The 56,225-nt window shown below is 61.6% G+C and carries 51 protein-coding genes (1 of these 51 running past the window's edge); 23 read left to right on the top strand and 28 right to left on the bottom strand.

What is annotated here, in order from left to right:
* From ACF8K2_RS04595 to rpsU, 4 genes are all read right to left on the bottom strand, one after another.
* On the bottom strand, positions 1–2,311 hold the 5' portion of the coding sequence (locus tag ACF8K2_RS04595; protein ID WP_392463678.1) for a bifunctional diguanylate cyclase/phosphodiesterase. The gene continues 1,433 nt to the left of window position 1, outside the view; only the first 2,311 of its 3,744 coding nucleotides appear in the window; the start codon lies at positions 2,309–2,311; its stop codon lies beyond the left edge, outside the window.
* A 138-nt stretch (positions 2,312–2,449) separates the two neighbouring features.
* On the bottom strand, positions 2,450–4,300 hold the full coding sequence (gene rpoD / locus ACF8K2_RS04590) for an RNA polymerase sigma factor RpoD (RefSeq protein ID WP_392463677.1): 1,851 nt from the start codon (positions 4,298–4,300) through the stop codon (positions 2,450–2,452).
* A gap of 67 nt (positions 4,301–4,367) precedes the next feature.
* Complete coding sequence (dnaG, locus tag ACF8K2_RS04585; protein WP_186552693.1) at positions 4,368–6,359, bottom strand: DNA primase; 1,992 nt, start codon at positions 6,357–6,359, stop codon at positions 4,368–4,370.
* A gap of 289 nt (positions 6,360–6,648) precedes the next feature.
* Positions 6,649–6,864: a 30S ribosomal protein S21 gene (rpsU, locus tag ACF8K2_RS04580; protein WP_002551877.1), complete on the bottom strand. Its 216-nt coding sequence runs from the start codon at positions 6,862–6,864 to the stop codon at positions 6,649–6,651.
* A 204-nt stretch (positions 6,865–7,068) separates the two neighbouring features.
* Between rpsU and tsaD the strand changes: the two genes are divergently transcribed.
* Entirely contained in the window at positions 7,069–8,094 is a 1,026-nt protein-coding gene (gene tsaD, locus ACF8K2_RS04575) for a tRNA (adenosine(37)-N6)-threonylcarbamoyltransferase complex transferase subunit TsaD (protein WP_186552692.1), read from the top strand.
* Between the two features lie 26 nt (positions 8,095–8,120).
* Here tsaD and plsY read toward each other — a convergent pair whose 3' ends face one another.
* On the bottom strand, positions 8,121–8,690 hold the full coding sequence (gene plsY, locus ACF8K2_RS04570; protein ID WP_186552691.1) for a glycerol-3-phosphate 1-O-acyltransferase PlsY: 570 nt from the start codon (positions 8,688–8,690) through the stop codon (positions 8,121–8,123).
* 74 nt (positions 8,691–8,764) lie between these two features.
* On the opposite strand from plsY, the gene folB reads away from it, so the two are divergent.
* Together folB and folK are read left to right on the top strand one after the other, a co-directional pair.
* Positions 8,765–9,121: a dihydroneopterin aldolase gene (gene folB / locus ACF8K2_RS04565; RefSeq protein ID WP_186552690.1), complete on the top strand. Its 357-nt coding sequence runs from the start codon at positions 8,765–8,767 to the stop codon at positions 9,119–9,121.
* Positions 9,112–9,621: a 2-amino-4-hydroxy-6-hydroxymethyldihydropteridine diphosphokinase gene (gene folK / locus ACF8K2_RS04560; protein WP_392463670.1), complete on the top strand. Its 510-nt coding sequence runs from the start codon at positions 9,112–9,114 to the stop codon at positions 9,619–9,621. The genes folB and folK overlap by 10 nt, the downstream gene beginning before the upstream one ends.
* Positions 9,622–9,817: 196 nt before the next feature.
* On the opposite strand, the gene ACF8K2_RS04555 is transcribed toward folK, so the two are convergent.
* The 11 genes from ACF8K2_RS04555 to ACF8K2_RS04505 all read right to left on the bottom strand — a co-directional run bounded on the left by ACF8K2_RS04555 (position 9,818) and on the right by ACF8K2_RS04505 (position 23,814).
* Positions 9,818–10,942: a multifunctional CCA addition/repair protein gene (locus ACF8K2_RS04555; RefSeq protein WP_392463668.1), complete on the bottom strand. Its 1,125-nt coding sequence runs from the start codon at positions 10,940–10,942 to the stop codon at positions 9,818–9,820.
* 57 nt (positions 10,943–10,999) lie between these two features.
* Entirely contained in the window at positions 11,000–12,568 is a 1,569-nt protein-coding gene (locus tag ACF8K2_RS04550) for a SpoVR family protein (protein WP_186552687.1), read from the bottom strand.
* Complete coding sequence (locus ACF8K2_RS04545) at positions 12,565–13,839, bottom strand: YeaH/YhbH family protein (protein ID WP_186552686.1); 1,275 nt, start codon at positions 13,837–13,839, stop codon at positions 12,565–12,567. The genes ACF8K2_RS04550 and ACF8K2_RS04545 overlap by 4 nt, the downstream gene beginning before the upstream one ends.
* A 137-nt stretch (positions 13,840–13,976) precedes the next feature.
* Entirely contained in the window at positions 13,977–15,899 is a 1,923-nt protein-coding gene (locus tag ACF8K2_RS04540; RefSeq protein WP_186552685.1) for a PrkA family serine protein kinase, read from the bottom strand.
* A 282-nt stretch (positions 15,900–16,181) separates the two neighbouring features.
* Positions 16,182–16,511, bottom strand: a complete 330-nt coding sequence (gene glpE / locus ACF8K2_RS04535) for a thiosulfate sulfurtransferase GlpE (RefSeq protein ID WP_186552684.1) — start codon at positions 16,509–16,511, stop codon at positions 16,182–16,184.
* A gap of 14 nt (positions 16,512–16,525) precedes the next feature.
* Complete coding sequence (locus ACF8K2_RS04530) at positions 16,526–17,392, bottom strand: symmetrical bis(5'-nucleosyl)-tetraphosphatase (protein WP_392463662.1); 867 nt, start codon at positions 17,390–17,392, stop codon at positions 16,526–16,528.
* Positions 17,392–17,772 carry a Co2+/Mg2+ efflux protein ApaG gene (apaG, locus tag ACF8K2_RS04525; RefSeq protein ID WP_186552682.1) on the bottom strand — a complete coding sequence of 127 codons (381 nt, stop codon included), beginning with the start codon at positions 17,770–17,772 and terminating at the stop codon, positions 17,392–17,394. The genes ACF8K2_RS04530 and apaG overlap by 1 nt, the downstream gene beginning before the upstream one ends.
* Positions 17,773–17,908: 136 nt before the next feature.
* Positions 17,909–18,715 (bottom strand): 16S rRNA (adenine(1518)-N(6)/adenine(1519)-N(6))-dimethyltransferase RsmA, encoded by an 807-nt coding sequence (gene rsmA, locus ACF8K2_RS04520; protein WP_186552681.1) that lies wholly within the window; start codon positions 18,713–18,715, stop codon positions 17,909–17,911.
* Positions 18,712–19,701 carry a 4-hydroxythreonine-4-phosphate dehydrogenase PdxA gene (gene pdxA, locus ACF8K2_RS04515; RefSeq protein WP_312153875.1) on the bottom strand — a complete coding sequence of 330 codons (990 nt, stop codon included), beginning with the start codon at positions 19,699–19,701 and terminating at the stop codon, positions 18,712–18,714. The genes rsmA and pdxA overlap by 4 nt, the downstream gene beginning before the upstream one ends.
* A complete protein-coding gene (locus ACF8K2_RS04510; protein WP_186552679.1) occupies positions 19,698–21,017 on the bottom strand; it encodes a peptidylprolyl isomerase in 1,320 nt (439 codons plus the stop codon). The genes pdxA and ACF8K2_RS04510 overlap by 4 nt, the downstream gene beginning before the upstream one ends.
* Positions 20,998–23,814: an LPS-assembly protein LptD gene (locus ACF8K2_RS04505; RefSeq protein ID WP_392463657.1), complete on the bottom strand. Its 2,817-nt coding sequence runs from the start codon at positions 23,812–23,814 to the stop codon at positions 20,998–21,000. The genes ACF8K2_RS04510 and ACF8K2_RS04505 overlap by 20 nt, the downstream gene beginning before the upstream one ends.
* Positions 23,815–23,944: 130 nt before the next feature.
* Here ACF8K2_RS04505 and ACF8K2_RS04500 point away from each other — a divergent pair, with 130 nt between their 5' ends.
* The 3 genes from ACF8K2_RS04500 to ACF8K2_RS04490 are packed head-to-tail and all read left to right on the top strand — an operon-like array spanning position 23,945 to position 26,395.
* Positions 23,945–24,961, top strand: a complete 1,017-nt coding sequence (locus ACF8K2_RS04500) for an aminoglycoside phosphotransferase family protein (protein WP_186552677.1) — start codon at positions 23,945–23,947, stop codon at positions 24,959–24,961.
* The gene (gene murU, locus ACF8K2_RS04495; RefSeq protein ID WP_392463655.1) at positions 24,958–25,629 is read left to right on the top strand and encodes an N-acetylmuramate alpha-1-phosphate uridylyltransferase MurU; all 672 of its coding nucleotides are present in this window, start codon (positions 24,958–24,960) and stop codon (positions 25,627–25,629) included. Before ACF8K2_RS04500 ends, murU begins: the two co-directional genes overlap by 4 nt.
* 1 nt (position 25,630) lies before the next feature.
* Complete coding sequence (locus ACF8K2_RS04490) at positions 25,631–26,395, top strand: TerB family tellurite resistance protein (RefSeq protein ID WP_392463654.1); 765 nt, start codon at positions 25,631–25,633, stop codon at positions 26,393–26,395.
* Positions 26,396–26,520: 125 nt separating this feature from the next.
* Here ACF8K2_RS04490 and ACF8K2_RS04485 read toward each other — a convergent pair whose 3' ends face one another.
* The gene (locus tag ACF8K2_RS04485; RefSeq protein ID WP_392463652.1) at positions 26,521–27,516 is read right to left on the bottom strand and encodes an alpha/beta hydrolase family protein; all 996 of its coding nucleotides are present in this window, start codon (positions 27,514–27,516) and stop codon (positions 26,521–26,523) included.
* Between the two features lie 95 nt (positions 27,517–27,611).
* On the opposite strand from ACF8K2_RS04485, the gene ACF8K2_RS04480 reads away from it, so the two are divergent.
* The 9 genes from ACF8K2_RS04480 (at position 27,612) to trpE (ending at position 38,533) form a co-directional block, all read left to right on the top strand.
* A complete protein-coding gene (locus tag ACF8K2_RS04480) occupies positions 27,612–29,999 on the top strand; it encodes a PAS domain S-box protein (protein ID WP_392463651.1) in 2,388 nt (795 codons plus the stop codon).
* Between the two features lie 10 nt (positions 30,000–30,009).
* Positions 30,010–30,639: a response regulator transcription factor gene (locus tag ACF8K2_RS04475; protein ID WP_264235361.1), complete on the top strand. Its 630-nt coding sequence runs from the start codon at positions 30,010–30,012 to the stop codon at positions 30,637–30,639.
* A 291-nt stretch (positions 30,640–30,930) separates the two neighbouring features.
* Positions 30,931–32,055, top strand: a complete 1,125-nt coding sequence (locus ACF8K2_RS04470) for an ABC transporter ATP-binding protein (RefSeq protein ID WP_186552671.1) — start codon at positions 30,931–30,933, stop codon at positions 32,053–32,055.
* 40 nt (positions 32,056–32,095) lie between these two features.
* Entirely contained in the window at positions 32,096–33,130 is a 1,035-nt protein-coding gene (locus tag ACF8K2_RS04465; RefSeq protein ID WP_264235362.1) for an ABC transporter substrate-binding protein, read from the top strand.
* A gap of 63 nt (positions 33,131–33,193) precedes the next feature.
* A complete protein-coding gene (locus ACF8K2_RS04460; RefSeq protein WP_186552669.1) occupies positions 33,194–34,441 on the top strand; it encodes an ABC transporter permease in 1,248 nt (415 codons plus the stop codon).
* 11 nt (positions 34,442–34,452) lie between these two features.
* On the top strand, positions 34,453–35,280 hold the full coding sequence (locus ACF8K2_RS04455; protein WP_186552668.1) for an ABC transporter permease: 828 nt from the start codon (positions 34,453–34,455) through the stop codon (positions 35,278–35,280).
* Between the two features lie 211 nt (positions 35,281–35,491).
* Positions 35,492–36,166: a ribulose-phosphate 3-epimerase gene (gene rpe, locus ACF8K2_RS04450; RefSeq protein WP_186552667.1), complete on the top strand. Its 675-nt coding sequence runs from the start codon at positions 35,492–35,494 to the stop codon at positions 36,164–36,166.
* Complete coding sequence (locus ACF8K2_RS04445) at positions 36,163–36,981, top strand: phosphoglycolate phosphatase (RefSeq protein WP_392463650.1); 819 nt, start codon at positions 36,163–36,165, stop codon at positions 36,979–36,981. Before rpe ends, ACF8K2_RS04445 begins: the two co-directional genes overlap by 4 nt.
* A gap of 70 nt (positions 36,982–37,051) precedes the next feature.
* Positions 37,052–38,533, top strand: coding sequence for an anthranilate synthase component I (gene trpE / locus ACF8K2_RS04440; RefSeq protein ID WP_392463648.1), 1,482 nt, complete (start codon positions 37,052–37,054; stop codon positions 38,531–38,533).
* A gap of 115 nt (positions 38,534–38,648) precedes the next feature.
* On the opposite strand, the gene estP is transcribed toward trpE, so the two are convergent.
* Positions 38,649–40,535, bottom strand: coding sequence for an esterase EstP (gene estP / locus ACF8K2_RS04435; protein ID WP_392463647.1), 1,887 nt, complete (start codon positions 40,533–40,535; stop codon positions 38,649–38,651).
* Positions 40,536–40,907: 372 nt separating this feature from the next.
* Between estP and ACF8K2_RS04430 the strand changes: the two genes are divergently transcribed.
* The 4 genes from ACF8K2_RS04430 (at position 40,908) to ACF8K2_RS04415 (ending at position 44,169) form a co-directional block, all read left to right on the top strand.
* On the top strand, positions 40,908–41,501 hold the full coding sequence (locus ACF8K2_RS04430; RefSeq protein WP_186552663.1) for an aminodeoxychorismate/anthranilate synthase component II: 594 nt from the start codon (positions 40,908–40,910) through the stop codon (positions 41,499–41,501).
* 9 nt (positions 41,502–41,510) lie between these two features.
* On the top strand, positions 41,511–42,560 hold the full coding sequence (gene trpD, locus ACF8K2_RS04425) for an anthranilate phosphoribosyltransferase (protein WP_186552662.1): 1,050 nt from the start codon (positions 41,511–41,513) through the stop codon (positions 42,558–42,560).
* A complete protein-coding gene (gene trpC, locus ACF8K2_RS04420) occupies positions 42,557–43,393 on the top strand; it encodes an indole-3-glycerol phosphate synthase TrpC (RefSeq protein ID WP_186552661.1) in 837 nt (278 codons plus the stop codon). Before trpD ends, trpC begins: the two co-directional genes overlap by 4 nt.
* 71 nt (positions 43,394–43,464) lie before the next feature.
* Positions 43,465–44,169 (top strand): biotin/lipoate A/B protein ligase family protein, encoded by a 705-nt coding sequence (locus ACF8K2_RS04415; RefSeq protein ID WP_392463645.1) that lies wholly within the window; start codon positions 43,465–43,467, stop codon positions 44,167–44,169.
* On the opposite strand, the gene crp is transcribed toward ACF8K2_RS04415, so the two are convergent.
* Positions 44,166–44,810, bottom strand: coding sequence for a cAMP-activated global transcriptional regulator CRP (crp, locus tag ACF8K2_RS04410; protein ID WP_186552659.1), 645 nt, complete (start codon positions 44,808–44,810; stop codon positions 44,166–44,168). The genes ACF8K2_RS04415 and crp overlap by 4 nt on opposite strands.
* Before the next feature lie 191 nt (positions 44,811–45,001).
* Here crp and ACF8K2_RS04405 point away from each other — a divergent pair, with 191 nt between their 5' ends.
* Complete coding sequence (locus tag ACF8K2_RS04405) at positions 45,002–45,424, top strand: OsmC family protein (protein WP_186552658.1); 423 nt, start codon at positions 45,002–45,004, stop codon at positions 45,422–45,424.
* Here the strand turns inward: ACF8K2_RS04405 and ACF8K2_RS04400 are convergent.
* From ACF8K2_RS04400 to hemJ, 7 genes are all read right to left on the bottom strand, one after another.
* A complete protein-coding gene (locus ACF8K2_RS04400) occupies positions 45,390–45,815 on the bottom strand; it encodes a hypothetical protein (RefSeq protein WP_312151590.1) in 426 nt (141 codons plus the stop codon). The two genes, ACF8K2_RS04405 and ACF8K2_RS04400, sit on opposite strands and share 35 nt — an antisense overlap.
* A 17-nt stretch (positions 45,816–45,832) precedes the next feature.
* The gene (locus ACF8K2_RS04395; protein WP_392463642.1) at positions 45,833–46,873 is read right to left on the bottom strand and encodes a DUF2157 domain-containing protein; all 1,041 of its coding nucleotides are present in this window, start codon (positions 46,871–46,873) and stop codon (positions 45,833–45,835) included.
* A gap of 10 nt (positions 46,874–46,883) precedes the next feature.
* On the bottom strand, positions 46,884–47,531 hold the full coding sequence (coq7, locus tag ACF8K2_RS04390; RefSeq protein WP_186552656.1) for a 2-polyprenyl-3-methyl-6-methoxy-1,4-benzoquinone monooxygenase: 648 nt from the start codon (positions 47,529–47,531) through the stop codon (positions 46,884–46,886).
* Positions 47,532–47,597: 66 nt separating this feature from the next.
* A complete protein-coding gene (locus tag ACF8K2_RS04385; RefSeq protein WP_186552655.1) occupies positions 47,598–47,936 on the bottom strand; it encodes a histidine triad nucleotide-binding protein in 339 nt (112 codons plus the stop codon).
* Between the two features lie 63 nt (positions 47,937–47,999).
* The gene (locus ACF8K2_RS04380) at positions 48,000–48,782 is read right to left on the bottom strand and encodes an SDR family oxidoreductase (RefSeq protein WP_264235370.1); all 783 of its coding nucleotides are present in this window, start codon (positions 48,780–48,782) and stop codon (positions 48,000–48,002) included.
* 78 nt (positions 48,783–48,860) lie between these two features.
* The gene (locus ACF8K2_RS04375; RefSeq protein ID WP_392463639.1) at positions 48,861–49,808 is read right to left on the bottom strand and encodes an NAD(P)H-dependent flavin oxidoreductase; all 948 of its coding nucleotides are present in this window, start codon (positions 49,806–49,808) and stop codon (positions 48,861–48,863) included.
* Between the two features lie 31 nt (positions 49,809–49,839).
* Complete coding sequence (gene hemJ, locus ACF8K2_RS04370) at positions 49,840–50,265, bottom strand: protoporphyrinogen oxidase HemJ (RefSeq protein ID WP_186552652.1); 426 nt, start codon at positions 50,263–50,265, stop codon at positions 49,840–49,842.
* Between the two features lie 142 nt (positions 50,266–50,407).
* Between hemJ and argC the strand changes: the two genes are divergently transcribed.
* Both argC and erpA read left to right on the top strand, forming a co-directional pair.
* Entirely contained in the window at positions 50,408–51,442 is a 1,035-nt protein-coding gene (gene argC / locus ACF8K2_RS04365) for an N-acetyl-gamma-glutamyl-phosphate reductase (RefSeq protein WP_264235372.1), read from the top strand.
* A gap of 146 nt (positions 51,443–51,588) precedes the next feature.
* Complete coding sequence (gene erpA / locus ACF8K2_RS04360; RefSeq protein WP_186552650.1) at positions 51,589–51,939, top strand: iron-sulfur cluster insertion protein ErpA; 351 nt, start codon at positions 51,589–51,591, stop codon at positions 51,937–51,939.
* A 56-nt stretch (positions 51,940–51,995) separates the two neighbouring features.
* On the opposite strand, the gene ACF8K2_RS04355 is transcribed toward erpA, so the two are convergent.
* Entirely contained in the window at positions 51,996–53,087 is a 1,092-nt protein-coding gene (locus ACF8K2_RS04355; RefSeq protein WP_392463635.1) for an anhydro-N-acetylmuramic acid kinase, read from the bottom strand.
* A 4-nt stretch (positions 53,088–53,091) separates the two neighbouring features.
* Entirely contained in the window at positions 53,092–54,513 is a 1,422-nt protein-coding gene (locus ACF8K2_RS04350) for a peptidoglycan DD-metalloendopeptidase family protein (RefSeq protein WP_186552648.1), read from the bottom strand.
* Positions 54,514–54,726: 213 nt separating this feature from the next.
* On the opposite strand from ACF8K2_RS04350, the gene tyrS reads away from it, so the two are divergent.
* The gene (tyrS, locus tag ACF8K2_RS04345; protein ID WP_186552647.1) at positions 54,727–55,926 is read left to right on the top strand and encodes a tyrosine--tRNA ligase; all 1,200 of its coding nucleotides are present in this window, start codon (positions 54,727–54,729) and stop codon (positions 55,924–55,926) included.
* Positions 55,927–56,225: the final 299 nt, after the last annotated feature.

Genomic DNA, 56,225 nt, shown 5'->3' with positions numbered 1-56,225 from the left:
GCCAGCTGGGGTAGAGCTCGCTGTTCTTGCGCTTGTTCTGGATCTCGCCTTGCCAGTGGCCTTCAGCTGTCAGCTGGTGCCACATCGCTGCGTAGAAGGCGCTGTCGTGCTGGCCTGAGGCAAGCAGGCGGGGTGTCTGGCCCAGGGCTTCGATCTCGCTGTAGCCGGTAATCTCGCTGAAGGCGCGGTTGACCGCGCTGATGCGCTGGTCGGTATCGGTGATCAACACGCCTTCGGCGGTGTTCTCGAACACCGTGGCTGCCAGCTGCAGTTTCTCCTGCATCAGGTGCCGTTCGGTGATGTCGCGGGCGATGGTCAGCATGCAGTCGATGCCGCCAATTGGCAGGGGCCGTGCAGACAGCTCGCACAGGCGGATCTGTCCGTCGCTGCGGCGGATATGGCAGCTGAAGTCGCGCACGAAGCCATCGCGCTGCAGCTGGTCGACCATGCGCTTGCGCTCGTTGAGGTCGACCCAGATGCCCAGGTCCAGCGAGGTTTGGTCGATGGTTGGGTTGAGGTCGTAGCCGGTCAGGCGGCAGAAGCCTTCGTTGACCTCGATCAGCAGGCCATCGCTCTGGCGCGACAGCAAAAGACCGTCCGGCGAGGCGTGGAAGGCTTTGGCAAATTTTTCTTCGGAGGTTTGCAGCTGTTGCTGGGTCTCTTTCAACTGGCTGATGTCGCGCACTGCCACCACCAGGGCGGGAATGCCGTCCAAATCAAAGGTCTCGGCCGAGGTCAGGCCGGTGAACAATTGGCCGTTGCTTCGGCGGAAACTCATTTCCAGATTGCGAATGCCGCCGCGATGCAGGCGTTCAAGCAAGGCCGGACCGCTGCCACTAACGCCCCACAAGCCAAGCTCGGTCGCCGTGCGGCCGACGACTTCGCTGGGGCTCAAGCCGATTTGCTCCTCGAAGGCCTCATTGACCTCAAGCAGGCAGCCGTCGCTGTGCCTGGCGATCAGCAGGATGTCAGGGCATTGCTGGAATACCGAAGCGAACTTCTGCTCCGACAGGCGCAGGGCATCTTCGGTGTGTTTGGCCTCGCTGATGTCGATCATCAAGCCGCGCATCAGCGGTCGGTGGCCGTGTTCGATCATGCTGACGATGTTGCGCACCCACAGGGTATGGCCATCGGCGCGGATTACCCGGTAATCGAGGCTGTGATCGCGTCCCGCTGCGGTCTCGCTTTCGCAGTAGGCCTGCGCCCATAGCGCGTCTTCAGGGTGCAGGATGCTGCGCCAGAAGCCAGGCTTGAGCCACTCGTTGGTGGCAAAACCGAGTAGGTCTTCGGCATGCGGAGACACATAGCTGTAGGTGAAGTCGTTGGCATCTGCCTCCCAGGCGATCGCTGACAGGCTCTCTACCAGGCTGCGGTAGTGATATTCGCTGCTGCGCAGTTCTTGCTCCAGGGCGATGCGCCGCGAGATTTCCGAACTCAGGCGGCGGTTGACGCGGATCATCGCAGCGAGGATCGCTACCAGCAGCAGTACGCCCGGCAGGCCATACAGGAGCATGTCGTGCCAGAAGCTTCTCTGGTCGACCACGTTACCTACCCAGCGCTGCTGGATGTGGCTGATTTCCGCACTGCTCATGTCGGCCAGGACCTTGTCCAGAATGCCGACCAATTGCTTGTTCTCGCGAGGCACAGCCATGGCCAGTTGATAGCGATAGGGCGTTTCACCGCTGACGTACAAGCCATCGAGCTTGAGCTGGCGCAAGCTCCAGATGCTTGAAGCGAGATCCCCGACCACCGCGTCGACTTCATCGGTGGCTAGCGCTTGCAGGGCCGAGCTGACATTGGGCAGGGCCACCAGGTTGAGGTCGGGGTGATGAGTGCGCAGTAGTTCGTGGGGGGCGTAGTCTTGCACCACGGCGATTTTCAGGCCGTACAGGTCCTTGAGGGTACGCGGTTGCGGGCCGCCTTCATGGGCGAGGATGACAATCGGGAAGTCCAGGTACGGGCGGGTGAACGACAGGTAATTCTGCCGTTCCGGAGTCGACATGATGCCGGGCAGCAGGTCGAGCTGGTTATGCCGCGCCTGTTCCAGGACCTGGCTCCAATTGGTGGGCTCGATCGGCTTGAGCGTCACACCCAGGCGCTCCTGGATCAGGGCGATGTAATCGGCGGCCAATCCCTGGTAGTGGCCCTCCTGATCGCGGAATTCGAACGGGGGCCAGGAAGCGTCGACACCCAGCCGCAGCTGTGGGTGTTCGCTGAGCCAGGCTTTCTCTTCGTCGGTCAGGGTAAGGGCGCCGGCCGTTGCGCTCCAAATGGACAGGATCAGCAACAGAATGGCCGGCATTTTCGGCATGGCTGCCTCTCGGTCAGATGGTCTGAATTCGAGTGTAGACGGGCATCGTGCGGGCAGTGGCGGGGGAGGTGATTTAAGTTTGATCGCGCTTGCAGTGTTGCGCCCAAGAAAAACCCCGGCCTGGGCCGGGGTTCGTCATCACTCGTCGAGGAAGGAGCGCAGGTGCTCGCTTCGGGTCGGATGGCGCAGCTTGCGCAGCGCCTTGGCTTCAATCTGACGGATCCGCTCACGGGTCACGTCGAACTGTTTGCCGACCTCTTCGAGGGTGTGGTCGGTGTTCATGTCGATACCGAAACGCATGCGCAGCACTTTGGCTTCGCGTGCGGTCAGGCCGCCGAGCACGTCACGGGTGGCTTCCTTGAGGCTTTCGACCGTGGCTACATCGATCGGGGACTGCATGGTCGAGTCCTCGATGAAGTCGCCCAGGTGCGAATCTTCATCATCACCAATCGGCGTCTCCATGGAGATTGGCTCTTTGGCGATTTTGAGCACCTTGCGGATCTTGTCCTCAGGCATCTCCATGCGCTCACCGAGCTCTTCCGGGGTCGGTTCGCGACCCATTTCCTGCAACATCTGGCGGGAAATACGGTTGAGCTTGTTGATCGTCTCGATCATGTGCACCGGGATACGGATGGTGCGCGCCTGGTCGGCGATCGAGCGGGTGATCGCCTGGCGAATCCACCAGGTGGCGTAGGTCGAGAACTTGTAGCCGCGACGGTATTCGAACTTGTCCACCGCCTTCATCAAGCCGATGTTGCCTTCCTGGATCAGATCGAGGAACTGCAGACCACGGTTGGTGTACTTCTTGGCGATCGAGATCACCAGACGCAGGTTGGCCTCGACCATTTCCTTTTTCGCGCGACGGGCCTTGGCCTCGCCGATCGACATGCGACGGTTGATTTCCTTGATCTCGGCGACGGTCAGGCCAGTCTCGGTTTCAAGGTCGACCAGCTTCTGCTGGCAGGCAACGATCGCGTCGTTCTTCTCGCCCAGCGCGGCGGCCCACTTGGTGCTGCGCTTGGACAGGTCACCGCTCCAGGTCTGGTCGACTTCGTTGCCTGGGAACAGGCGCAGGAAGTCGGCACGCGGCATGCGAGCGTCACGAACACACAGTTGCATGATCGCGCGCTCTTGCTGACGCAGGCGATCCAGGGCACCACGAACGCGCTCGACGAGCACTTCGAACTGCTTGGGCACCAGCTTGATCGGCATGAACAGATCAGCCAGGGCCTGCATGGCACCGATGCTTTCGGCATGGGTACGGCCGTGCTTTTTCAGCGCCTTGAGAGTGATGGCGAGCTGGTCGGAAACCGCGCCGAAACGCTGGGCAGCAATGATCGGATCGGGACCGCTTTCGGCCTCTTCCTCTTCGTCATCGCCGTCCTTTTCCTCTTCCTCGTCGTCGGCCTCTTCCTTCGCAGCAGCGGCCTTGGCGCCAGGAATCGGCACTTCTTCGGTCGGTGCGGCGATGTTGTCATCAGGGTCGATGTAACCACTGAGAACGTCGGACAGGCGGCCACCTTCGGTGGTGACGCGGTCGTATTCGCTAAGGATGTAGTCGACAGTACCCGGGAAGTGAGCGATAGCGCCCATGACTTCACGGATGCCTTCCTCGATACGCTTGGCGATTTCGATCTCGCCTTCGCGGGTCAGCAGCTCGACAGTACCCATTTCACGCATGTACATGCGCACCGGGTCGGTCGTGCGGCCGATATCGGTCTCAACGGCGGCCAACGCTGCGGCGGCCTCTTCGGCTGCGGCTTCGTCAGTGTCGGCTTCCGCCAACAACAGGGCATCCGCATCCGGAGCAGTCTCGAATACGTTGATCCCCATGTCGTTGATCATGCGGATGATGTCTTCCACCTGTTCAGGATCTGAAATATCCTCAGGCAGGTGGTCGTTGACCTCCGCGTAAGTCAGGTAACCCTGCTCACGACCGCGGGTGATCAACTCTTTGATACGAGATTGCTGTTGCGCTTTTCCGGACATAACACCCTATCCACTGAAGGTCTTGGCGGGCAAAAAACAAGCCGAGGATTATACCCGAGCTAGGACCTCACGCGCCAGATGAGGTCGGGTTTTGTGCGGGAACATTGCGGCTCAGCAGGGCTAAAAGCTGAGATTTTTCCTCTGTGCTCAACTCACTTTGACGTGCTTTGCGCATCAGATGTTCCAGGCTGCGCTCGCGTTGGCGGGCGGATAAACTAGTAATGGTGTCGAAAAACTGTTGTTCAAGGTTGTCGGCATCGATCAACCATTCCTTTTCTGCCAAGGCGCGCAGCAGGCGGCCTTGGTCAGTGCCGTGCCAGCGTGCAATCAGCTGCATTGAGCTTAGCTTAGGATTCTTCTGCGCGGCTTCGATCAGGGCCACCAGCAACTGGTTGTAAACATGTTCCTCGTCGGCGAAATGGCTGGCGTCTTCCACTTTGCCGGCCAGCAGCGGGTAGTGCAGTAGCGTGCGCAGGGCCGATAACATCGGCGGTTCGACCGGTGCCGGCACCCGTGGCGGCGCGTCGCGTTGGCCGTCGCGTTGCCAGGGTTTGCCACCCTTCTTGTCCCAGGGTTTGTTGTCCCACTGTTTCTTGCCGGTGCCCTGTTTGGGCGTCCATGGCCGCTGTTCCTGATGGCTTTGATGAGCTACGCCATAGTCGGGCTGATGCTGATCGCCGTAGTCGGGGGTGTAGCTGGCCATGGCGTCGTAGTCGTAGCCAGGGTCGTAGTCCGGCACGCTGGGCGCTGGTGCGCTTTGTGCCAATTGCTCCATCTGCTGCGGATCGAGCCCGGTGATTTCCCGCAGGCGATTGCGCATCAGCTGGCGCAGGTTGGCGCCGGGGATTTTTTCGATCAACGGCGCGGCCAGAGTGGCCATGTGCGCCTTGCCTTCGAGCGAACGCGGGTCGGCTTCGTTGCTCAATTGCTCGAAGAAGTAGTCGGCCAGCGGTTGCGCGTGCTGGTTGATGCGGGCCTGGAAGGCGTCAGTGCCTTCGGCGCGTACCAGGGTGTCTGGGTCTTCCCCCTCGGGCAGGAACAGGAAGCGTGCACGGCGCCCGTCCTGGAGGCTCGACAGGGTCGACTCCAGGGCGCGCCAGGCCGCCTTGCGCCCAGCCTGGTCGCCGTCAAAACAGAACAGCACGCTCGGCACCACCCGGAACAGTCGCTTGAGGTGTTCTTCGCTGGTCGCCGTGCCTAGTGTCGCCACCGCGTTGCGCAAGCCTTGCTGGGCCAGGGCGATGACGTCCATGTAGCCTTCGACGACGATGATCTCATCGAGGCTGCGGTTGTGCTTGCGTGCCTCGAACAGGCCGTACAGCTCCTGGCCCTTGTGGAACACCGGGGTTTCCGGCGAGTTCAGGTACTTGGGCTTGTCGTCGCCCAGCACCCGACCGCCGAAGGCGATCACGCGGCCGCGGCTGTCGCGGATCGGGAACATCACCCGGTCGCGGAAGCGGTCGTAGCGCTTGCCGCTCTCGGCGTTCTCGATCAGCAAGCCGGCGTCGATCATCACCTTTTGCTGCAAGCTGTCGGCGCCCAGGTGCTTCATCAGGTTGTCCCAACCTGGCGGGGCGAAACCCAAGCCGAAGTCGCGGGCAATCTCACCTGAAAGGCCGCGGCCTTTGAGGTAATCCACCGCTGCCTTGCGGGTCTGATGGCTGCGCAGTGCCTGACGGTAGAACTCGGCAGCGGCTTCCAGCAGCGGATAAAGGGGCGAATCGGTCGGCTGGCGTGGCTTGTGCCCACGCCGGCCTTCTTCGCGCGGCACTTCCATGCCCGCGCCGCGGGCCAGCTCCTCGACTGCCTGGGGGAAATCCAGGTTGTCGTGGTCCATGACGAAGCCCAAGGCGTTGCCGCCGGCGCCGCAGCCAAAGCAGTAGTAGAACTGCTTGTCGGGGCTGACGGTGAAGGAGGGCGTCTTTTCCTTATGGAACGGGCAGCAGGCGGAGTAGTTCTTGCCGGTCTTTTTCAGTTGGACGCGCGAACTCACCACGTCGACGATGTCGGTGCGGTTGAGAAGGTCGTCAATGAAAGTCTGGGGAATCAGCCCGGCCATAACAGTCTCGTCATCTGGCAACTGGCAAGTCTAATCGCTAACGCAAGTATGCGGGAGAGAGTGCAGCGGTACGGGAAAAGCGAGGGAGGTGTGCTCGTCGCCAGCCACAAGGGCTCGCCAGACAGGGACGGCACGACTGGTCTAGGACCAGCTCTGACGTGTTCAAGCAGCTTGCTCTACTGCAAGTCGCAGAGAGCGCCTCAAGCTGACGCCTAAGGTTTGAAACAACCGCTGCCATCGGCCCGGCGGTTAGCCGGGCAGGGCAGAAGCTTTGCGTTGAACGTCTGTATTAGTACAGACGAACGGCGCGGCGCTGTTCGCGCTGGACTTTCTTAGCGTGACGCTTAACTGCGGCTGCAGCCTTGCGCTTACGCTCGGAAGTCGGCTTCTCGTAAAACTCGCGGCTACGCACTTCAGCCAGTACACCGGCTTTTTCGCAGGAGCGCTTGAAACGACGCAGAGCTACGTCGAAGGGTTCGTTCTCTTTTACTTTGACGGCTGGCATCCAGGGCTACCTTCATTCGTTACCGGGGTAGACGTACTCCTGACAAAACAAAGATGCGCTGGAGAACGTCGGTTTTCAAGGGTTGCGGATGTTAACGCTTAGCTAGCCGGAATGCAAAGCCTCTGATCGAAAACCGCTGGTCGGCACTGGGCACGGGGACTATCATGCGCGCCTTCGAATTCAGCCTCCACAAGGCACGGACCCATGCTAGTACTGGGATTGGAAACATCCTGCGACGAAACTGGCGTCGCATTATACGACAGTGAACGCGGCCTGCTGGCCGATGCGCTGTTCAGCCAGATCGACCTGCACCGCGCCTATGGCGGCGTTGTGCCCGAGCTCGCCTCGCGTGATCACGTCAAGCGTATGTTGCCGTTGATCCGCCAGGTGCTGGACGAAGCCGGGGCAGTCGCCACCGAGATCGATGCCATCGCCTACACCGCAGGCCCTGGGCTGGTCGGCGCCTTGCTGGTGGGCGCTTCCTGCGCCCAGGCCATGGCGTTTGCCTGGGATATCCCGGCGATCGGCGTGCACCATATGGAAGGCCATCTGCTGGCGCCGATGCTCGAAGAGCAGCCACCGGAGTTTCCGTTCGTCGCTTTGTTGGTGTCCGGTGGTCACACCCAGCTGGTGCGGGTCGATGGCATCGGCCAGTACCAACTGCTGGGGGAGAGCCTGGACGACGCGGCAGGCGAGGCGTTCGACAAGACCGCCAAGCTGATTGGCCTGAATTATCCAGGCGGCCCGGAAATCGCTCGGCTGGCCGAGCAGGGCGTGCCTGGACGCTTTGTCTTCCCACGGCCGATGACTGATCGCCCTGGCCTTGAATTCAGCTTCAGTGGCCTGAAGACCTTCGCCCTCAATACCTGGCAGAAGTGCCGCGATGCTGGAGACGACAACGAGCAAACCCGTTGCGACGTATCCCTGGCGTTCCAGCAGGCGGTGGTTGAGACTCTGACCATCAAGTGCAAGCGTGCGCTCAAGCAGACTGGCCTCAAGCGCCTGGTCATCGCCGGTGGCGTGAGTGCCAACAAGGCGCTGCGCGAATCGCTGGAAAGCATGCTTGCCGGCATCAAAGGCAACGTCTACTACGCGCGCCCCAGGTTCTGCACCGATAACGGTGCGATGATCGCCTACGCGGGTTGCCAGCGGCTGCTGGCCGGACAGAAACAGGATCTGGCCATCAGTGTTCAGGCACGCTGGCCGATGGAGCAGTTGCCGCCGGTTTGAAGCTCGATGCCGCTCATGCGCATGGCTCAGAAATGTCGTTCGCGTCCGGCGAACAGGTCGCGTAGATTGCTGCGATGACGCCAGACGATCAGTATCGTGAGTACGGTCATGGGCAGCAGTGCTTCCGGCTCGCGCCAGGCCAGCAGTGGCAGGGTCAGCGGGGTGGCGATCAGCGCGGCGAGCGAGCTGGTGCGGGTCAGGTAGAAGGTCAGGCCCCAGGCGACGATGGCCAGCAGGGCGGCAGGAAAGTACAGCGCCATGAGCATGCCGGCCGCCGTTGCTACACCTTTACCGCCCTTGAAGCGGAAGTACACCGGAAACAGGTGGCCGATCACCGCGCATAGGCCAATCCAGGCTTGCTGTTGCAAGCCCAAACCGGCCAGGTCGGCTAGCAGTACTGGCAACATGCCCTTGCATAGGTCGCCCAGCAGGGTCAGGATCGCCATTTTGCGACCTGCCAAACGCAGCATGTTGGTCGCCCCGGCATTGCCCGAACCGCTTGAGCGAGGGTCGGGGCTGCCGCTGAGGCGGCTCAGGACAATGGCGAAGGACAGAGAGCCGAGCAGGTAGGCGAGCAGCGCCAATAACCAAAACATGCTAACTATTCCGGGCGAGGACGCCCTGATTCTAACGGCGCCAGTCGCCCTTGTCGTGCTGTGGAGAGAAGTGCTTGGACAGAGTGTTCATCGAAGGCCTGGAAGTCGATACCGTGATCGGTGCTTATGATTGGGAACGGGATATTCGCCAGTGCCTGCGCCTGGACTTGAGCTTCGCCTGGGATAACCGCCCAGCCGCGGCCGGTGACGACCTGAGCCTGGCGCTGGACTATGCCAGTGTGTCGGCGCGGGTTCAGGCGTTTGCCGAGCAGGCGCGCTTCGAGTTGGTCGAGACTTTCGCCGAGCGGCTGGTCGCGGTGCTGATGGACGAGTTCCACATTCCCTGGGTGCGACTGAAGCTGACCAAGCCGGGCGCCGTCCCGGCAGCCCGTGGCGGTGTTGGCGTGGAGATCGAGCGCGGATGTCTGTGAGCACGGTTTACCTAGGGCTGGGCAGTAACATCGAGCGTGAGAAGCACCTGTGCGCTGGGCTCGATGCCTTGGCGGGCTTTCTGCGTGACATGCGCTGCTCGCCGGTATTCGAAAGCCAGGCAGTCGGGATCAAGAGCGGCCCGTTCTTCAACCTGGTGGTGACTGGCCAAACTGACCTGCCGCTGCTGGAGCTGGATCGCCGACTCAAGTTCATCGAGGCGGAAAATGGCCGCTATGCGCCGGATCGCAGGGGCTTGCCGTTGGATATCGATGTGCTGATGTATGACGATCTCTATGGCACATTCGATGGCCTGGTATTGCCGCGGGCGGAGATTCTGAAGAATGCGTTCGTGCTGTGGCCGTTGTCGCTGATCGCGCCGACATTGCTGCATCCGGGGGCGGGCAAGCGCATGGCGCAGCTGTGGCAGGAGGCGAGCATCGACCAGGTATTGGCGCCAGTGCCGTTTGAATGGCGTGGGTTGCAGCTGACCCGTCCGTGAGCTGAGCTGCAGTTGTTCTGGGCTGTACTGACGCTATCGCGGGGCAAGCCCGCTCCCACGTAGTTGCTCCTGCGCAGCCGCTTGCTGCTTATGCTTCAGCGATGACACTAGCGCGGGCGCTTCCTGCGTATGCTTCAGCGATAAGTTGGCGTTGGAGGGGGCGGCGTGGGAGCGGGCTTGCCCCGCGATTGCATTCTCAAGCCTGGGTAAAGCGCTCTAGCGCCGCCAGCCGCTCAGACCTGAGCGCCTCGCCTAACGCCTGCCCGGTCAGGCCTCGTTCCACCAAACTTTTCACATCCACCGCCTTGGCTTCTTGCGCTGCTGCACGTAGGTAGGCGCCCTGTGGATAACCTTGTTCCTGCAGCTGTTGCCGCCCACGAGCAATCATCTCGCACGCCGCGATATAGTCTTCGAAGCGCTGCGGCCTTCGATACACATCAAACTTCTGCAGCAACTCCAGTAGCTTCGATGCGCTGAGCGTGTAGTCCTGTTGGCAATAGCCGTGGCATTCACCCACGAGCAAGGCCAGCTCCTGGCACTCTCGCGGCGCTTTGAAGCGTTGGTTGATGGCTTTGATCGCTCCACCCAGGTCATGCGTCAAACACGCCCAGCGCACATGCAGGGGCTGCTGATGCAGGGCGGCCTGTTCGAGCACAGCCAAGGTTCGCTGGTCGCTATCCAACAGGGTATCTAGCTCGGGCATCAGCTGTTTTAGCGCAGCACAATCACGCAGCACCTGAATGAATACCTGCGGCTGATCTTCCATCAAGGCGCGCTCGATCTCTTTCCAGCTGCGCTCGGCAGTCAAAGCCTGCAATTCACCCGAATCGCTGATCTGTCGCATCAACTCAAGGGTTTCTTCAGCCACCCTGAAACCCAGCGGGGCATAGCGAGCGGCGAAGCGGGCGACGCGCAGAACCCTGAGAGGATCTTCGGCAAACGCGGGGGAAACGTGGCGCAGTATGCGCTTATCCAGATCGGTCTTGCCGTGGTAGGGATCGCACAGGCTGCCGTGCTCATCCTCGGCCATGGCATTGATGGTCAGGTCGCGGCGGATCAGGTCTTGTTCCAGGGTGACCTCAGGGCTGGCATGGAAGGTAAAACCGCCATAGCCACGCCCGCTCTTGCGCTCGGTGCGCGCCAGCGCATATTCCTCGCCAGTCTTGGGATGAATGAAGACCGGGAAGTCGGCCCCGACCGGGCGATAGCCCAAGGCTTGCATCTGTTCAACAGTGGCACCCACCACCAGCCAGTCGACATCGCTGACAGGACGCCCGAGCAGGCGGTCACGCACCGCGCCGCCAACTTTATAAATCTGCATGTTAAATCTCCCTTGCTGCCCACAGGATAACCTGTCGACAGCAAGGGAGGGGCTTGGCTAGAGGTGATGAACCACGGCCAGGTCCATGCGTCCGTAGTCGCCGGCCTCGCCATGCTCGCCGCGTGGCGGCATGTGATGGGTCTTCATGATCTGGTCGCCCTGTACGGTTTCCAGGTGGATGTCGAAGCCCCACAAACGGTGCAGGTGCTTGAGCACCTCGTCGGTGGAGTCGCCCAGCGGTTTGCGGTTGTGCTGCTGGTGGCGCAGGGTCAGCGAGCGGTCGCCTCGGCGGTCGATGCTCCAGATCTGCACGTTAGGTTCGCGGTTGCCCAAATTGTATTGCGCAGCCAGCTGTTCGCGGATGACCCGATAACCGGATTCGTCGTGAATCGCAGGCACCAGCAAGTCGTCGCGCTGATCGTCATCGAGGATGCTGAACAGCTTCAGATCGCGGATCACCTTGGGTGACAGGTACTGCAGGATGAAGCTCTCGTCCTTGAAGCTGCTCATGGCGAACTTGATGGTAGAAAGCCAATCACTGCCGGCAATGTCGGGGAACCAGCGGCGATCTTCCTCGGTTGGATGTTCGCAGATGCGGCGAATGTCAGTGTACATGGCAAAGCCCAGGGCATAGGGGTTGATGCCGCTGTAGTACGGGCTGTCGAAGCCGGGTTGGAACACCACGCTGGTATGCGACTGGAGGAACTCCATCATGAAGCCTTCGGTTACCAGGCCCTCGTCGTAGAGGTCGTTCATCAGCGTGTAGTGCCAGAAGGTGGCCCAGCCTTCGTTCATCACCTGGGTCTGGCGCTGTGGATAGAAGTATTGGGCGATCTTGCGCACGATGCGCACTACCTCGCGCTGCCAGGGTTCGAGCAGCGGAGCGTGTTTTTCAATGAAGTAGAGGATGTTCTCCTGCGGTTCGGCGGGGAAGCGTGCATCGTCGCGGTCGCTGCCCTTCTCCGCCCCTTTGGGGATGGTTCGCCACAGGTCGTTGATCTGCTTCTGCAGGTGTTCTTCACGCTCTTTCTGCCGGCGCCGTTCCTCTTCGGCGGAAATCGGGTAAGGCCGCTTGTAGCGGTCTACGCCGTAATTCATCAGGGCATGGCAAGAGTCGATCAGGTCTTCCACGGCATCGATACCGTGGCGCTCTTCGCACTGGGCGATGTACTGCTTGGCGAACACCAGGTAGTCGATGATCGAACTGGCGTCGGTCCAGGTGCGGAACAGGTAGTTGCCCTTGAAGAAACTGTTGTGCCCATAGCAGGCATGGGCAATCACCAGTGCCTGCATGCACATGGTGTTCTCTTCCATCAGGTAGGCGATGCACGGATCGGAGTTGATCACGATCTCGTAAGCCAGGCCCATCTGGCCGCGGCTGTAGGATTTTTCGGTACTGAGGAACTGCTTGCCGTAGGACCAGTGGTGATAACCCAATGGCATGCCGACGGAGGCGTAGGCATCCATCATCTGCTCGGCGGTAATCACTTCGATCTGGTTGGGGTAGGTGTCCAGCGCGTAACGCTCGGCCAGCCGGCTGATTTCCCGATCGTAGGTCTGGATCAGGTCGAACGTCCACTCGGACCCGGTGGATATGGGTTGGCGTCTCTGTGCTCTGGCGGTCATGTGGCTAACCTGCGCTGGAAGAGTTCACGGAAGACCGGATAGATATCGCCGGCCGAAACCAACTGCTGCTGGGCGAAGGTGTCAGGGAAAGACTCGCCGATGCGCTCGTACTCGTACCACAGCGCTTGGTGTTCGCGTGGGGTGATCTCCACGTAAGTGTAGTACTGCACATGCGGCATGATCTGTTTGGAGAGGATCTCGCGGCAGATCGGTGAGTCGTCGTTCCAGTTATCACCGTCCGATGCTTGCGCCGCGTAGATGTTCCAATCGTTGGTCGGGTAGCGCTCGGCCATGATCTCTTGCATCAGTTTCAGCGCGCTGGAGACGATGGTGCCGCCGGTCTCGCGGGAATAGAAGAATTCCTCCTCGTCGACCTCGCGGGCGCTGGTGTGGTGGCGAATGAACACCACTTCGATGCGGTCGTAATTGCGCTTGAGGAACAGGTACAAGAGGATGAAGAAGCGCTTGGCAATGTCCTTGGTGGCTTGGGTCATCGAGCCGGAAACGTCCATCAGGCAGAACATCACCGCCTTGGAGCTGGGATTGGGTTGTTTGACCAACAGGTTGTACTTGAGGTCGAAGGTGTCGAGGAAGGGCAGGCGGTTGATGCGGGCGCTGAGGCGCTCGATCTCGGCCTCTACGGCTTGAATGTCGGTGAAATTATCAGGCTCTTCGACCTTCAGCCGTGCCAGTTCAGCCTTGGCCTCGCGCAGCAGTGCGCGGCTACTGCCGGTCAGCGCGATGCGCCGGGCATGGGCCGAGCGCAGGGTGCGGATGATATTGATGCGCGAAGGGTTGCCTTCGTTGGCAATCCCGGCGCGCACGGTCTTGAAGGTATCGGTGCCGGCCAGGTGACGCTTGACCAGGTTGGGCAGCTCCAGGTCTTCGAACATGAATTCGAGGAATTCTTCCTGGGTGATCTGGAAAACGAAGTCGTCCATGCCCTCGCCGGAATTACCGGCCTTGCCGCGGCCACCTCCGCCACCTGCGCCACCTTGCGGGCGGGCGATGTGTTCGCCGGCGGTGAATTCCTTGTTGCCTGGGTGAACGATGGTCTGCTTACCACCGCGACCATGGTGCAACACCGGCTCGTCGATATCTCGGCCGGGAATGCTGATCTGTTCGCCGTGTTCCATGTCCATGATGGAGCGGCGACTTACGGCCTCTTCGACGGCCTTTTTGATGTGGTCACGGTACCGGCGCAAAAAGCGCTGGCGGTTGACCGTGCTCTTGTTCTTGCCGTTCAGGCGTCGGTCGATAACGTAGCTCATGGTCTCTCCGCTAAAAACAGCTGCAAGCGTCAAGCATCAAGCTGCAAGAAACAGCAGCCCCCACGGCCGCAAGCTGTGGCGCATCGTCGTAACGTTGCGCTGAACAGCCCGCGGCTTGCGGCGTGCAGCTTGCCGCTTTATTGCGATTTCCTGACTCGCAGGTACCATTCCGACAGCAAGCGCACCTGCTTGTCGGTATAGCCACGTTCCACCATCCGGGTAACGAAGTCGTTGTGCTTCTGTTGATCCTCCTTGCTGGCCTTGGCGTTGAAGCTGATGACCGGCAGCAGGTCTTCGGTGTTGGAGAACATTTTCTTCTCGATCACCACCCGCAGCTTCTCGTAGCTCAGCCAGGTCGGGTTCTTGCCATTGTTGTTGGCTCGGGCACGCAGGACGAAGTTGACGATCTCGTTGCGGAAATCCTTCGGATTGCTGATGCCGGCAGGCTTCTCGATCTTCTCCAGCTCCTCGTTGAGGGCGATGCGGTTGAGGATCTCGCCGGTTTCCGGGTCGCGGTATTCCTGGTCCTGAATCCAGAAGTCGGCGTACAGCACGTAGCGGTCGAAGATGTTCTGGCCGTATTCGCTGTAGGACTCCAGGTAAGCGGTCTGGATCTCCTTGCCGATGAACTCGATGTAGCGCGGTGCCAGGTATTCCTTGAGGAAGCGCAGGTAGCGTTCGCGCACCTCGGCCGGGAATTGCTCCTGCTCGATCTGCTGTTCCAGCACATACAGCAGGTGCACCGGGTTGGCGGCTACTTCATGGGGGTCGAAGTTGAACACCTTGGAGAGGATCTTGAAGGCGAAGCGAGTCGACAGGCCGGTCATGCCCTCATCGACGCCGGCTGAGTCGCGGTATTCCTGGATCGACTTGGCCTTTGGATCGGTGTCCTTGAGGTTTTCCCCGTCATACACGCGCATCTTCGAATAGATATTCGAGTTTTCCGGCTCCTTGAGGCGCGACAGCACAGTGAACTGGGCAAGCATCTTCAAGGTGTCAGGCGCGCAATGGGCCTTGGCCAGGGAGCTATTGAACAGCAGCTTGTCGTAGATCTTGATCTCGTCACTGACGCGCAGGCAGTACGGCACCTTGACGATGTAGATCCGGTCGATGAACGCCTCGTTGTTCTTGTTGTTGCGGAAGGTGTGCCACTCCGATTCGTTGGAGTGGGCCAGCAGGATCCCGGAGTAGGGGATCGCGCCGAGGCCTTCGGTACTGTTGTAGTTGCCTTCCTGGGTGGCGGTCAGCAGTGGGTGGAGCACCTTGATCGGCGCCTTGAACATCTCGACGAATTCCATCAGGCCCTGGTTGGCTCGGCACAGCGCACCCGAATAGCTGTAGGCGTCGGCGTCGTTCTGCGGGAATTCCTCGAGCTTGCGAATATCCACCTTGCCCACCAGCGCGGAGATATCCTGGTTGTTCTCATCGCCCGGCTCGGTCTTGGCCACGGCAATCTGGTTGAGGATCGAAGGGTACAGCTTGACCACTTTGAACTGGCTGATATCGCCCCCGAATTCGGCCAGTCGTTTGGTCGCCCAAGGCGACATGATGGTATTGAGGTAGCGCCGCGGGATGCCGAAATCTTCTTCGAGAATGGCCCCATCTTCGGTGGCGTTGAACAGCCCCAGTGGCGACTCGAAGACCGGCGAGCCCTTGATCGCGTAGAAAGGCACTTTCTCCATCAGTTGCTTGAGTTTTTCCGCCAGCGACGATTTACCGCCGCCCACCGGGCCCAGCAAATAGAGGATCTGTTTCTTCTCTTCCAGGCCCTGCGCGGCATGCCGGAAGTACGAGACGATCTGGTCGATGCATTCTTCCATGCCATGGAAGTCTTCAAACGCGGGATAGCGGCGGATCACTTTGTTGGAGAAGATTCGCGACAGTCGGGAGTTGCTCGAGGTGTCGATCAGTTCCGGCTCACCGATGGCCATCAACAGCCGTTCGGCCGCCGAAGCGTAGGCGCTGCGATCCTGTTTGCACAGCTCGAGGTACTCCTGCAGCGAGAGTTCTTCCTGGCGGGTTGACTCGAAACGTTGTTGGAAGTGGCTAAAGATACTCATGACGTCACCTCGCTCGATACGTGGAGCCGACGCCGGATCAGTCAGCTGATGCTGGCATGCAACCGGGTTCGCCGATTGCTGTATACCCCCCAGAACACCCTTGAAACGCTACCGATGACCCGCACGCCGGTGTACCGGCTCTCCCCTTTTTGGATGGCCTGGGCTTAAGGATAGTTGGTTCTACGAGAGGTCAAGGGCGCAAGGCCCAGAAGTTTGCCACGACCGTTCGTCAGGTCTGGCGCGAGCCCGCACGGGACGCGGGCTGCGAGGGAAATGAAAAAATTATTCGGTGCTGCCTTGGGCGATCTCGGCCGGATAAGTACCACGCCACAGCTCAAAGCCGCCATCGAGGCTATAGACCTCGGAGAAGCCCTGGCCGACCAGGTAGGCGGCTGCGCTCTGGCTGGAATTGCCGTGATAGCAGACCACCACGGTGGGTTTGTCGAGGTCGGCATTGCGGATGAAATCGGCGACCGAGTGGTTGTCCAGATGCGTGGCACCACTGATATGGCCAGCGGCAAAGGCTTGCGGGTCGCGAATGTCGACGACCACCGCACCTTGCTCACGCAGGGTCTGGGCCTGCTCGGGAGGGATGCGCTTGAATTCGCTCATGGGGGCGGTTTCCTTCAGGACTGATCGTTCATTCTAGTGGGTTGTGCTGGCTGACGTGGAGTGCCGTCGTCGGCGCAGTCACAGCGGTGCAGTTCGCCGCTGTCGACGTTGTACAAGGTCAAGGCACCGCCCCATACGCAGCCGGTGTCCAGGGCTACCACGCCGGGCGCATGAACGCGCCCTTCGAGGGCCGCCCAGTGACCGAAGATGATCTTCACGTGGCGCGAACGGCGGTCTTTGTGGGCGAACCAGGGCTTGTAACCTTTGGGCGCGGTGTCCAGGCCTTCCTTGCTCTTGAGGTCGAGCTTGCCTTCGGCGGTACAGAAGCGCATGCGGGTGAAGTAATTGGTGATTACCCGCAGGCGCTCGACGCCGGTCAGCTTGTTGCTCCACTTGTTCGGCTCGTTGCCGTACATGCCATCCAGGTAGAGCTTCAGGCGGGCATCGTCACGCAGCACCTCTTCAACTTCTGCGGCCAGCTCCAAGGCTTTACCCAGGGTCCATTGCGGCGGAATGCCAGCATGCACCAGGGCAACGCCGCGCGGCTCGTCGTAATGCAACAGCTTCTGCTGGCGCAACCAGTCGAGCAGTTGGTCGGCGTCGGGCGCTTCGATGATTTCGCGCAGGGTATCGCTTTTCTTCAGGCGTTCGATGTTGTGCCAGGCGGCCAGCAGATGCAGGTCGTGATTACCCAGCACGCATACCAGCGATTGGCGGATCGAATACAAAAAGCGCAGGGTTTCCAGCGACTCAGGGCCGCGATTGACCAGGTCACCGACCAACCACAGGCGGTCGACGGTGGGGTTGAAGTGCACACGTTCGAGCAGGCATTTAAGCGGTTGCAGGCAGCCTTGCAGGTCACCGACAGCGTACACAGCCATCAGTGCAGGGCCCCGGGTACGGCCAGGCGGAACGGCGCGATGGCGGCGTCGAAGCGTTTGCCGTCTTCGGCGAACATCTGGTAGCTGCCCTGCATGGCACCGACGCGGGTGCTGATCACAGCGCCACTGCTGTAGGTATGGCTCTGGCCCGGCTCGATCAGCGGCTGCTGGCCAACTACGCCTGCGCCGCGAACCTCTTCGACTTCACCATCACCATTGGTAATCAGCCAGTGCCGGGACATCAGCTTGGCGGATACCGTGCCGTTGTTCTGTACGGTAATGGTGTAGGCGAAGGCGAAACGCTCGTTGTCGGGATCGGATTGTTCTTTGAGATAGCGGGTGACGACGCTGACGTCGATCTGATAGCGGGGGTCGGACATGCAAGGGCCTTGAGCAAACACGCAATTGCGGCAATGGATGCAGTCTAGGCCATTGGAGGGGCTGGAAGCCAGTTGTGGAACTATTGCCCTTGGGCAGTCGATCGCGGGGCAGGGGCTGCCCCGCGATCAGTCGCGGTCAGTTGCTCGGCTGTTGCTCAGCCAGCTTGTCGGCCAGGCGCACGAACGCGGCCAGGTCGAGCTGCTCGGGACGCAGGCTGCCGTCTACGCCAGCGGCTTCGATGGCCTGGCTGTCGAGCAGGCCCTTGAGGGTGTTGCGCAGGGTCTTGCGGCGCTGGTTGAAGGCTTCGCGCACCACCCGCTCAAGCAGCAGCGGATCCTTGGCGGGGAACGGCAGCACTTCATGTGGGACCAGGCGAACGATGGCCGAGTCGACTTTCGGCGGCGGGTTGAACGCCCCTGGGCCGACGTTGAACAGGTGTTCGACCCGGCAGTGGTACTGCACCATGATCGACAGGCGGCCCCAATCACCGCCGCCTGGGCCTGCGGCCATGCGCTCGACCACTTCCTTTTGCAGCATGAAGTGCATGTCGCGAATCAGCCCAGCGTGGCTGAGCAGGTGGAAGATCAATGGCGTGGAGATGTTGTAGGGCAGGTTGCCGACGACTTTCAGGCTGCGCTGCGGCACGCCCAGTTGATTGAAGTCGAACTTCAGCGCATCACCCTGGTGCAGGCGGAAGTTGTCGCGACCGGCGAACTTGTGCTGAAGAATCGGCACCAGGTCTTTGTCCAGCTCGACTACGTCCAGCTGCGCACCGCTGCCCAGCAGGCCTTCGGTGAGGGCACCTTGGCCTGGGCCGATTTCCAGCAGGTGCTCACCGGGCTTGGCGTGGATGGCGCGCAGGATGCGGTCGATGATGCCGGCGTCGTGCAGGAAGTTCTGGCCGAAGCGCTTGCGCGCCCGGTGTTGGTAGTGCTCGTTCATGGTCGGTTCTCGGCCATCTGGTAGGCGGTGTGCAACGCGACGCGCAGGCTGCCGGTGTCGACCTTGCCAGTGCCGGCAAGGTCCAGAGCCGTGCCGTGGTCAACCGAGGTACGGATGATCGGCAGGCCCAGGGTGACGTTGACGGCCGCGCCGAAACCTTTGTACTTGAGTACCGGCAGGCCTTGGTCGTGGTACATCGCCAGCACCGCGTCGCAGTGCTCCAGATATTTGGGGGTAAACAGGGTATCGGCTGGCAGTGGGCCGCGCAGGTCCATTCCTTCATTGCGCAGGCGTTGCAGTGCAGGCTCGATGATGTCGATTTCTTCGCGGCCCAGATGCCCGCCTTCACCGGCGTGCGGATTAAGCCCGCAAACCAGGATGCGTGGCATGGCAATGCCGAATTTGTCGCGCAGATCAGCATGCAGAATGCGCGTGACCCGCTCCAGGCGCTCGCCAGTGATGGCATCGGCGATATCGCGCAGGGGCAGGTGAGTGGTCACCAGCGCCACGCGCAGGCCGTGGGTGGCGAGCATCATCACCACTTGGCTGGTGTGGGTCAGTTCGGCGAGAAACTCAGTATGCCCGGAGAAGGCAATCCCGCTTTCATTGATCACGCCCTTGTGTACTGGGGCGGTGATCATGCCCGCGAAGTGTCCGTCCAGGCAGCCTTGGCCAGCCCGGGTCAGGGTCTGCAGTACGAACGCCGCGTTGGCTTTGTCCAGCTGCCCTGGCACCACGCTTGCGGCCAGTGGCGTATCCCAGACGTACAGGCTCCCGGCAGGCGCTGCCTGGTCGGGCCATGTGTCGGGGGTAACCGGCAGCAGACTGACCGCCAGCCCCAGCTGCGCGGCCCGCTCGGCGAGCAGGTCACGGCTGGTGATGGCAATCAGGGGATGAGGCTGGGCCTCGGTGGCGAGCAGCAGGCACAGGTCAGGACCTATGCCAGCAGGCTCGCCGGGCGTGACGGCGAAGCGCAGGGGCTTCACTGGGCGGCCTGGTCAGCGCCAGGCAGCTTGATCTCAACGTAGGCTTCGTCGCGGATCTGGCGCAGCCAGGTCTGCAGCTCTTCGTCGTATTTGCGGTTACGCAGGACGGTCAGGGCTTGTTGTTCGCGAGCCTGTTCAGTGCTGTCGGTGGCGCGACGGCCCAGCACTTCCAGCACATGCCAGCCGTACTGGGTACGGAATGGCTTGGTCACTTGGCCTTGCTGGGCATTGGCCATTTGCTCGCGGAACTCTGGCACCAGGCTGTTCGGATCGACCCAGTTGAGGTCGCCGCCGTTGAGCGCCGAACCTGGATCTTCCGAGAAGCTTTTCGCCAGGGTGGCGAAGTCTTCACCGTTCTGGATGCGGTCGTAGAGTTTCTCGGCCAGTTGTTCGGTGGCCGCTTCGCTACGGATTTCGCTCGGCTTGATCAGGATGTGGCGCACGTGCACTTCGTCACGCAGCACGCTCTCGCTGCCGCCACGCTTCTCCTCAAGCTTGATGATGAGGAAGCCGCTAGGTATGCGCAGTGGCTGGGAGATGTCGCCAACGGCCATGCTGCTGAGCAGCTTGGCGAACTCTGGCGGCAGCTGGGCGGCTTTACGCCAGCCCATTTCGCCGCCTTCCAGGGCGTTCTCGCTGGCCGAATGCTCAATGGCCATCTGGCCAAAGTCCTTGCCTTGCTTGAGCTGCTGGTAAATATCGCCAACCCGGCCTGCGGCCGCCTGTATGGCTTGCGAGTTGGCGCCGTCCGGGGTTGGGATAAGGATGTTGGCCAGGCGGTACTCTTCCGACATCTGCATCTTGCCCAGGTCCGAGGCGAGGAAGTTCTTTACTTCCTGCTCGGAAACCTGAATGCGCTCAGCTACCCGACGCTGGCGCACACGGCTGATGATCATCTCGCGCTTGACCTGCTCGCGAGCGTCTTCGAACGACAAGCCGTCACGGGCCAGGGCGGCGCGGAACTGATCCAGCGACATGCCGTTGCGCTGGGCAATGGTGGCGATGGCCTGGTTCAGTTCTTCATCGGTGATGCGGATGCCCGAGCGTTCGCCAATCTGCAATTGCAGGTTTTCGACGATCAGGCGTTCCAGGACCTGTTGATCCAGTGCGCCCGGAGGTGGAGTGCCGCCGCCGCGCTTGGCGATGGTTTGCTCGACCTCACGGACGCGCTGGTCCAGCTGGCTCTTCATGACCACGTCGTTATCGACGATGGCCACGACACTGTCCAAAGGTTGTACCGCGGCATGCACCGCGCCACTCAGCATTACAGCGCCCAGCATCAGCGGGCGCAGGCGATCAATAAGCTTGGTCTTCACGTGTACGGTAACCTTGAATGCCTTTGTCGAGGAAGGTCTCGACCTTGTTGCCCACCACGCCACCGAGGCCTTTCAGCACGATCTGCAGGAAGACACCGTGGTCGCCTTTTTCGTTCTGTGGAACGGCCTGGCTGAAGTCGTCGTAGTCGATCCAGTAACGGTTGATCAGACGCAGTTTCCAGCAGCAGTTGTCGTACTCGAAACCGCCCATGGCTTCCAGGGTGCGGTTGCGGTTGTAGTCATGCTGCCAACGTGCGATGACGCTCCACTGCGGCACGATCGGCCAGATGACCGAGAAGTCGTGCTGCTGGATCTTGTAGTAGTCCTTGATGTAGTTCGGGCTGCCAGGTGTACCGTAGTCGCCGCCGCCCACTTGCCACTGACCGGTCGCCGAGTCGTAGCGCACCAAGTCGTTGCGGTAGCGGTAGCCGAGGTTGACGATCTTGTTCGGCTCGTCTTCTGGCTGGTAGTGGAACATCGCGCTACCCGAACGTGGGCTGCGGCTGTCCGGATCCCAGTTGTAGTCGGAGTTGAAGCGCCAGTCGCGGTTGAAGGCGAACTGGTACTCGAGCGCGATAGGCGATACGTCGGATTGAGCATCCTCGCGGCCGCGCCAGTCGATACCTGGCAGCTGGACCTTGCGGTCTTTGAAGTACAGTGCCTGGCCGATGCTGAAGCGTTGACGCTCGAAGCCGTTTTCCTCGATCCAGCGGTTGGTTACACCCAGCGACAGCTTGTTCTCGTCACCGATCCGGTCAGAGCCGCTGAAGCGGTTGTCGCGGAACAGCGAGGTATAGTTGAAGTAGGTTTCACCGGTATCGAAGACTGGAATGTCCTTCTGATCTTCGTATGGGACGTAGAGGTAGTACAGGCGCGGCTCAAGTGTCTGGCGATAGTTCTTGCCGAACCATTGGGTGCTGCGGTCGAAGTACAGGCCGCTGTCGACGCTGAGGACCGGCACGCTACGGCTTTGCGAACTCGAGAAGTTACCCTGCAGATCACGTACGGCATCGGAAGCGTTGGCGAGGTCATTTTTGCCTTTGCCATCGAGGTCGAGGTCGTAATGGGTGTAGACGTACTTCAGCGTTGGCTTGATGTAGCCGTAACTGGCCTCAAGTGGCAGGCTGATCGCTGGCGCAGCATTCAGACGGGTACCGTTGGCGCGGGCCAGGCCAAAGACGTTCTGGTCGATACGACCACCGTCGGCGCGAATACTGGTATCCAGTTCGCCATCTTCGTTGAAGACGCTACCGCTCTTGAGATCACGTTCGAAGCGCACGGCTTCGGTCTTGTAGCTGAAGTCCAGACCGCCCGGGTGGTACGGCAGCATGCCGTTGAGGGTGATCTGAGGCAACTTGTCGTATGGCGTGATACGAGAAATGGTGGCCATTTCGTAGGCGTGTGCATTCAGGCGTGCGGTGTAACCTTCGCCACGATAGGTCAGGGCGCCTTGCTGGTTGACCACCTCACGGCTTTCCACGCCGATCTGATCTGTCTCCAGATCCTGGAAGTAGAACGGATCACTGATGTCGGTGTAGTCGACTTCAGTCATCAGGCGCTCATCGAGGCCACCTTTGTGCTGCCAGTTGATCATCCAGCGCCGATCTTTGTAGTCGGTCTGGTCTTTACGATCGTCGTTCTTGTCGTTCAGGTAGCCGCCACCGAACTGACCTTCGCTCGATTTGGTCAGGTAGCGGAACTCGCCTTCCATCAGCAAGCCGCGCTTGGTCATGTAGCGCGGGTACAACGTGGCGTCGTAGTTCGGCGCCAGGTTGAAGTAGTACGGCGTGACCAGCATGAAGCCGGTGTCGCTGCTGGTGCTGAACGAAGGTGGCAGGAAGCCGGACTGGCGACGGTCGTCGATCGGGAAGTAGATGTACGGTGTGTAGAACACCGGGAAATCCTTGACCCGCAGGGTGACGTTGGTCGCGGTACCGAAGCCGGTAGCCGGGTTCAGGGTGATGTTGTTGCCCTTGAGCTGCCAGGCGTTGCTGCCAGGCTCACAGGTGGTGTAGGTACCATCCTTGAGGCGGATGATGGCGTTCTCGCCACGCTTGGCGTACAGCGCGTTACCGCGGATGCGCGACTTGTGCATCACGTATTCGGCGTTGTCGACCTGGGCTTCACCGGTATCGAGCTGGATCTGCGCCTCGTCGCCAACTACCAGCGAGCCGTTGTCACGGATCTTGACGTTGCCCTTGAGCTCGCCACGGTTCTCGGTCTGGTAGAGGTTGGCCTCGTCGGCTTCGACCTGCATGCTGCCTTGGCGCATGACCACGTCACCGGCCAGAGTAGCGATCTGCTGCTCTTGCTGGTACTTGGAGACCTTGGCATTGATGTAGGTCGGCGACTCGTCCTTGGGCGTGGTGTCATCCATGCCTGGGCGGATCGGCTCGACATAGGCGCCAGCGCAGTACGGGCCAGTCTCGGCCAACTGGGCAGCGGTGAGCTTCTCGCGCGGGACCCAGTCCAGATGGCTGTAGTCTTCGCTGCGGGTTTTCAGGCCACGGCCTTTGGCCTCGGTGACCAGCATCGGCTTGGGCTCGCCATCGGCGCCGACTTCAGTGGCCTGGGCTTCGGTGCCGGAACTGAGCGCAGCGCCATCGTGCACAGGGCGCGGCGGCAAGTTGCTGACAGAGGTTTTGGGCTTGCAGTCCCAACCACCGGAGGCGGACACTTGGCAGTCAAACTGCTCGGCAGCCACCACGTACGAGGTGGCCAGTGGTTGCAGTACCAGCAAACCGCCAGTGACCAACAACGGAAACTTTCTACGAAACGCGGGGGATTTCAATGCCATCTTATTAGTCCGGGCTTCCTGCGTGCCATCTGCCCGCGTGTGGGGCCGCACGCCTCTCGATGGTCTGAAAAAGATGCTGGATAATAAAGCATGACCCGCTTGACGGCTAGGGCCGTCGGAGACCCTTGTAATGCCCGATCATGATCTACGCCTTGAACTACTCAAAGACTGGCTCAAACAGCAACTGCTCGCCCTGTTCCAGATAAACGGCTGGGGCGAGCTGCCCGAAGGTACTCTAACCGCCGCCAGCAGTGACGCCAGCTTCCGTCGTTATTTCCGCTGGCAGGGCGCCAATCGCAGCTTTGTGGTCATGGATGCACCGCCACCGCAGGAAAACTGCCGTCCCTTCGTCGAGATCGACCACTTGTTGGCCAGCGCCGATGTGCATGTGCCGCTGATTCATGCCCAGGACCTGGAGCGCGGCTTCCTGTTGCTCGGCGATCTCGGCCACCAGACATACCTGGACATTATTAACTCTGAGAATGCCGATGGCCTGTTCGCCGATGCCATCGACGCCCTGTTGGCCTTGCAGCGCCTGCCCATGACCGCGCCGCTGCCCAGCTATGACGATGCCTTGCTGCGCCGGGAGCTGGAGCTGTTCCCAGAGTGGTACGTCGGCCGCGAGCTCGGTGTCGCCCTGACTGCAACGCAGCTAGCAACCTGGCAGCGCGTCAGCCAGTTGTTGATCGACAGCGCGTTGGCCCAGCCCAAGGTGCTGGTGCACCGCGACTACATGCCGCGCAACCTGATGCACAGCGAGCCCAATCCTGGCGTGCTGGACTTCCAGGATGCGGTCTACGGCCCAGTCACCTACGACATTACCTGCCTGTTCAAGGATGCTTTCCTCAGCTGGCCGCAGGCGCGGGTAGAGGGTTGGTTGGGTGATTACTGGGAGAAGGCGCGGGTCGCTGGCATTCCAGTGCAATCCGATTTCGAGGCATTTCACCGCGCCAGCGACCTGATGGGCGTGCAGCGTCACCTCAAGGTGATCGGTATCTTCGCGCGCATCTGCCACCGCGACGGCAAGCCGCGTTACCTCGGCGACGTTCCGCGTTTCTTCGCCTATATAGATGAAGTGATCGGCCGCCGGCCGGAATTGGCTGAGCTGGGTGCACTGATCGCTGAACTGAAGGCAGCTCGTCCATGAAGGCAATGATCCTGGCGGCGGGCAAGGGTGAGCGCATGCGCCCGCTGACCCTGCACACTCCAAAACCACTGGTGCCGGTGGCGGGACAGCCGCTGATCGAGTATCACCTGCGCGCCCTGGCTGCAGCCGGTGTCAGCGAAGTGGTGATCAACCACGCCTGGCTGGGGCAGCAGATCGAAGATCACCTGGGCGATGGCAGCCGCTTTGGCTTGGGCATTCGCTATTCGGCCGAAGGCGAGCCGCTGGAGACCGGTGGCGGAATCTTTAAGGCGCTGCCAATGCTGGGCGAGGCGCCGTTTCTGTTGGTCAACGGCGATGTCTGGAGCGACTACGATTTTCGCCAGTTGAATAAACCGCTCGAGGGTTTGGCTCATCTGGTGCTGGTCGACAACCCAGGGCACCACGGCCGGGGCGACTTCCGTTTGCAGGGCGCGCAGGTGGTCGATGGCGACGATGCCCCGGGGACGCTGACCTTCAGTGGCATCTCGGTGCTGGATCCGGCGTTGTTCGCAGGTTGCCAGCCTGGTGCTTTCAAACTGGCGCCGTTGCTTCGTCAAGCGATGGCCCAGGGCAAGGTAACCGGTGAACGTCATGGCGGCCTCTGGGTCGACGTTGGCACCCTGGAGCGCTTGGCCGAGGTTGAGCGCTTGATTGGCGAGCGCGCCTGACATGTGGTGGCCGAGCACAGTGATTGGTGCTGGAGCGGGCTTTGCAGTGGCCAGTATCCCTGGCGCATTGCTGGGCGCCTTGCTAGGTCAGGCCATGGACCGACGCCTGCGGCTGCGCGGTTGGGAGGATGTGCGCGAGCGCCTGGGCGGGCGCCCGGCGCTGCGCGATGAAGAGCTGTTGTTCGTGCTGCTCGGGCGGCTGGCCAAGAGCGATGGCCGGGTAGCGGACGGGCATATCCAGCAGGCGCGTCAGGAGATGGCGCGGCTGGACATGGCCGAGCCAGCCCGCTTGCGGGCGATTGCCGCATTCAATCGCGGCAAGTCCGGCAAGGACCGTCTCGGCCGCTATCTGCACCGCATCAAGCAGCAGCCACATGCCGCAGAAGGTACGCTGCGTGCGTGCTGGCGGATGGTGTGGGCCGATGGCAAGGCCGGGCGCCAGGAGCGTGATCTGGTGTTGGCTTGGGGGCAACAGCTGGGGCTGAGTCGGCGCCAGGCGCAAGCGCTGTCGCTGGAGTACGAACCGCGCAAGACCACCGCCGAGGGCGCGACCTTGACCTATGCGGCGGCGTTGCGCCTGCTCGGGGTTGAGGCTGATACCGCGGGGGACAAGGTCAAGCAGGCTTATCGGAGACTGCTGAGCCGGCACCATCCTGACAAGTTGGTGGGCAATGGCGCCAGTGAGGCGCAGGTGCGTGAGGCGACCGAGAAAACCCGGGAGCTGCATCAGGCCTATGCGTTGATTCGCAAGCGTCGTGGGTTGTAGGGCCTTGGTGTGAGGTGGTCGCTGCTGGCCTCATCGCAGGGTAAGCCCGCTCCCACGCCCCCCTGTATAGAAAATTCGGCGTGGGAGCGGGCTTGCCCCGCGATGAGGCCATTGAATCCGCCAGATTACTCCTGCGGCGACAGCCATCCTCGAACCCGCCGGAACAGCTGCTCTTGCTCTGCGGCCTTGTTGCCTGGCATGGCGATCAGCGACAACTGCCGATATTGACTGTCCTTCTGCCGCTTGCTGGCTTGCAAGCGCAATTGGGCTGCGTGCCGATCGCCAGTACGGGTGGCGTAATAGAGATCGGCGGCTGGCACCTTGAGCGTCAGCGTCAGGCTCTCCAGGTCATGCTCCACCCGGGCCGGGGTCTGCGCCGCGACCATCACCAGCTTCTGCACCTGCGGCGGTTGCTTTTCGCTCAGGTAGCGCGCCGCCCAATAGGCGCCGCTGCCATTACCTAACAGCACGATGCTGCGGGCTTTCTGCTCCTGGGCATAGGCCACGGCCGCGTCCAGCCGGGCAAAGATCCGCTCGGCGTCGGCCTGATCGTTGTGTTCGCTGGCCTCGACGGCATCGGTGCTCTGCGCGGTATCGGCCTCGGGCGCGGTGGCCTGGGCGACATTGGCATTGGCATCGGCAGGGGTGTCCTTGGCTGGAGCGCTTTCGCCAGTGCCTTTGTCAGGCTGCGGCGCAGGCGTGCTCTCGACGCGCGCCTGGGGGCTGTCAGCGAGCAAGTCCGGCAGACTCACGCTCAGGGTGTGCCAGCCCGCATCAGGGAATTTGCTTCGCAGAGGGCCGACCGTGGTTGGCCAATCGGCATTCTCTCCAGCGCCCGGCACGATGATCAGCGCACCTTTAGGGTCGCTGTCGTTGGCCGGTTTCCACAATGCCAGGAAGCTCTCGTTACCGGCCTGCAACGTTTGTTGCTCAGCTTTGGCCACCCGGCGTTCGAGCGCCTGGGCATCTTCCTGGCTACGTTCGAGCAGCGCAGCGCGCGTGCTGGGGGCGGCAGCTTCAGCGGCCGGTGCGGCCTTCTCGGCGTCTTCGGCCTGTGCGCCCAGCGGTAGGATCGAGGCCAGGCAGAACATTGCCAGCGTCGTGCGATAAAGTGTCAACATGAATCAACCCAAGGCCAGAATGATACCGGCAGCCTAATAGTATTTGTCCGCGACGGCCACGAGTGATGGCCGCGCTTGCCAAGACGAGCGTAGAGATGAAGCGAATGCGTCGCCTGTTGGTTATCGGCTGCTTGTGCCTGCCCTTGATCGCTTTGGCCAGGCCCACGCCTGCGCCGACGGTGGCGCTGGAACCGGCCCAGCAGCAATGGCTGGAAGAACACCGCAGCCTGCGTGTTGGCCTGGTGCTGCAAGCGCCGTACGCGCAGTTCGACCGGCGCCTGCAGCAGCTGTATGGGGCCAATGTCGAGTTGGTCAACTGGCTGGCCCAGGCGCTGCGCCTGGATCTGACCTGGCGCAACTTCGCCGACCAAGCGGCGCTGGAGCATGCGCTGCAGGCCGGTGAGATCGATTTCGCCCCAGGCCTTACGCAAACCCCAGCCAGTCTGCGCTTGTGGTTGTTCAGCGATCCCTACATGCGCGTCCCGCAATTGATGGTCGGCCCGCGTACCGGCGCGGTGGCGGTCGAGCTTGAAAAACTTGGCGCGGGTGAGCGGGTTGCGGTGCGCATGCCCAGCGCCCTGGCCGATTACCTGCGGGGCAACTACGCCAACCTCAACTTGCAGGGTGTACCTAACGAACGCCAGGCCCTGCAGTTACTGCTGGGCGGGCAGGCGAGCTATGCCGTGTTGGACGAGGCCCAGCTCAGCCGGTTGTCGCGCGAGAGTGAGTTCAGTGATCTGGCGGTGGTCGGCGATATCGGCCTGCCACAGTTGCTGCGGGTTGGCTCCAGGCGTGATTGGCCGTTACTGGCCGATGTGCTGGAGCGCGGTCTCCAGGCCATGCCAGCCAAAGAGCTGGAACAGCTGCATCAGCGTTGGCTGCAACCGAAGTATCCGCGCCTGAGTGAAAGCACTGGCTTCTGGCAGAACCTGGCGCTGCTGTTCGGCATGCTGCTGCTGTGCGCCATCGCCACGCTGGTCTGGCAGCGTCGCCAGCAACGGCAGTTGGAACGCAGCCTGCTGGCGGCCAGGGATAACCTGCATGAACGCCAGGCGCGGGAAGAAGCGCTGCGTTTGAGCCAGTTCTCTATCGACCAGAGCACCGTGGGCATTCTCTGGGTCAATTGGGACAGTCATGTGCGCTACGCCAACCACGCCGCAGAACGCATGCTGGGGTATGGCGAAGGCGAACTGCTCGAGCGGCCGTTGATCGATTTCGAGCCGAATCTGCAAATGGATCGCTGGCTTGAACTGTGGAAGCGTGCCCGCACCGGTGATGGCGGCGCCCAGCAGTTCGAAAGCCAGTGCCTGCGCGCCGACGGCAGCCTGCTGCCGGTCGACCTGTCGCTGAGCTTTCTGCGTTTTCGCGATGCCGAGTACCTGGTGGTGTTCCTCACCGATGTTACCGAGCGCCGCCGTGCCCTGGCCGCCCTGCGCGAAAGCGAGGCGCGGCTCAAGGGCATCGCTGGCAACGTGCCGGGGCTGGTGTTCCGCCTGGAGCGTGATCCGGCCGAGGGCGATTTGGAGTTTCCCTACATCAGTGAAGGCAGCGAGGCGTTGGTGGGCTACGCGCCGGCGGCGATCCAGCACCCTGAGATGGGCCTGCGCAACTTGGTCCATCCGCAGGACCGCGCCGACTATCACCGCGTCCAGGACCTGGCCCTGGCCAATAATCAGGACTGGTCCTGGCAGGGGCGCATCCTCACCCGCCAGGGTGAGCAGCGCTGGGCCGATATCAAGGCCAGTACCCGGCGCCTGGCCGATGGCCGGGTGGTGTGGGACGGCGTGGTCTGGGACATCACCCAGAGCAAGCGGGCCGAGCTGGCCCTGGCGCAATCTCAAGGGCAGCTGCGCGAGTTGTCGGCGCACCTTGAAAGCGTGCGCGAGGAAGAGAAAGCGCGTATCGCCCGAGAGGTACACGATGAGCTGGGGCAGATGCTCACCGTGCTAAAGCTTGAGGTGTCGATGTGCGAGCTGGCCTATGCCGAACTCGACCCTGGGCTCAACGAACGCCTGACCAGCATGAAGCGCCTGATCGCCCAGCTGTTCCAACTGGTGCGTGACGTGGCCACCGCGCTGCGTCCGCCGATCCTGGATGCGGGCATCGCTTCGGCCATTGAATGGCAGGCGCGGCGTTTCGAGGCGCGCACGCAGATTCCTTGCCTGGTGCAAGTGCCGGAGCATCTGCCAGCCTTGAGTGACGCCAAGGCCACGGGGTTATTTCGCATCCTTCAGGAGGCATTGACCAACGTGATGCGCCACGCTCAGGCTCATACCGTGCAGATCGAACTGGTGCACGAGCATGACGTACTGCGCATGAGCGTCATCGATGATGGGGTGGGTTTTTGCACCGATCAGGCCAGGCCGACGTCCTTTGGCCTGGTGGGGATGCGCGAGCGGGTCCTGATGCTTGGCGGCAGCATGACTCTGGACAGTGAGCCGGGTGAAGGCAGTAGTCTGAGTGTGAGCATTCCTCTGGATTAGGAGAGTAAGCGTGATTCGAGTGCTGGTGGCCGAAGACCACACCATAGTTCGTGAAGGCATCAAGCAGCTGATCGGCCTGGCCAAGGACATGCAGGTGGCGGGGGAGGCCGGCAATGGCGAGCAATTGCTCGAGACCCTGCGCCACACCCCTTGTGAAGTGGTATTGCTGGATATCTCCATGCCTGGGGTTAATGGCCTGGAGGCGATCCCGCGGATCCGCGCGTTGAACAACCCGCCAGCGATCCTGATGTTGTCGATGCATGATGAAGCGCAGATGGCCGCCCGCGCCTTGAAAGCGGGCGCCGCTGGCTATGCCACCAAGGACAGCGATCCGGCGCTGTTGCTCACCGCTATTCGCCGGGTAGCCGGAGGCGGGCGCTATATCGACCCATCGCTGGCCGACCGGATGGTCTTCGAGGTTGGCCTCACCGAGACCCGGCCGCTGCATACCTTGCTTTCGGAACGTGAGTTCTCGGTCTTCGAGCGCCTCGCCCAAGGCGCCAACGTCAACGACATCGCCCAACAACTGGCGCTGTCGAGCAAGACCATCAGCACCCACAAGGCGCGACTGATGCAGAAGCTCAAGGTCAACTCGCTGGCCGAGCTGGTCAAGTACGCCATGGAGCACAAGTTGGTGTGAGTGTTCTGCTTGCGACATGGCCAGGTTCCCGGCTCGCCCCATACCTGTAGGAGCGGGCTTGCCCCGTGATGGCGCAAAGCCAGGCAATAGAGGAGGCTGCGCCGGCGTTATCGCGAGGCAAGCCCGCTCCCACGTAGCGATTGATTTATCTGTGGGCGTCAGCCTTGTAGGGCAATCCCTACACGCAATCTTCCAACTGGATGATGGCATTCTCTCAGCACCCCCGATTTGCGGGCACTTGCGCCTTCTCTAACCTTCACTCACGCAGTCATCCAACAAGAAGGTGCAGGCATGAGCGAGGCGAATTCGAACGCTGCCACCAGCGAGACGCTGGTCAGTTTCCGTGGTGTGCAGAAGAGCTACGACGGCGAATCGCTGATCGTCAAAGACCTCAACCTGGACATCCGCAAGGGCGAGTTCCTCACCTTGCTGGGCCCTTCCGGTTCGGGCAAGACCACCAGCCTGATGATGCTGGCCGGCTTCGAAACGCCCACCGCTGGCGAGATCCAGCTGGCGGGTCGCTCGATCAACAACGTGCCGCCGCACAAGCGCGACATCGGCATGGTGTTCCAGAACTACGCGCTGTTCCCGCATATGACCGTCGCCGAGAACCTGGCCTTCCCCTTGAGCGTGCGCAACCTGAGCAAGACCGACATCAGCGAGCGGGTCAAGCGCGTGCTCGGCATGGTCCAGCTCGATGCCTTCGCCAAGCGCTACCCAGGCCAGCTCTCCGGTGGTCAGCAACAGCGGGTGGCCCTGGCCCGTGCGCTGGTGTTCGAGCCGCAGCTGGTGCTGATGGACGAGCCACTCGGCGCGCTCGACAAGCAACTGCGCGAACACATGCAGATGGAGATCAAGCACATCCACCAGCGCCTTGGCGTAACCGTGGTGTACGTGACCCACGACCAGGGCGAAGCGTTGACCATGTCCGACCGTGTGGCGGTGTTCCATCAAGGTGAAATCCAGCAGATCGCCGACCCGCGCACCCTCTATGAAGAGCCGCGCAACACCTTCGTCGCCAACTTCATCGGCGAGAACAACCGCCTCAACGGCACCCTGCTGGCGCGCAATGGCGAGCGTTGCCAGGTGCAGCTGGCGCGTGGCGAGCGGGTCGAGGCGCTGGCGGTCAACGTTGGCGAGGCGGGCGATCCGGTGACCTTGTCGATCCGCCCCGAGCGCGTACGGCTCAATGGCCACAGTGAAAGCTGCGTCAACCGCTTCTCCGGGCGGGTGGCCGAGTTCATCTACTTGGGCGACCACGTGCGGGTGCGCCTGGAAGTCTGCGGCAAAGGCGACTTCTTCGTGAAGCAGCCGATTGCCGAACTCGACCCGGCCCTGGCCGTGGGCGATGTGGTACCGCTTGGCTGGGAGGTCGAGCACGCTCGCGCGCTCGACCCGATTGCCGAAGCCCACTGATGGTTCGCTTAACCAACCCTGTACTGTGGAGAGAATAATAATGCGCAAGCAGTTGAAACTGACCGCCCTGGCCCTCGGCCTGTTCGCCGCAGGCCAAGCCCTGGCCGCGGACTTGACCGTGGTGTCGTTCGGCGGGGCCAACAAGGCCGCCCAGGTCAAGGCGTTCTACGAGCCGTGGGAGAAGGCTGGCAAGGGCAAGATCGTCGCGGGTGAGTACAACGGCGAGATGGCCAAGGTCAAAGCCATGGTCGACACCAAAAGCGTGTCGTGGAACCTGGTCGAGGTCGAGTCGCCGGAGCTGGCCCGTGGTTGCGACGAGGGCATGTTCGAAGAACTCGACCCGGCGCTGTTCGGTGACGAGGCCGACTACGTGCCCGGCGCCATCCAGCCATGCGGCGTAGGCTTCTTCGTCTGGTCCACGGTACTGGCATACAACGCTGACAAGCTCAAGACCGCACCCACCAGTTGGGCCGATTTCTGGGACACCAAGCAGTTCCCGGGCAAGCGTGGCCTGCGCAAGGGCGCCAAATACACCCTGGAATTCGCCCTGATGGCTGACGGCGTCGCGCCCAAGGACGTGTACAAGGTGCTCGCCACCAAAGAGGGTGTAGACCGCGCCTTCAAGAAACTCGACGAGCTCAAGCCGAGCATTCAGTGGTGGGAAGCCGGCGCCCAGCCGCCACAGTACCTGGCCTCGGGTGACGTGGTCATGAGCTCGGCCTATAACGGCCGGATCGCCGCGGTACAGAAAGAGAGCAACCTCAAAGTGGTGTGGAACGGCGGCATCTACGACTTCGACGCCTGGGCCATCCCCAAAGGCGCCAAGGACGTGGAAGAGGCGAAGAAGTTCATCGCCTACACCGTGCAGCCCGAGCAGCAGAAGACCTACTCGGAGAACATCGCCTACGGCCCGGCCAACTCCAAGGCCGTACCGCTGCTGGCCGATGCCGTGAAGAAAGACATGCCGACCACGCCTGAGAACATCGCCAACCAGGTGCAGATCGACGTGGCCTTCTGGGCCGACAACAGCGAGCAACTGGAGCAACGCTTCAACGCTTGGGCTGCGAAGAAGTAATTGCGCCATCGGAGCGCCGGGCACCTCCGGCGCTCCCTGTTTCCCAGATTTTCGGAGTTCGCCATGGCCATTGCAGTGCCCCTTAAAGAAGGCGCAGGTCCAAACCTGAAACAGCGCCTCAAGCATGCCGAGCGGGTCAACCGCTGGAAGGCCCAGGCGTTGATCGCGCCGCTGGCGCTGTTCCTGCTGCTGGTGTTCCTGGTGCCGATCGCGGCGCTGTTGTACAAAAGCGTCGGCAACCCCGAGGTGGTCGCCGGCCTGCCGCGTACCGTCGAGGCGATCGAGCAGTGGGATGGCAAGAGCCTGCCGGGCGAAGAGGTCTACAAGGCGCTGAGCCTGGACCTGCCCGAGGCACGCAAGAACCAGACCCTGGGCGATCTGTCCAAACGCTTGAACATGGAGCTGGCCGGTTATCGCAGCCTGCTGTCGAAGACTGCGCGGGCGCTGCCGTTGAAGACTGAACCTGGCTCTTATAAAGAAGCACTGCAAACGCTCGATGAGCGTTGGGGCGATCCGGCCTATTGGCAGGCGATCCGCCGCAATACCAGCACCGTCACCCCGTATTACTTGCTGGCCTCGGTCGACCATCGTATCGACGACCTGGGTGAGCTGGCCAAGGCCACGCCAGACCAGGCGATCTACCTGGATATTTTCGCCCGCACCCTGTGGATGGGGGTGGTGATCACTGTTATCTGCTTGTTGTTGGCCTACCCGCTGGCCTATCTGCTAGCCAACCTGCCAACCCGGCAGAGCAACTTGTTGATGATCCTGGTGCTGTTGCCGTTCTGGACCTCGATCCTGGTGCGGGTCGCGGCTTGGATCGTGCTGTTGCAGTCGGGTGGATTGATCAATAGTGCGCTGATGGCCATGGGCATCATCGATGAGCCGCTGGAGTTGGTGTTCAACCGCACAGGTGTGTACATCTCGATGGTGCACATCCTGCTGCCGTTCATGATCCTGCCGCTGTACAGCGTGATGAAGGGCATCTCGCCGAGCTATATGCGCGCCGCAATCTCGCTGGGTTGCCATCCGTTCGCCAGTTTCTGGCGGGTGTACTTCCCGCAGACCTACGCCGGCGTGGGCGCTGGCTGCTTGTTGGTGTTCATCCTGGCTATCGGCTACTACATCACCCCGGCGCTGCTGGGCAGCCCGAACGACCAGATGGTCAGCTACTTCGTCGCCTTCTATACCAACACCAGCATCAACTGGGGCATGGCTACGGCGTTGGGCGGGCTGTTGCTGCTGGCGACCGTGCTGTTGTACCTGATCTATAGCTGGCTGGTGGGCGCTAGCCGCCTGCGCCTGAGCTGAGGAGCCTTGTCATGCTGAGTCCATACATGTCGCCCGTGGAGCGGGTCTGGTTCTACAGCCTGCGGATTCTCTGCGGCTTGATCCTGTTGTTCCTGGTGTTGCCGGTGCTGGTGATCATCCCGCTGTCGTTCAACAGCGGCAGTTTCCTGGTCTATCCACTGCAGGGCTTCTCGCTGCAGTGGTACCACGACTTCTTCGCTTCGGCCGAGTGGATGCGGGCGTTGAAGAACAGCATCATCGTCGCCCCGGCGGCGACCGTGCTGGCCATGGTGTTTGGCACCCTGGCGGCGATTGGCTTGACTCGCGGCGACTTCCCCGGCAAATCGTTGGTGATGGCGCTGGTGATCTCGCCGATGGTGGTGCCGGTGGTGATCATCGGCGTGGCCAGCTACCTGTTCTTTGCCCCGCTGGGCATGGGCAACAGCTTCATCTCGCTGATTCTGGTGCATGCGGTGCTGGGTGTACCGTTCGTCATCATCACCGTGTCGGCGACCCTGCAAGGCTTCAACTACAACTTGGTGCGGGCCGCGGCCAGCCTGGGGGCGTCGCCGCTGACGGCGTTTCGGCGAGTGACCTTGCCGCTGATTGCCCCGGGGGTGATCTCCGGCGCGTTGTTCGCCTTTGCCACCTCGTTCGATGAAGTGGTGGTGACGCTGTTCCTGGCAGGCCCTGAGCAGGCGACCTTGCCGCGGCAGATGTTCAGCGGCATTCGCGAGAACCTGAGCCCGACCATTGCCGCAGCGGCGACGTTGCTGATCGCGTTCTCGGTGATTTTGCTGCTGACCCTGGAATGGTTGCGTGGGCGTAGTGAGAAGCTGCGCACTCAACAGCCCAGCTAAGCGCACATTACGTGGGAGCGGGCTTGCCCCGCGATAGCGATTGCGAATACTCGACCGCTATCGCGGGGCAAGCCCGCTCCACGTATCCCCTAGTGATGCCCCCGCTGTCGGATCTTGCGCCAGCTCGTCGACACGGATTGATACCAATCAGCCCGTATCGATTTCCCTGAGTTACAATGCGCGCCACCGTGATTCTGCCAACAGGTGCGCCATGCAGCCCTACGCTATTGCCCCCTCCATTCTTTCCGCCGATTTCGCCCGTCTGGGTGAGGACGTCGACAAGGTGCTGGCCGCCGGGGCCGACATCGTTCACTTCGATGTTATGGACAACCACTACGTCCCCAACCTGACCATCGGCCCGATGGTCTGCAGCGCCTTGCGCAAGTACGGCGTGACCGCGCCAATCGACGTGCACCTGATGGTCAGCCCAGTCGACCGGATCATCGGCGACTTCATCGAAGCCGGCGCGACCTACATCACCTTCCACCCAGAAGCCACCACGCACATCGACCGCTCGCTGCAGTTGATCCGCGATGGTGGTTGCAAGGCTGGCCTGGTGTTCAACCCGGCCACTGGCCTGGATGCACTGAAGTACGTGATGGACAAGATCGATATGGTCCTGCTGATGAGCGTCAACCCAGGCTTCGGCGGCCAGAAGTTCATCCCCGGCACCCTCGACAAGCTGCGTGAAGCGCGTGCGCTGATCGACGCCAGTGGCCGCGATATCCGCCTGGAGATCGATGGCGGCGTCAACGTCAACAACATCCGCGAGATCACCGCCGCTGGCGCTGATACCTTCGTTGCCGGCTCGGCGATCTTCAATGCCCCGGACTACCAGGAAGTGATCGCCAAGATGCGCGCCGAAATGGCCTTGGCCCGCCCATGAGTGGCTTCGAGCAGCTGTTCCCGGGGACGCTGCCCAGGCTGGTGATGTTCGATCTGGATGGCACGTTGATCGATTCAGTCCCCGACCTGGCCGCAGCCGTCGACCGTATGCTGCTCGAACTGGGTCGCCCGCCCGCAGGCCTTGAGGCAGTACGCCACTGGGTCGGCAATGGTGCTCAGGTTCTGGTCCGCCGTGCCCTGGCCGGCGGCCTGGAACATGAACAGGTAGACGATCAGCTGGCCGAACAGGGCCTGGCCTTGTTCATGGAGGCTTACGCCCAAAGCCATGAACTGACCGCGGTTTACCCTGGTGTGCGCGACACCCTGCGCTGGCTGCGCAAGCAGGGGGTGGAGATGGCGCTGATCACCAACAAGCCGGAGCGCTTCGTCGCGCCGTTGCTCGATCAGATGAAGATCGGCCGCTATTTTCGCTGGATCATCGGTGGCGACACCCTGCCACAGAAAAAGCCTGATCCGGCCGCCTTGCTGTTCGTGATGAAAATGGCCGGGGTCGAGCCTGGGCAAGCGCTGTTCGTCGGTGACTCGCGCAGCGATGTCCTGGCGGCCAAGGCTGCCGGGGTGAAATGTGTCGGGCTGAGCTATGGCTACAACCATGGCCGGCCGATCCATGAAGAAACCCCGAGCCTGGTGATCGATGATCTGCGTGCCCTGTTGCCTGGTTGCGTAGTCACCGACACTGGGATAACGTTGGCGGACCTTCAAGCCTCACAAGACAGAGAGTCCACCGTGGCGGTTACTGGCAAATTCTGGATGAAAGTCATCAAGGCCCTGGCCCGTTGGCGTTGGCGCGCCTGACTTCTGCCCGCCGGCCCCTGCCGGCACGTCCGTTTGCCCGACCCCATTGCTGCTTGCTCCGAGGCTACTCATGACCCGCGAAGAATTCCTGCGCCTGGCTGCTGCCGGCTACAACCGCATTCCCCTGGCCTGCGAAACCCTGGCCGACTTCGACACCCCGCTGTCGATCTACCTGAAACTGGCTGACCAGGCCAACTCCTACCTGCTCGAGTCGGTTCAGGGCGGCGAGAAGTGGGGCCGTTACTCGATGATTGGCCTGCCATCGCGCACCGTGATGCGCGTGCATGGCTACCACGTGAGCATCCTGCAGGATGGCGAGCAGGTAGAAAGCCATGAGGTGGAAGACCCGCTGGCCTTCGTCGAAACCTTCAAGGACCGCTACAAAGTCGCTGACATCCCGGGCCTGCCACGTTTCAACGGCGGCCTGGTCGGCTACTTTGGCTATGACTGCGTGCGCTATGTGGAAAAGCGCCTGGGCGCCTGTCCCAACCCGGATCCGCTGGGTGTGCCAGACATCCTCTTGATGGTCTCGGATGCGGTGGTGGTGTTCGACAATTTGGCCGGCAAGATGCACGCCATCGTCTTGGTCGACCCCTCCGAGGAGCAAGCCTTCGAGCAAGGTCAAGCGCGCCTGCAAGGCCTCTTGGCCAAACTGCGTGAGCCGATCACCCCGCGTCGCGGCCTGGACCTGAGCGGGCCAATGGCGGCCGAGCCTGCCTTCCGCTCAAGCTTTACCCAGGCTGACTACGAGCGTGCGGTCGACACCGTCAAGGAATACATCCTGGCCGGTGACTGCATGCAGGTGGTGCCGTCGCAACGCATGTCGATCGACTTCAAGGCTGCGCCAATCGATCTGTACCGCGCGCTGCGCTGCTTCAACCCGACGCCTTACATGTACTTCTTCAACTTTGGCGACTTCCATGTGGTGGGCAGCTCGCCGGAGGTGCTGGTGCGGGTCGAAGATAACCTGGTCACTGTACGGCCGATCGCAGGGACCCGCCCGCGTGGTGCCAACGAAGAAGCGGACCGGGCGCTCGAGGATGACCTGCTCAGTGACGACAAAGAGATCGCCGAGCACCTGATGCTGATCGATCTGGGCCGCAACGATGTCGGTCGGGTGTCTTCGACAGGCAGCGTACGCCTGACCGAGAAGATGGTGATCGAGCGTTATTCCAACGTCATGCACATCGTGTCCAACGTGACCGGCCAGCTGCGAGAAGGCCTGACGGCGATGGATGCGCTGCGGGCCATTCTGCCAGCCGGGACCTTGTCGGGTGCGCCGAAGATTCGTGCGATGGAGATCATCGACGAGCTGGAGCCGGTCAAACGCGGCGTCTATGGGGGGGCGGTCGGCTACTTTGCCTGGAACGGCAACATGGACACCGCGATCGCTATCCGCACCGCGGTGATCAAGGATGGCGAGCTGCACGTGCAGGCCGGCGGCGGTATCGTGGCTGACTCGGTGCCGGCGCTGGAGTGGGAAGAGACCATCAACAAACGCCGCGCCATGTTCCGCGCGGTGGCCTTGGCCGAGCAAACCCCGCAAGGTTGATTATTTTGGGGCTGCACAGCAGCCCTTCGTGTCGGTTCGGCGCCGCCCTTCAGAGCGGCGCTATCCCTGTAGGAGCGGGCTTGCCCGCGAAGGGCTGCACAGCAGCCCCAAAATCTCAAAAGTCCAGACTCACAGCCAGGCTCACCCCCTGCTGAGTCAACTCATCACTCTTGCGCCAGTTGTAGTTCCCACGCACATGCACCCCCGCTGTCAGCTCATGCGACAACCCTAGGCTGGCCCGCGTCAAATTGCTCTGCGGCGTATACCCGGTCAGGGTGAAGTCGTTCGCCGGCAAGCTGGTCAAATGCATCGTCACATCTTGTCGATCATCCTCGAACTCATGCTCGCGAGCGACTTCGGCAAACACGCGCGTCGAAGGCGCGAACTGGTAACTGCCCTGCAACCCCGCTCCGAGCCGGCGCGAGGTGCGTTCCTGATCATCGAAGCCCAATGCAGTCGAGCGACCACTGTTCTCGTCATAACCATCCACCTTGACCCGCGCATAGTCGGCGCTGATGAACGGCGCAAGCTGCCAGGCACTCGCCTCGGCTGCCAGGTTGTAGCCCAGGCGTCCGGTCACCGCCCAGGCCTCGCCATCGGTATCACCCTTTTCACTGCGGTCATTCACCCCCAGGGCAAACGTGCGCTTGAGGTCGCGGTAGTCCAGATGCCCGGCGCTCAGCGCCGCATCCGCCCACCAACGATTGGCCCGGTACTCGGCGAACACCGAGGCCAGGTAACTGTCGAGCTTGTAGTCCGAATCCTGTTCGCCGGCCTCCAGCTTCTGCCGATAGACCCCAGCGGCTACACCCAGGCGCCAAGCCTCGTCGAGCCGGTAGCTGCCGCCCACGGTCAGGTTATAGCCACGGCCATCGCCACTGGCGCTGCTGCGCTGGTCATCGAAGTCCAGATCCTGAGCGCCGGTGGCAACGATCGCCTGCCACTGACCGACCGCTTGCCAGGGCGTCTGCCATTGATTACGCAACTCGTCTTGATGGGCACGCAGGCTGGAGTGGGCCATTTCGGGTAGCAGGGTCAGCTCCCACGGTGCAGAGATGATCGAATAGGCGTAGTCGGCAATCAGTTGCTGACCGGCGATGGTCGGGTGTACGGCGTCGTTGAACAGCAGCTTGGTCGGATCCGGGCTGGCGCCGTTTTCGCCATAGACCGGGTTCTGGCAACTGCTGCCGCTATAGCAGCTGGCCACCAGGTTTTGATCTGTGGCCAAGCCAAATTGCGCTGGGTTGGCCAGCGCCTCGCTGAGCAGTACGGGGATGTTCAGCGGGATGATTTCGGCATCGATCTGGCTCAGCTGATTGACCAGTGCCTGATTGAATACGCCCGACAGCTGCGACAGTGGGCCTTGCTGGGGCGTGCCGCTGAAGTTCGGGGTTTGGCCGAGATCGGGCAACAGCCAGACCATGATATAGCGAGCGCCTCCCTGCTGTAGTGCCTGGGCACTGGCGGCCAGGCGGGTGCCGGCTACGGCGGCCTCGGAGGGGCTGCTGACCAGCCCTTGGAGGAAGTCATTGCCGCCGCCGGTCAGGTAATACAAGGCATTTGGATCGGCGCGCAGACCGTTGGCCAGATAGCCGTCCCGTTCGCGCAGCACTAGCCCGGCACCGGGGTTGCCTGGTGGGATCACCGTCTTCGAGGTGTCTGTGATTGAGTCGAGGATCTGTTCAGTGGTGTAACCGCCCACCGCCCAGTTGTTGCCATCGGGGCGAATGCCCAGCGAAGTCGAAGGGTTCAGGTCGTCGGGTGCGATCCCCAGCCTCCCGCCAAGGATCATCGGCGATACCGGTGCGTAGTTGCCGTTGGCATCGCGGTTGGTGAAGCGCATGCCGTTGGTGCCACCGGTGAGATCTGGGAACTGCCCGGCGTCACTGAGACTGTCGCCAAACACGATCAGCGTGGAGTAGGGCGAAGGCGCGGCGATTGCCTGGCTGCAGGCCAGGGCGAGCGAGCAGAGGGAGTACCGCAATAAGCGAGAAGTGCGCATGGTAGATGTCCTTTTCATTGTTTTTATCGACACAAGTGAATGACCTTAGCAAAACCAAGGGCATGCAGGGCTAGTCCATTCGTTTCCCCATATTTACCGGCATATTGCGCCCATCGCCCCGGTAAGCTACTGTGCCGGAACGTATGAACGAGACCTACCCCGTGTTGATCGTCAGCAAACTCTTGATGCGCGTTATCAAGGCTCACGCCCGTTGGCGTTGGCGCGCCTGACTTTATCTCCTGCCGGCCCGCCCGGCTCGCTCCTGTCTGCCTTCCTTTTGCTTGATCCAGCGCCCTGTGCGCGATTGCCCGCGCCTGCGGGCGGCAGTGGAAGGTTCGAATCAAAAGTCAGTATTCAAGAGGTTTGCCCCAGATGTTACTGATGATCGACAACTATGACTCTTTCACCTACAACGTCGTTCAGTACCTCGGCGAGTTGGGTGCCGAGGTCAAGGTCATCCGCAATGACGAGATGACCATCGGCCAAATTGAAGCGCTCAAGCCTGAGCGCATCGTCGTCTCGCCAGGCCCATGCACCCCGAGCCAGGCCGGCGTGTCCATCGAAGCCATCCTGCACTTTGCCGGCAAGCTGCCGATCCTTGGCGTGTGCCTGGGCCATCAGTCGATTGGCCAGGCGTTTGGCGGTGATGTGGTGCGTGCTCGCCAGGTCATGCACGGCAAGACCAGCCCGGTGCATCACCGCGACCTGGGCGTGTTCGCTGGCCTTAACAATCCGCTGACCGTGACCCGCTATCACTCGCTGGTGGTCAAGCGTGAAACCCTGCCTGAGTGCCTGGAAGTCACCGCCTGGACTGCCCTTGAGGATGGTTCGGTGGATGAGATCATGGGCCTGCGCCACAAGACCTTGAACATCGAAGGGGTGCAGTTCCACCCCGAGTCGATTCTGACCGAGCAGGGCCACGAGCTGTTCGCCAACTTCCTCAAGCAGACCGGCGGCCGCCGCTAAGGATCGAACATGGATATCAAAAGCGCGCTGAGCCGCATCGTCGGTCATCTGGACCTTTCCACTGAGGAAATGAGCGACGTCATGCGCCAGATCATGACCGGCCAATGCAGCGAGGCGCAGATCGGTGCGTTCCTGATGGGCATGCGCATGAAGAGCGAGAGCATCGATGAGATCGTCGGTGCAGTGTCGGTAATGCGAGAGCTGGCCGAGAAGGTCGAGCTGCAAAGCCTCGATCAGGTGGTCGATATCGTCGGCACCGGTGGCGATGGCGCCAACATCTTCAACGTATCCACGGCTTCGTCGTTCGTGCTTGCCGCGGCCGGCTGCAAAGTGGCCAAGCACGGTAACCGCGCGGTTTCTGGCAAGAGCGGCAGCGCAGACCTGCTGGAAGCGGCCGGCATCTACCTGAACCTCACTCCGGTGCAGGTCGGCCGTTGCATCGACAGCCTGGGCATCGGCTTCATGTTTGCCCAGAGCCACCACAAGGCAATGAAGTATGCCGCAGGCCCGCGTCGCGAGCTGGGGCTGCGCACCCTGTTCAACATGCTCGGCCCGCTTACGAATCCGGCCGGTGTGAAACACCAGGTGGTCGGCGTGTTCACCCAGGCCCTGTGCCGACCGCTGGCCGAAGTGCTGCAGCGGATGGGCAGCAAGCATGTGCTGGTGGTGCACTCCAAGGATGGCCTGGACGAATTCAGCCTGGCGGCGCCGACCTTCGTTGCCGAACTGAAGAATGACCAGATCAGCGAATACTGGGTCGAGCCCGAAGACCTCGGCATGAAGAGCCAGAGCTTGCATGGCTTGGCCGTCGAAGACCCGCAGGCCTCTTACGAGCTGATCAAAGATGCCTTGGGTCGGCGCAAGACCGAGAATGGCCAGAAAGCCGCTGAGATGATTGTGCTCAATGCTGGCGCTGCGCTGTACGCCGCCGATCACGCGATGACCTTGGCCCAGGGCGTAGAACTGGCCCATGACGTACTGCACACCGGCCTTGCCTGGGAAAAACTTCAGGAGCTGGGCGCCTTCACCGCCGTATTCAAGCAGGAGAACGAAGCATGAGCGTGCCGACCGTGCTGGAAAAGATCCTCGCCCGTAAGGTCGAGGAAGTCGCCGAGCGTAGTGCCCGGGTCAGCCTGGCAGAGCTCGAGCGCCTGGCGAAAGCGGCCGATGCCCCGCGTGGCTTTGCCAATGCGTTGATCGAGCAGGCCAAGCGCAAGCAGCCAGCGGTGATTGCCGAGATCAAGAAAGCGTCGCCGAGCAAGGGTGTGATCCGCGAAAACTTCGTGCCTGCAGAAATCGCCGTCAGCTACGAGAAGGGCGGGGCGACCTGCCTGTCGGTGCTGACTGACGTCGATTACTTCCAGGGAGCCGATGCTTACCTGCAGCAGGCACGTGCTGCTTGCCGCCTGCCGGTGATTCGCAAGGACTTCCTCATCGATCCCTACCAGGTGGTCGAAGCCCGTGCCTTGGGCGCTGACTGTGTATTGCTGATCGTCTCCGCGCTGGATGACGTGCGCATGGCCGAATTGGCCGCAGTGGCCAAGGATGTCGGCCTCGATGTACTGGTCGAAGTGCATGATGGTGACGAACTCGAGCGCGCGCTGAACACCCTCGACACTCCTTTGGTGGGGGTCAACAACCGTAACCTGCACACCTTCGAAGTCAGCCTGGAGACCACGCTCGACCTGCTTCCGCGCATCCCTCGCGATCGTCTGGCGATCACCGAGAGCGGTATCTTCAATCGCGCTGATGTCGAGCTGATGGAAATCAACGAGGTGTATTCGTTCCTGGTCGGTGAAGCGTTCATGCGCGCCGAGCATCCCGGGCATGAGCTGCAGCGGTTGTTCTTCCCACAGCGACCGGTACAGAACACGGTTCAGGCGCTGGACTGATCGAATCGCAAGCCGGCTAACGCCGGCTTGTTTGTTTTGACCGCTATGGCCTCTTCAGCACAGGTGAATTGATGACCGACCAACCTCTGGCGTTGACCGTCGAACAAGGATTGCACGCCGAGCAGGAGTTGCTGGCAGCGGTGTGCCGTGGTGAGCGCGATGCTGGCGTGCTGTTCTGGCGACCGACCGACCACGCGCTGGTTATGCCGCGGCGCATGAGCCGGTTGGAAAACTTCGAGGCGGCCTGCGCCGAGCTGGCGATTGCCGGTTGGCCGGTGCTATTGCGTGAAACGGGCGGTGAGCCAGTGCCGCAGTCGCATGCGACGGTGAACGTGGCGTTGGTCTACGTAGCGCCGCGCAGCGAAGGCGATCATGGCCGTATCGAAAATGCTTACGAGCGTCTATGCCTGCCATTGTGCGATGTGCTGCGCGAGTGGGGTGGAGTGGCTTCGGTCGGCGAGATCGACGGCGCCTTCTGCGATGGGCGCTACAACGTCAATCTCAATGGTCGCAAGCTGGTCGGCACGGCCCAGCGCTGGCGCCAGGGCTTGGGCGGAAAGCGCCCGGTGGTGCTGGTGCACGGGGCGCTGCTGCTGGACAACGAGCGCGAGTCAATGGTGGCGGCGGTCAACCGCTTCAATGAATGCTGTGATATCGACCAGCGTTGCCGGGCCGATAGCCATATCGCCCTGCACGAAGTGGCGCCCGCCGTGCCATGGTTCGAGCGTCTGTCCCAGGCCTATGCGCAGGTGATCGCGCAACTGCCCAAAGATTAACGGGTGCCGTAGACCACCATGGTCTTGCCCTTGACCTGAACCAGGCTGCGTTCTTCGAGATCCTTGAGGACGCGGCCGACCATCTCCCGCGAACAACCGACAATCCGGCCGATCTCCTGGCGGGTGATCTTGATCTGCATGCCATCAGGGTGGGTCATGGCATCGGGCTGCTTGCACAGGTCGAGCAGGCAGCGGGCAACCCGGCCGGTGACATCGAAGAACGCCAGGTCGCCGACCTTGCGCGTGGTATTGCGCAGGCGCTGGGCCATCTGGCTGCCCAGGGCATAGAGAATATCCGGGTCCTGGCGCGCCACTTCGCGGAACTTGTCGTAGCTGATCTCGGCGACTTCGCATTCGGTCTTGGCCCGAACCCAGGCGCTGCGCTGCTGCTCTTTGCCGGTTGGCTCGAACAGGCCCAGCTCACCGAAGAAATCGCCGTCGTTGAGGTAGGCGATGATCATCTCGTGGCCGTTGTCGTCTTCGATCAGGATGGTGACCGAGCCCTTGATGATGAACGACAGTGTTTCAGCCCGGTCACCGGCACAGATGATGTTGCTCTTGGCGGTGAAACGGCGGCGCTGGCAGTGCACCAGCAGCTTGTCGATGTTCTTGATCTTGGCGGAAAGGGCGGAGACGACCATCACGAAATCCTGTTCGATGTAACGCAGAGGCTTTTTATAAAGGGTGCCTGGCACTATGCGCCAGTCATTTGGCGCCAGCTTATCAGACACTGCGCCAGTGATTGGTACAAATGCGCCGCGTGTTGAGCTTTTCCGACAGCGCTACAGGGCTTAAGCTGACACCCTTTTCAGAATCTAGGGAGTCCAGCAACATGAAGGCACGCATCCAATGGGCCGGCGAAGCGATGTTCCTCGGCGAGTCGGGCAGCGGCCATGTGGTGGTCATGGACGGTCCGCCCGAGGCCGGTGGCCGCAACCTGGGCGTGCGCCCCATGGAAATGCTCCTGCTGGGCCTAGGTGGCTGCAGCAACTTTGACGTGGTCAGCATCCTGAAGAAGTCGCGCCAGGCGGTGGAAAGCTGCGAAGCCTTCCTGGAGGCTGAGCGTGCCAGTGAAGACCCCAAGGTGTTCACCAAGATCCACCTGAACTTCGTGGTCAAAGGCCGTGCGCTGAAGGAAGCGCAGGTCAAGCGGGCGGTGGAGTTGTCCGCAGAGAAGTACTGCTCGGCTTCGATCATGCTCGGTCGGGCCGGGGTGGAAATCACCCACAGCTATGAGATCGTCGAACTCGGCTGATTCGTTCAAGGCCCCACAACAGGGCCAGTCCGGGCGCCAGTGCCAACAACAGGCTGGGTAAGTTCACGGCCAATAGCCCGAAGATTTCCGCGTTGCTCCAGGTACTGCCGAAGGCTTCGGCAAACAGCTGGCACTGCAGCAGCGCGGTCGTCGTCGCAGCTAGCAGGTAGGCGCCGATGAGTAATCCGGGCCTGCGGAAAAAACAACCAAGCAGGACGAATAGCAATTGCCCGGGGACGCAGAACAGCAACAGCTCGCGCCCGCTGTTGCTGTCAGGTTCGATGAGGCCGGGCAGTTCGAAGGCGAATGCCGATTGCCTGACACTGGCCGTCATCAGGCAGACGAACAGGTACGCCACCAGCACCAACCCTAGGCTTTGCAGCAAGCGCACGCGGAGCCTGCGCAACGTCAACGGCGTAGCCCTGGAAGCAACTGCAGCAAGCTACTGGGCAGTTGAGCGCGCAGGCGCTTACTTAATGCTTGGCGATGCTGCTGGTAGAGTACGCCCAATCCGATCACGCCCAGGCCAATCAAAGTGAGCACCAGCGGGAACAACAGCGACTCGGCAAACACCTCATACGACAGGTAGCCCAGATACGCTGCCACGCCCATCGCGCCAAATACCATGAATACGGGTCGGCGCAGCAGCACCGCCACTGCCATCAGGCCAAGGTTGATCAGGCAATACAGCGCTTTGCCCAACTCACTGCCGCTGTCCATCAGGGTCAAGCCTCCCCAGAATGCCGCCAGCCCCGCCAGGTAACCCCAGAAGGCGTAATCTCTGCGAGTGCGTCCATCGACCACAAGAAAGACCAGCAGCAGGGCCAGGCCGAACCATAGCGAGACAATCCGCCGTTGCTCCCAACTGAATGGCGAGCCATAGAACCACTCGCTCAGGTCCATCGACATGAACCACAGCGCCAGGGCAATCGGCATGACGATGAAAGGGAAGGGGATCAGGCGCAGCATCAGCAGGCCCGCGAGCACGGTGGCCGCTTCCATCAGCAGCCAGCCGCCCTGCACGTAGGTGTAATACTGGTGGTAATCGGTTTGCGCATCATCCAGTGGCCACCAACCGAGCAGGCGCTCGATGGCGAACACCGCAAGTGGCACGATGCTGACCGCAACCGCGCCGAGCACACCGCCGGCGATCGGCTGGTCACGGCGCTGCAGGCCAACGGCGAAGAGGGTCAACAGGGTGATGTAGAGAACAGCGATCACCAGCAGGGCCCAGTCGCCAACCCGCATCCACGCTTCGGTCAGCAGCCAGCCCATCGCGCCCATGATCAGCAGGGCGCCAAAATAGAACGCGACGTGGGCCAGCTGGAAACTGCCACGGCTTTGCGGCTGTTGTTGCAAAAAGCTCAGCAGCGCTTGAGCCTGGCCCGGCTGGAGAATGCCGGCGTGTTCGGCCTGTGCCAGATCCTTGGCATCGAAACGTTCCGTCATGGCCGTGTCCCTAGATGCGGTAAGTGCTCTTGGTCATCACTTTAGCCATCAGGCTCATGCCAAAGCGCACCGGTGCGGGGAAGCGATAACCGCCCGCTTCCAGCGCGGATTCAGCATGGTGCTCTTCATCGACACGCATCTGTTCAAGAATCGCGCGGGATTTTTCGTCCTCGCTTGGCAGTTGCTCGAGGTGTTCGTCCAGATGCTTGCACACCTGATGCTCGGTGGCGGCAACAAAGCCCAGGCTGACTTTGTCACTGACCAGGCCGGCTAGCGCGCCGATGCCGAACGACATGCCATAGAACAGCGGGTTGAGCACACTAGGATGGCTGCCCAATTGGCGAATGCGTTGTTCGCACCAGGCCAAATGGTCGATCTCTTCCTCGGCGGCGTGCTCCATGGCCTTGCGCACTTGCGGCAGCTTGGCGGTCAGGGCTTGGCCTTGGTAGAGCGCCTGGGCGCAGACTTCACCGGTATGGTTGATGCGCATCAGGCCGGCGATGTGCCGGGTTTGGGTTTCGTCCAGCTCGGCGTCCGGTTGGACGATGGCCGGGGAAGGGCGGGAAGGTTGGCCGCTGAAGGGCAGCAAGGTGCGCATGGCGGTATCGGCCTGCAGCAACAAGCGGTCGAGCGGCGAATAGTGACGTTCGGTAGCCATCGGGCACCTCCGCAAGAGTGATGCCCGACAGTTTACCGCAATCCCCTGACCGGGGCTTGCCTTGGATCAGCCCGGTGGCCAGTGCATCTGGCGTTGGCCGAGCACGTGCATGTGAATATGGTAGACCGTCTGGCCGCCCAGTTCGTTGCAGTTCATGACCACCCGGAAACCCTCCGCGCAGCCCAATTCCTTAGCCAGGCGCTGGGCGGTGAAGAGGATGTGGCCGGCCAGGCCTTTATCTTCTTCGGTCAGGTCGTTGAGGGTACGAATGGGCTTTTTCGGGATGACCAGAAAATGCACCGGCGCCTGTGGGGCGATATCGTGGAAGGCCAGAACCTGGTCGTCCTCGTAGATGATCTTGGCCGGGATTTCCCGGTTGATGATCTTGGTGAAGAGAGTCTCCACAGCACTTGCTCCATGGTGAGGGTCCGGGCCGAGTGTACTCAGCGCGGCGTCGCTCGCCCAGTGCTATTGCGCTTCGAGCGGGCTGTAGCGGCGATTGATGATGCCGGCCAGCTTGCGTGCCAACCAGCGCGGCAGCACCCGTGGCAGCCTGGCCAGCCAGCGATTGCGCCGACCGGGCATGATCAGCGCGCGGTTTTTATCCAGCGCGCGCACGGTGTAGAGCGCGACTTCTTCGGCGCTCAGGCAGCGCTTGCCGGTTTCCAGGCGGGGAATGTGCCGCCTGGCTGAGCGGACCGGGCCTGGGCAGAGGACCGAGACTTTGATCCCGGTACGCCCCAGCTCTTCGCGCAGTGCTTCGGAAAAGCTCAGCACATACGCCTTGCTGGCGGCATAGCAAGCCATCCACGGGCCGGGAGCGGCACTGGCCAGTGAGGCAACGTTGAGGATCTGCCCGCCGCCCTGTACCGCCATCAGGTTGCCGATGGCATGGCACAGCCGGGTCAGGGCCAGGATGTTGACCTCCAGCAGGTCCTGCTCGTCGGCCCATTCATGGGCGAGGAACGGGCCGTAGGTACGTTGGCCTGCGCAGTTCACCAGCAGGTCGATGCGCCGTTCGCCTTCTTCAAGCTCCAGGACGAAGCCAGACAGGCGCAGGGGCTGGCTGAGGTCGCAGGCGCGCAGTAGCACCTCGACGCCAAAGCGCTGGGTCAGCTCGATGGCCAGCGGTTCCAGGGTTTCTCGATGGCGTGCCACCAGGATCAGGTTGCGCCCGCGCCGTGCCAGGGCTTCCGCCAGGGCCAGGCCCAAGCCGCTGGAAGCTCCGGTGATCATGGCGTAACGGGTCATGCAGGGCTCCTGGGGCGGCTGAAGAGGGCGCCTAGTGTACAGCCTGTCCGGGCAAGTTGTTGCCTTTTGCGAGTGGGCTCAAAGCGGCAGTTGGCGGGTGCGTGCAACGGCTTGACGGTACTCGCCATGCAGGCGTTCGATCAGTGCCTGAGTGGTCGGCAGGTCGTGGATTTCACCGACACCCTGGCCGGCGGACCAGACTGTTTTCCAGGCCTTGGCTTCTTCGTCCAGGGGCTTGAGGCGGGCCTGTTCATGGCTGCTCTTCAGGGTCGCCAGGTCGTAGCCCGCCTGCTCCAGACTTTGCCGCAGGAAGCTTGCCGGGACACCGGAGACAGCAGGGGTATGAATGATGTCGGCCGCCTGGGCATCGATCAGCATGTTTTTGTAGGCACTCGGGGCCTGGCTTTCTTGAGTGGCGATGAAGCGCGTGCCCATGTAGGCGAGGTCTGCGCCCAGTAGTTGTGCGGCGAGCACTTGCTCGCCGTGGTTGATACAGCCGGCCAGCAGCAGGGTCTTGTCGAAGAACTGGCGGATTTCAGCGGCCAGGGCGAATGGGCTCCAGGTGCCTGCATGCCCACCGGCGCCTGCCGCCACCGCAATCAGGCCATCGACCCCGGCTTCGGCGGCCTTCTGCGCGTGGCGGCGAGTGGTGACGTCATGAAACACCAGGCCGCCATAACTGTGCACTGCGTCGACCACTTCCTTCACCGCGCCAAGGCTGGTGATGACAATTGGCACGCGGTGTTCGACGCACAAGGCCAGATCCGCCTGCAGGCGCGGGTTGCTCGGGTGGACGATCAGGTTGACTGCATAGGGCGCTGGCGCCGACAAATTCGCCAGGCCCGACTCGATTTCCTCCAGCCAAGCCTTGAAGCCAGCGCTGTCGCGCTGGTTGAGGGCAGGGAAGCTGCCCACCACGCCATTGGCGCAACACGCCAGGACCAACTGTGGGTTGGAGATCAGGAACATCGGCGCGGCGACTACCGGCAGGCGCAGGCGTTGTTCGAGCAGGGCGGGCAATGACATGGCAGGATTCCTATGCGGACGGCTGATTTGCTCAGAACGGTTTGACCACCACCAGAATTACGATACCCAGCAGAATCACCACTGGCACTTCATTGAACCAGCGGTAGAACACGTGACTGCGGGTGTTGGTGCCGGCGGCGAAGCGTTTGCGTTGCGCGCCGCACATGTGATGGTAGCCGGTCAGCAGGATCACCAAGGTGAGCTTGGCATGCAGCCAGCCTTGGCTCAGCCAGCCGGGGGTGAGGTAGAGCATCCAGATGCCGAAGACGAATGTGGCGATCATCGCGGGGTTCATGATGCCGCGGTACAGCTTGCGCTCCATCACGGTGAAGCGTTCCTGGCTGATGCTGTCCTGGCTCTGGGCGTGGTAGACGAACAGGCGCGGCAAGTAGAACAGGCCGGCGAACCAGCAGACCACGCTGACGATATGCAGCGCCTTGATCCATAGATAAAGCATGGAGGGTGTTCCTTCAGGTTTTCACGGTCGTCAGATAGTAGTGGTGAAGCGCCTCCAGGTGCATCCCAAGAGTTGTTACAGGCGGCTAGCGCCCCTATTATCGTGCGCTTTCCAGTCGGATCGTTGATAAGGGGCAAGCGTTATGATCAAGGTCGGTATCGTCGGCGGCACGGGTTACACCGGCGTCGAACTGTTGCGTCTGCTGGCGCAGCACCCTCAGGCCGAGGTTGCGGTCATCACCTCGCGCTCCGAGGCCGGTGTGGCGGTTGCCGACATGTATCCGAACCTGCGCGGTCACTATGACGGCCTGGCCTTCAGCGTGCCGGACAGCAAGACCCTGGCTGCCTGCGACGTGGTGTTTTTCGCCACGCCCCACGGTGTGGCCCACGCGCTGGCCGGCGAACTACTGGCCGCTGGCACCAAGGTGATCGACCTGTCCGCGGACTTCCGCCTGCAAGACGCGGTTGAGTGGGGCAAATGGTACGGCCAGCCGCACGGTGCACCGGAGCTACTCAAGGACGCGGTCTACGGGCTGCCTGAAGTGAACCGCGAGAAGATCCGCCAGGCGCGCCTGATCGCCGTGCCGGGTTGCTATCCAACCGCCACCCAGCTGGGTTTCCTGCCATTGCTCGAAGCGGGCCTGGCTGACCCTTCGCGACTGATTGCCGACTGCAAGTCGGGGGTGAGTGGTGCTGGTCGTGGTGCGGCGGTGGGCTCGCTGTTCTGTGAGTCGGGCGAGAGCATGAAGGCCTACGCGGTCAAGGGCCACCGGCACCTGCCGGAAATCAGCCAGGGCCTGCGCCAGGCTGCCGGCCAGGATATCGGCCTGACCTTCGTGCCGCACCTGACGCCGATGATCCGCGGTATCCATGCCACGTTGTACGCGACTGTGGTCGATACCTCGGTCGACCTGCAGGCGTTGTTCGAGAAACGTTATGCCAACGAACCGTTCGTCGACGTAATGCCGGCCGGCAGCCACCCGGAAACCCGTAGCGTGCGTGGCGCCAACGTTTGTCGAATTGCCGTGCATCGCCCGCAAGGTGGCGATCTGGTGGTGGTGCTGTCGGTGATCGACAACCTGGTCAAGGGCGCGTCTGGCCAGGCTGTGCAGAACCTCAACATCCTGTTCGGCCTGGATGAGCGCATGGGCCTGTCCCACGCGGGCCTGTTGCCGTAAAGCATCGCATTGATGAAAAGGCCCGCCGAGAGCGGGTCTTTTCATTGGGGGCGACTAAAGCCGCACAATTGTTGACCGATTTTCTCGGAGAAGCGGATAATGCGCGTCATCGAGTTTTATGGCGGCACTGCGCCGGGAGAGTCAACATGAGCGTCGAATCCTTCACCCCCACGGCTTTGGAATTCACCCAAGGTGCTGCACATAAGGTGAAGACCCTGGTCAGCGAAGAGGGCAATGATCGTCTGAAGTTGCGTGTATTCGTGACAGGTGGCGGTTGCTCGGGCTTCCAGTACGGCTTCACCTTCGATGAAGAGGTGGCTGAAGACGACACCATCGTCGAGCGCGAAGGCGTTTCGCTGGTGGTCGATCCGATGAGCTACCAGTACCTGGCGGGCGCGGAAGTAGATTACCAGGAAGGTCTGGAAGGCTCGCGCTTCGTGATCAAGAACCCTAACGCTGCTACGACCTGCGGCTGCGGATCTTCGTTCTCGATCTAAGCATCGCTAAGCAAAACGCCGCGCAATTGCGCGGCGTTTTGCTTTGTGCTGTGGCTTCAAGCCGGATAGATAGCGCCGAGAACGCGCAAACCCTTGGCCGCCGTCACGCTCGGGCGATTGGCGGGGATGCCTTCCAGACAGCAGTGGGCAAGCCAGGCGAATGCCATGGCCTCGACCCAGTCCGGATCGATGCCATGCGCTGCGGTACTGGCAACCTGTACGCCGGGCAGCAGGGCAGCCAGGCGCCGCATCAGTGTGCCGTTGCGGGCACCGCCGCCGCACACCAGCACGGCTTCGGTGCCTGTCTGGGCGTTACGCAGTGAGTCAACGATGCTGCGTGCGGTCAGCTCAAGCAGTGTGGCCTGCACATCTTCGTCGCGGTACGTCGTCAGCTCAGCCAGGTGGCTGTCCAGCCAAGGCAAGTTGAACACTTCGCGGCCGGTGCTTTTTGGGCCGCTGCCGGCAAAGAACGGATCGGCCAGTAAACGACTGAGCAGGCTTTCGATCACTGTGCCGCTGGCAGCCCAGGCGCCATCGGCGTCGTAGGGCAGGGCGTGTTTGCGTTCGATCCAGGCGTCCAGCAGAACATTGCCAGGGCCACAGTCAAAGCCATGCACTGGTGTGGCCTGGTCAATCAGGCTGAGGTTGCTGAAACCGCCGATATTGAGCACCGCCAGCCGCTGGCCGATGTGGCTGAACAGCGCCTCGTGGAAGGCTGGTACCAGAGGAGCGCCTTGTCCGCCGGCGGCGACATCGCGGCGGCGGAAGTCACCCACTACACAGATTCCCGTGAGTTCGGCCAGCAGGGCTGGGTTGCCAATCTGTACGGTAAAGCCGCGGGCAGGTTCGTGGCGGATGGTCTGGCCATGGCTGCCGATCGCGCGAATGGCCTCGGGCGCCAAACCCTGTGCCGCAAGCAGGTGCTTGATGCCTTCTGCTGCGAGGCTCGCCCAGCGGTTTTCTGTCAGGGCAGCGCGGGCTATCTCGTCGGGGCCGCTGGCGCACAGGCCGAGCAGCTCCTGGCGCAAATCGGCAGGCATGGGTAGATAGTGAGTAGCGAGCAGCCGAGGCTGCTCGTGGTGTTCGATCAAGGCGATGTCCAGGCCGTCGAGGCTGGTTCCGGACATCACCCCCAGGTAGAAGGCCATAGGCTCAGCGCTTGTTCGCGGCGAGCAGGGTGGCCTTTTCCTGATCCATGCGAGCGATCAGCGGTTGGCTCTGCTGCATGAAACGTTGGCGCTCGGCTTTGGCGATTGGATCGGCCATAGGCACTTTCTGGCTCAGTGGGTCGACGTGCACGCCATTGACTTGGAACTCGTAGTGCAAGTGCGGGCCGGTGGACAGGCCAGTGGTACCGATGTAGCCGATGATCTGCCCTTGCTTGACCGAGCTCCCGGTCTTGATGCCTTTAGCGAAGCCTTGCATATGGCCGTAGAGCGTCTTGTAGCGGTTGCCGTGGGCGATGATCACGGTATTGCCGTAACCGCCGCGACGGCCAGCCAGTTCGATCCGGCCATCGCCAGCAGCCTTGATTGGCGTGCCGCGAGGGGCTGCATAATCGACACCCTTGTGCGCGCGGATCTTGTTCAGGATCGGGTGCTTACGCCCATTCGAGAAGCGCGAGCTGATTCGGGCAAAGTCCACTGGGGTGCGGATGAACGCCTTGCGCAGGCTGTTGCCATCGGCCGTGTAGTAGTTGGTGTTGCCCTGTTTGTTGGTGTAGCGCACGGCGGTGTAGGTCTTGCCGCGGTTGGTGAAGCGTGCAGAGAGAATGTTGCCGGTGCCGACCACCTTGCCATCCATGACCTTCTGCTCGTAGACCACGTCGAATTCGTCGCCTGGGCGGATGTCTTGGGCGAAGTCGATGTCGTAACCGAGCACCCGCGCCATATCCATGGTCATGCTGTGCGACAGGCCGGCGCGTTGGGCCGAAGCCGACAGCGAGCTCTTGATCACGCCATGGGCGTAGGCGGTGCGCACCACAGGCTTACTGACTTCGCGGGCGAAGGTGTAGCCCTTGTCGGTTTTACTCAGGCGGATGGTTTCAAGGCTGCTGACTTTGCTGTGCAGGTTGGTCAACTGGCCGTCTTTGTCGAGTTCGAATTGCAGCACCTGGCCATGCTTGAGCTGGCTGAACTGCTTGGCTTGCTTGCCGCTGGCCAGCACGTCATGCACGACATTGGCCGGCAGGCCGACCTTGGCGAACAGGGTCGAAAGGGTATCGCCGCGGGCAACCACCACCTCACGGTGGCCTGGCGCCTTGGCCTCGGCTTCGGGCTTGCTTTCAGCACTTGGAGCTTCAGCGGTTTTCGCGGCCGGGGCTTCGGCGTTTTCAATCTGGGCGAAGGGCGAGCCTTGTTCGCCTTGAGTCTGCACCAGCGGTGCAGCGTTGGATTCGTCTTTGAGCTGCTCGGCTGGGGTTTCCAGCTCAAGGCTGAGGGTGGTTTTCTTGGCTTCCACTTCGCTCGAAGGGAACACAAGCAAGGCCAGGCTGAGGAGGGCGGCAATGCCGCTCGCGGCCAACAGATGGCTTTTCGGATAAAGCGGAGGCGCTTTAGGCGTTTCGTTGGTCATAGGAAAGGTGACTTTGAAAAAGGTGAAATGGAAAAGATGAATGACATGATGAAGATGAAATAACTGTATAAAATATAACCAAATCCGGTTTCGCGCAAGGGCGCGTAGACGCCGCAAGGCGCTAGGTAGGTCACATTCCATTGCCAAACTTGTATTTGACGGCCGATCTTGTATGGTTGGCTCCCTTTGAATCTGAGCCTTGCGGGTCTTTCTATGAAGTCGGTTGAAGAGCAGCTGGCGCTTATCAAGCGCGGTGCGGAAGAGGTGTTGGTCGAGTCGGAGCTGGTCGAAAAGCTCAAGCGCGGTCAGCCGCTGCGTATCAAAGCGGGCTTTGACCCGACTGCGCCCGATCTGCACCTGGGCCATACGGTGTTGATCAACAAGCTGCGCCAGTTCCAGGATCTGGGTCACCAGGTGATCTTCTTGATCGGTGATTTCACCGGCATGATCGGTGATCCGAGCGGCAAGAGCGCCACGCGTCCGCCGCTGACCCGTGAGCAGGTCCTGGACAATGCCGAGACCTATAAGCAGCAGGTGTTCAAGATCCTCGACCCGGCCAAGACCGAAGTCGCCTTCAACTCCACCTGGATGGACAAGCTGACCCCGGCCGACTTCATTCGCCTGGCTTCGCAGTACACCGTGGCGCGAATGCTTGAGCGTGACGACTTCGACAAGCGCTACACCACCAATCAGCCGATCGCGATCCATGAGTTCCTCTACCCGCTGGTGCAGGGGTACGATTCGGTCGCGCTGAAGGCAGACGTCGAACTGGGCGGTACCGACCAGAAGTTCAACCTGCTGATGGGGCGCGAGTTGCAGCGCGCCTATGGCCAGGAGGCGCAGAACATCGTCACTATGCCGCTGCTCGAAGGTTTGGACGGTGTGAAGAAGATGTCCAAGTCGCTGGGCAACTACGTCGGCATCCAGGAAGCACCAGGGGTGATGTACAGCAAGCTGGTGTCGATCCCCGATACCTTGATGTGGCGTTACTTCGAGCTGCTGAGCTTCCGCTCTATGGAAGAGATCGAGCAGCTGCGTGCCGATGTTGAGAAGGGGGCTAACCCGCGAGACATCAAGATCAAGCTGGCCGAAGAGATCGTTGCGCGCTTCCATGGTGAAGAGGCGGCGGCCAATGCTCACCGCGCTGCGGGTAATCGCATGAAAGATGGTGAGCTGCCGGAAGACATTCCTGAGATCGAAATCGGCGCCGCTGAAGACATGCCGATTGCTGCCATCCTGAACAAGGCTGGTCTGGTGAAGAACTCGGCTGCAGCCCGAGACCTGCTCAATGCGGGTAGCGTGAAGGTCGATGGTGAGGTGGTTGACCGGAGCTTCGTGTTTGCCATGGGTGCCAGCCATGTCTGCCAGGCGGGCAAGAAGGCCTTCGCGCGGATCTCGCTGAAGGCGGAGTAAGGGCTGCTTCTATATAGAAGGATGTTCGCTGCTATATAGATAGAGGACGGGGAGGCCGAAAGGCCTCCCCGCTTTGTTTTTAGAGCTCTAACGGCAGCACCGCTGTCTGTTTAACCTTGCTGCACCTTTAGGCGCAGGCCCGCGCCGCGATTCTGACCCTAATTTCAACAATATTACGGTTTATTGAAATTAAGGGTTGACGCCCTCTCAGATCCCCTTATAATGCGCCCCACTTCCAGCGTAGTTGGAGCGGAAAACTCCTTGAGTATCAACGAGTTAGATGTTCCACGCAGTACTGG

The organism is Pseudomonas sp. xss_2 (assembly GCF_043104195.1).
GTDB lineage: Bacteria > Pseudomonadota > Gammaproteobacteria > Pseudomonadales > Pseudomonadaceae > Aquipseudomonas > Aquipseudomonas urmiensis.
This window is presented reverse-complemented; position numbering and strand designations above follow the sequence as displayed.

What these genes read in the sequence shown, in the direction of transcription:
- crp (WP_186552659.1), bottom strand. Translation starts at nt 44,810, where the DNA reads ATGGTCGTCTCCGCCCTTTCCGCCAAGATCAAGAACATCGACAAGCTG.
- hemJ (WP_186552652.1), bottom strand. Translation starts at nt 50,265, where the DNA reads ATGCTTTATCTATGGATCAAGGCGCTGCATATCGTCAGCGTGGTCTGC.
- ACF8K2_RS04545 (WP_186552686.1), bottom strand. Translation starts at nt 13,839, where the DNA reads ATGAGCTACGTTATCGACCGACGCCTGAACGGCAAGAACAAGAGCACG.
- ACF8K2_RS04430 (WP_186552663.1), top strand. Translation starts at nt 40,908, where the DNA reads ATGTTACTGATGATCGACAACTATGACTCTTTCACCTACAACGTCGTT.
- ACF8K2_RS04540 (WP_186552685.1), bottom strand. Translation starts at nt 15,899, where the DNA reads ATGAGTATCTTTAGCCACTTCCAACAACGTTTCGAGTCAACCCGCCAG.
- ACF8K2_RS04470 (WP_186552671.1), top strand. Translation starts at nt 30,931, where the DNA reads ATGAGCGAGGCGAATTCGAACGCTGCCACCAGCGAGACGCTGGTCAGT.
- trpD (WP_186552662.1), top strand. Translation starts at nt 41,511, where the DNA reads ATGGATATCAAAAGCGCGCTGAGCCGCATCGTCGGTCATCTGGACCTT.
- rpe (WP_186552667.1), top strand. Translation starts at nt 35,492, where the DNA reads ATGCAGCCCTACGCTATTGCCCCCTCCATTCTTTCCGCCGATTTCGCC.
- coq7 (WP_186552656.1), bottom strand. Translation starts at nt 47,531, where the DNA reads ATGGCTACCGAACGTCACTATTCGCCGCTCGACCGCTTGTTGCTGCAG.
- ACF8K2_RS04550 (WP_186552687.1), bottom strand. Translation starts at nt 12,568, where the DNA reads ATGACCGCCAGAGCACAGAGACGCCAACCCATATCCACCGGGTCCGAG.
- plsY (WP_186552691.1), bottom strand. Translation starts at nt 8,690, where the DNA reads ATGTTTTGGTTATTGGCGCTGCTCGCCTACCTGCTCGGCTCTCTGTCC.
- ACF8K2_RS04395 (WP_392463642.1), bottom strand. Translation starts at nt 46,873, where the DNA reads ATGACGGAACGTTTCGATGCCAAGGATCTGGCACAGGCCGAACACGCC.
- ACF8K2_RS04375 (WP_392463639.1), bottom strand. Translation starts at nt 49,808, where the DNA reads ATGTCATTGCCCGCCCTGCTCGAACAACGCCTGCGCCTGCCGGTAGTC.
- ACF8K2_RS04500 (WP_186552677.1), top strand. Translation starts at nt 23,945, where the DNA reads ATGCCCGATCATGATCTACGCCTTGAACTACTCAAAGACTGGCTCAAA.
- ACF8K2_RS04490 (WP_392463654.1), top strand. Translation starts at nt 25,631, where the DNA reads ATGTGGTGGCCGAGCACAGTGATTGGTGCTGGAGCGGGCTTTGCAGTG.
- erpA (WP_186552650.1), top strand. Translation starts at nt 51,589, where the DNA reads ATGAGCGTCGAATCCTTCACCCCCACGGCTTTGGAATTCACCCAAGGT.
- argC (WP_264235372.1), top strand. Translation starts at nt 50,408, where the DNA reads ATGATCAAGGTCGGTATCGTCGGCGGCACGGGTTACACCGGCGTCGAA.
- ACF8K2_RS04355 (WP_392463635.1), bottom strand. Translation starts at nt 53,087, where the DNA reads ATGGCCTTCTACCTGGGGGTGATGTCCGGAACCAGCCTCGACGGCCTG.
- trpC (WP_186552661.1), top strand. Translation starts at nt 42,557, where the DNA reads ATGAGCGTGCCGACCGTGCTGGAAAAGATCCTCGCCCGTAAGGTCGAG.
- ACF8K2_RS04460 (WP_186552669.1), top strand. Translation starts at nt 33,194, where the DNA reads ATGGCCATTGCAGTGCCCCTTAAAGAAGGCGCAGGTCCAAACCTGAAA.
- rsmA (WP_186552681.1), bottom strand. Translation starts at nt 18,715, where the DNA reads ATGAACGAGCACTACCAACACCGGGCGCGCAAGCGCTTCGGCCAGAAC.
- ACF8K2_RS04555 (WP_392463668.1), bottom strand. Translation starts at nt 10,942, where the DNA reads ATGCAGATTTATAAAGTTGGCGGCGCGGTGCGTGACCGCCTGCTCGGG.
- ACF8K2_RS04445 (WP_392463650.1), top strand. Translation starts at nt 36,163, where the DNA reads ATGAGTGGCTTCGAGCAGCTGTTCCCGGGGACGCTGCCCAGGCTGGTG.
- murU (WP_392463655.1), top strand. Translation starts at nt 24,958, where the DNA reads ATGAAGGCAATGATCCTGGCGGCGGGCAAGGGTGAGCGCATGCGCCCG.
- tsaD (WP_186552692.1), top strand. Translation starts at nt 7,069, where the DNA reads ATGCTAGTACTGGGATTGGAAACATCCTGCGACGAAACTGGCGTCGCA.
- ACF8K2_RS04505 (WP_392463657.1), bottom strand. Translation starts at nt 23,814, where the DNA reads ATGGCATTGAAATCCCCCGCGTTTCGTAGAAAGTTTCCGTTGTTGGTC.
- ACF8K2_RS04465 (WP_264235362.1), top strand. Translation starts at nt 32,096, where the DNA reads ATGCGCAAGCAGTTGAAACTGACCGCCCTGGCCCTCGGCCTGTTCGCC.
- ACF8K2_RS04455 (WP_186552668.1), top strand. Translation starts at nt 34,453, where the DNA reads ATGCTGAGTCCATACATGTCGCCCGTGGAGCGGGTCTGGTTCTACAGC.
- folK (WP_392463670.1), top strand. Translation starts at nt 9,112, where the DNA reads ATGTCTGTGAGCACGGTTTACCTAGGGCTGGGCAGTAACATCGAGCGT.
- dnaG (WP_186552693.1), bottom strand. Translation starts at nt 6,359, where the DNA reads ATGGCCGGGCTGATTCCCCAGACTTTCATTGACGACCTTCTCAACCGC.
- rpsU (WP_002551877.1), bottom strand. Translation starts at nt 6,864, where the DNA reads ATGCCAGCCGTCAAAGTAAAAGAGAACGAACCCTTCGACGTAGCTCTG.
- ACF8K2_RS04480 (WP_392463651.1), top strand. Translation starts at nt 27,612, where the DNA reads ATGAAGCGAATGCGTCGCCTGTTGGTTATCGGCTGCTTGTGCCTGCCC.
- ACF8K2_RS04405 (WP_186552658.1), top strand. Translation starts at nt 45,002, where the DNA reads ATGAAGGCACGCATCCAATGGGCCGGCGAAGCGATGTTCCTCGGCGAG.
- apaG (WP_186552682.1), bottom strand. Translation starts at nt 17,772, where the DNA reads ATGTCCGACCCCCGCTATCAGATCGACGTCAGCGTCGTCACCCGCTAT.
- trpE (WP_392463648.1), top strand. Translation starts at nt 37,052, where the DNA reads ATGACCCGCGAAGAATTCCTGCGCCTGGCTGCTGCCGGCTACAACCGC.
- glpE (WP_186552684.1), bottom strand. Translation starts at nt 16,511, where the DNA reads ATGAGCGAATTCAAGCGCATCCCTCCCGAGCAGGCCCAGACCCTGCGT.
- ACF8K2_RS04350 (WP_186552648.1), bottom strand. Translation starts at nt 54,513, where the DNA reads ATGACCAACGAAACGCCTAAAGCGCCTCCGCTTTATCCGAAAAGCCAT.
- rpoD (WP_392463677.1), bottom strand. Translation starts at nt 4,300, where the DNA reads ATGTCCGGAAAAGCGCAACAGCAATCTCGTATCAAAGAGTTGATCACC.
- ACF8K2_RS04530 (WP_392463662.1), bottom strand. Translation starts at nt 17,392, where the DNA reads ATGGCTGTGTACGCTGTCGGTGACCTGCAAGGCTGCCTGCAACCGCTT.
- ACF8K2_RS04415 (WP_392463645.1), top strand. Translation starts at nt 43,465, where the DNA reads ATGACCGACCAACCTCTGGCGTTGACCGTCGAACAAGGATTGCACGCC.
- estP (WP_392463647.1), bottom strand. Translation starts at nt 40,535, where the DNA reads ATGCGCACTTCTCGCTTATTGCGGTACTCCCTCTGCTCGCTCGCCCTG.
- ACF8K2_RS04380 (WP_264235370.1), bottom strand. Translation starts at nt 48,782, where the DNA reads ATGACCCGTTACGCCATGATCACCGGAGCTTCCAGCGGCTTGGGCCTG.
- ACF8K2_RS04485 (WP_392463652.1), bottom strand. Translation starts at nt 27,516, where the DNA reads ATGTTGACACTTTATCGCACGACGCTGGCAATGTTCTGCCTGGCCTCG.
- tyrS (WP_186552647.1), top strand. Translation starts at nt 54,727, where the DNA reads ATGAAGTCGGTTGAAGAGCAGCTGGCGCTTATCAAGCGCGGTGCGGAA.